Origin of the sequence: Xanthomonas sp. NCPPB 4467 (genome assembly GCF_041475665.2) — a bacterium.
Taxonomy (GTDB): domain Bacteria; phylum Pseudomonadota; class Gammaproteobacteria; order Xanthomonadales; family Xanthomonadaceae; genus Xanthomonas; species Xanthomonas dyei.
The window spans coordinates 2,981,227-3,032,641 of record NZ_CM191260.1 but is presented as its reverse complement, the minus strand read 5'-3'; the positions used below and the strand labels follow the sequence as shown (position 1 = coordinate 3,032,641).

General features: G+C 64.0%; 72 protein-coding genes, 1 tRNA gene and 1 pseudogene (2 of these 74 running past the window's edge). 47 read left to right on the top strand and 27 right to left on the bottom strand.

What is annotated here, in order from left to right; translation table 11 throughout:
* On the top strand, window positions 1–928 hold the 3' portion of the coding sequence (locus ACCQ06_RS13455) for a methyl-accepting chemotaxis protein (protein WP_228323817.1). The gene continues 731 nt to the left of window position 1, outside the view; only the last 928 of its 1,659 coding nucleotides appear in the window; the start codon falls outside the window, past its left edge; it ends in the stop codon at window positions 926–928.
* Between the two features lie 11 nt (window positions 929–939).
* The gene (locus ACCQ06_RS13450; RefSeq protein WP_104614704.1) at window positions 940–1,449 is read left to right on the top strand and encodes a chemotaxis protein CheW; all 510 of its coding nucleotides are present in this window, start codon (window positions 940–942) and stop codon (window positions 1,447–1,449) included.
* A gap of 339 nt (window positions 1,450–1,788) precedes the next feature.
* Here ACCQ06_RS13450 and ACCQ06_RS13445 read toward each other — a convergent pair whose 3' ends face one another.
* The 20 genes from ACCQ06_RS13445 to ACCQ06_RS13350 all read right to left on the bottom strand — a co-directional run bounded on the left by ACCQ06_RS13445 (window position 1,789) and on the right by ACCQ06_RS13350 (window position 13,792).
* Window positions 1,789–2,874, bottom strand: a complete 1,086-nt coding sequence (locus ACCQ06_RS13445; RefSeq protein ID WP_316686340.1) for a GGDEF domain-containing protein — start codon at window positions 2,872–2,874, stop codon at window positions 1,789–1,791.
* Between the two features lie 189 nt (window positions 2,875–3,063).
* Entirely contained in the window at window positions 3,064–3,240 is a 177-nt protein-coding gene (locus ACCQ06_RS13440) for a hypothetical protein (RefSeq protein ID WP_228323819.1), read from the bottom strand.
* A gap of 251 nt (window positions 3,241–3,491) precedes the next feature.
* Window positions 3,492–3,701, bottom strand: coding sequence for a helix-turn-helix transcriptional regulator (locus ACCQ06_RS13435; RefSeq protein ID WP_316686337.1), 210 nt, complete (start codon window positions 3,699–3,701; stop codon window positions 3,492–3,494).
* A 70-nt stretch (window positions 3,702–3,771) separates the two neighbouring features.
* Window positions 3,772–4,035 carry a hypothetical protein gene (locus ACCQ06_RS13430; RefSeq protein WP_316686335.1) on the bottom strand — a complete coding sequence of 88 codons (264 nt, stop codon included), beginning with the start codon at window positions 4,033–4,035 and terminating at the stop codon, window positions 3,772–3,774.
* The gene (locus ACCQ06_RS13425; protein ID WP_316686332.1) at window positions 4,035–4,637 is read right to left on the bottom strand and encodes a hypothetical protein; all 603 of its coding nucleotides are present in this window, start codon (window positions 4,635–4,637) and stop codon (window positions 4,035–4,037) included. The genes ACCQ06_RS13430 and ACCQ06_RS13425 overlap by 1 nt, the downstream gene beginning before the upstream one ends.
* A complete protein-coding gene (locus ACCQ06_RS13420) occupies window positions 4,634–5,368 on the bottom strand; it encodes a phiTE_072 family protein (RefSeq protein WP_316686329.1) in 735 nt (244 codons plus the stop codon). Before ACCQ06_RS13420 ends, ACCQ06_RS13425 begins: the two co-directional genes overlap by 4 nt.
* Before the next feature lie 74 nt (window positions 5,369–5,442).
* Window positions 5,443–5,580: a hypothetical protein gene (locus ACCQ06_RS13415; RefSeq protein WP_316686327.1), complete on the bottom strand. Its 138-nt coding sequence runs from the start codon at window positions 5,578–5,580 to the stop codon at window positions 5,443–5,445.
* Window positions 5,577–6,428, bottom strand: a complete 852-nt coding sequence (locus ACCQ06_RS13410; RefSeq protein WP_316686325.1) for a DNA adenine methylase — start codon at window positions 6,426–6,428, stop codon at window positions 5,577–5,579. The genes ACCQ06_RS13415 and ACCQ06_RS13410 overlap by 4 nt, the downstream gene beginning before the upstream one ends.
* Window positions 6,425–6,580 (bottom strand): hypothetical protein, encoded by a 156-nt coding sequence (locus ACCQ06_RS13405; protein WP_316686323.1) that lies wholly within the window; start codon window positions 6,578–6,580, stop codon window positions 6,425–6,427. Before ACCQ06_RS13405 ends, ACCQ06_RS13410 begins: the two co-directional genes overlap by 4 nt.
* Window positions 6,577–6,834: a hypothetical protein gene (locus ACCQ06_RS13400; RefSeq protein ID WP_316686321.1), complete on the bottom strand. Its 258-nt coding sequence runs from the start codon at window positions 6,832–6,834 to the stop codon at window positions 6,577–6,579. The genes ACCQ06_RS13405 and ACCQ06_RS13400 overlap by 4 nt, the downstream gene beginning before the upstream one ends.
* Complete coding sequence (locus ACCQ06_RS13395) at window positions 6,831–7,211, bottom strand: zinc-finger-containing protein (protein ID WP_316686319.1); 381 nt, start codon at window positions 7,209–7,211, stop codon at window positions 6,831–6,833. Before ACCQ06_RS13395 ends, ACCQ06_RS13400 begins: the two co-directional genes overlap by 4 nt.
* A gap of 223 nt (window positions 7,212–7,434) precedes the next feature.
* Window positions 7,435–8,334, bottom strand: a complete 900-nt coding sequence (locus tag ACCQ06_RS13390) for a hypothetical protein (RefSeq protein ID WP_316686317.1) — start codon at window positions 8,332–8,334, stop codon at window positions 7,435–7,437.
* 42 nt (window positions 8,335–8,376) lie between these two features.
* The gene (locus ACCQ06_RS13385) at window positions 8,377–9,219 is read right to left on the bottom strand and encodes a lambda-exonuclease family protein (RefSeq protein ID WP_316686315.1); all 843 of its coding nucleotides are present in this window, start codon (window positions 9,217–9,219) and stop codon (window positions 8,377–8,379) included.
* Between the two features lie 2 nt (window positions 9,220–9,221).
* A complete protein-coding gene (locus ACCQ06_RS13380; protein ID WP_349810187.1) occupies window positions 9,222–10,055 on the bottom strand; it encodes a hypothetical protein in 834 nt (277 codons plus the stop codon).
* A gap of 374 nt (window positions 10,056–10,429) precedes the next feature.
* Window positions 10,430–11,023 (bottom strand): hypothetical protein, encoded by a 594-nt coding sequence (locus tag ACCQ06_RS13375; RefSeq protein WP_316686311.1) that lies wholly within the window; start codon window positions 11,021–11,023, stop codon window positions 10,430–10,432.
* Between the two features lie 38 nt (window positions 11,024–11,061).
* Window positions 11,062–11,319 (bottom strand): hypothetical protein, encoded by a 258-nt coding sequence (locus ACCQ06_RS13370; protein ID WP_316686309.1) that lies wholly within the window; start codon window positions 11,317–11,319, stop codon window positions 11,062–11,064.
* Window positions 11,316–11,489 carry a hypothetical protein gene (locus ACCQ06_RS13365; RefSeq protein WP_316686307.1) on the bottom strand — a complete coding sequence of 58 codons (174 nt, stop codon included), beginning with the start codon at window positions 11,487–11,489 and terminating at the stop codon, window positions 11,316–11,318. The genes ACCQ06_RS13370 and ACCQ06_RS13365 overlap by 4 nt, the downstream gene beginning before the upstream one ends.
* On the bottom strand, window positions 11,489–11,704 hold the full coding sequence (locus ACCQ06_RS13360) for a hypothetical protein (protein WP_316686305.1): 216 nt from the start codon (window positions 11,702–11,704) through the stop codon (window positions 11,489–11,491). The genes ACCQ06_RS13365 and ACCQ06_RS13360 overlap by 1 nt, the downstream gene beginning before the upstream one ends.
* A complete protein-coding gene (locus ACCQ06_RS13355) occupies window positions 11,701–12,066 on the bottom strand; it encodes a hypothetical protein (protein ID WP_316686301.1) in 366 nt (121 codons plus the stop codon). The genes ACCQ06_RS13360 and ACCQ06_RS13355 overlap by 4 nt, the downstream gene beginning before the upstream one ends.
* 1,030 nt (window positions 12,067–13,096) lie before the next feature.
* On the bottom strand, window positions 13,097–13,792 hold the full coding sequence (locus ACCQ06_RS13350; protein ID WP_316686299.1) for a S24 family peptidase: 696 nt from the start codon (window positions 13,790–13,792) through the stop codon (window positions 13,097–13,099).
* 77 nt (window positions 13,793–13,869) lie between these two features.
* Here ACCQ06_RS13350 and ACCQ06_RS13345 point away from each other — a divergent pair, with 77 nt between their 5' ends.
* Window positions 13,870–14,097 carry a hypothetical protein gene (locus tag ACCQ06_RS13345; RefSeq protein WP_316686296.1) on the top strand — a complete coding sequence of 76 codons (228 nt, stop codon included), beginning with the start codon at window positions 13,870–13,872 and terminating at the stop codon, window positions 14,095–14,097.
* 65 nt (window positions 14,098–14,162) lie between these two features.
* On the opposite strand, the gene ACCQ06_RS13340 is transcribed toward ACCQ06_RS13345, so the two are convergent.
* Together ACCQ06_RS13340 and ACCQ06_RS13335 are read right to left on the bottom strand one after the other, a co-directional pair.
* A complete protein-coding gene (locus tag ACCQ06_RS13340; RefSeq protein ID WP_316686294.1) occupies window positions 14,163–14,402 on the bottom strand; it encodes a hypothetical protein in 240 nt (79 codons plus the stop codon).
* A gap of 70 nt (window positions 14,403–14,472) precedes the next feature.
* Window positions 14,473–14,793: a hypothetical protein gene (locus tag ACCQ06_RS13335; protein WP_316686292.1), complete on the bottom strand. Its 321-nt coding sequence runs from the start codon at window positions 14,791–14,793 to the stop codon at window positions 14,473–14,475.
* Here ACCQ06_RS13335 and ACCQ06_RS13330 point away from each other — a divergent pair.
* The 31 genes and pseudogenes from ACCQ06_RS13330 (at window position 14,792) to ACCQ06_RS13180 (ending at window position 39,252) form a co-directional block, all read left to right on the top strand.
* Window positions 14,792–15,034, top strand: a complete 243-nt coding sequence (locus ACCQ06_RS13330; protein WP_316686289.1) for a helix-turn-helix domain-containing protein — start codon at window positions 14,792–14,794, stop codon at window positions 15,032–15,034. The genes ACCQ06_RS13335 and ACCQ06_RS13330 overlap by 2 nt on opposite strands.
* Entirely contained in the window at window positions 15,031–15,525 is a 495-nt protein-coding gene (locus ACCQ06_RS13325) for an HNH endonuclease signature motif containing protein (RefSeq protein ID WP_316686287.1), read from the top strand. The genes ACCQ06_RS13330 and ACCQ06_RS13325 overlap by 4 nt, the downstream gene beginning before the upstream one ends.
* The gene (locus tag ACCQ06_RS13320) at window positions 15,522–15,713 is read left to right on the top strand and encodes a hypothetical protein (RefSeq protein ID WP_316686285.1); all 192 of its coding nucleotides are present in this window, start codon (window positions 15,522–15,524) and stop codon (window positions 15,711–15,713) included. The genes ACCQ06_RS13325 and ACCQ06_RS13320 overlap by 4 nt, the downstream gene beginning before the upstream one ends.
* The gene (locus ACCQ06_RS13315; protein WP_316686283.1) at window positions 15,710–16,471 is read left to right on the top strand and encodes a helix-turn-helix domain-containing protein; all 762 of its coding nucleotides are present in this window, start codon (window positions 15,710–15,712) and stop codon (window positions 16,469–16,471) included. Before ACCQ06_RS13320 ends, ACCQ06_RS13315 begins: the two co-directional genes overlap by 4 nt.
* Window positions 16,468–17,997, top strand: a complete 1,530-nt coding sequence (dnaB, locus tag ACCQ06_RS13310) for a replicative DNA helicase (RefSeq protein ID WP_316686279.1) — start codon at window positions 16,468–16,470, stop codon at window positions 17,995–17,997. Before ACCQ06_RS13315 ends, dnaB begins: the two co-directional genes overlap by 4 nt.
* Window positions 17,994–18,533 carry a hypothetical protein gene (locus tag ACCQ06_RS13305; protein ID WP_316686276.1) on the top strand — a complete coding sequence of 180 codons (540 nt, stop codon included), beginning with the start codon at window positions 17,994–17,996 and terminating at the stop codon, window positions 18,531–18,533. The genes dnaB and ACCQ06_RS13305 overlap by 4 nt, the downstream gene beginning before the upstream one ends.
* Window positions 18,530–19,129 carry a hypothetical protein gene (locus ACCQ06_RS13300; protein ID WP_316686273.1) on the top strand — a complete coding sequence of 200 codons (600 nt, stop codon included), beginning with the start codon at window positions 18,530–18,532 and terminating at the stop codon, window positions 19,127–19,129. Before ACCQ06_RS13305 ends, ACCQ06_RS13300 begins: the two co-directional genes overlap by 4 nt.
* On the top strand, window positions 19,126–19,521 hold the full coding sequence (locus ACCQ06_RS13295) for a hypothetical protein (RefSeq protein WP_316686271.1): 396 nt from the start codon (window positions 19,126–19,128) through the stop codon (window positions 19,519–19,521). Before ACCQ06_RS13300 ends, ACCQ06_RS13295 begins: the two co-directional genes overlap by 4 nt.
* Entirely contained in the window at window positions 19,518–20,021 is a 504-nt protein-coding gene (locus ACCQ06_RS13290; RefSeq protein WP_316686269.1) for a hypothetical protein, read from the top strand. The genes ACCQ06_RS13295 and ACCQ06_RS13290 overlap by 4 nt, the downstream gene beginning before the upstream one ends.
* Window positions 20,018–20,263, top strand: a complete 246-nt coding sequence (locus tag ACCQ06_RS13285; RefSeq protein ID WP_316686268.1) for a hypothetical protein — start codon at window positions 20,018–20,020, stop codon at window positions 20,261–20,263. Before ACCQ06_RS13290 ends, ACCQ06_RS13285 begins: the two co-directional genes overlap by 4 nt.
* Window positions 20,260–20,766 (top strand): RuvC family protein, encoded by a 507-nt coding sequence (locus ACCQ06_RS13280; protein WP_316686266.1) that lies wholly within the window; start codon window positions 20,260–20,262, stop codon window positions 20,764–20,766. Before ACCQ06_RS13285 ends, ACCQ06_RS13280 begins: the two co-directional genes overlap by 4 nt.
* 11 nt (window positions 20,767–20,777) lie before the next feature.
* Entirely contained in the window at window positions 20,778–21,203 is a 426-nt protein-coding gene (locus tag ACCQ06_RS13275; protein ID WP_316686264.1) for a hypothetical protein, read from the top strand.
* Window positions 21,204–21,582: 379 nt separating this feature from the next.
* Window positions 21,583–22,104, top strand: coding sequence for a hypothetical protein (locus ACCQ06_RS13270; protein WP_316686262.1), 522 nt, complete (start codon window positions 21,583–21,585; stop codon window positions 22,102–22,104).
* Window positions 22,097–22,531: a terminase small subunit gene (locus ACCQ06_RS13265; RefSeq protein WP_316686260.1), complete on the top strand. Its 435-nt coding sequence runs from the start codon at window positions 22,097–22,099 to the stop codon at window positions 22,529–22,531. The genes ACCQ06_RS13270 and ACCQ06_RS13265 overlap by 8 nt, the downstream gene beginning before the upstream one ends.
* Window positions 22,518–23,879, top strand: a complete 1,362-nt coding sequence (locus tag ACCQ06_RS13260) for a terminase large subunit domain-containing protein (RefSeq protein ID WP_316686258.1) — start codon at window positions 22,518–22,520, stop codon at window positions 23,877–23,879. Before ACCQ06_RS13265 ends, ACCQ06_RS13260 begins: the two co-directional genes overlap by 14 nt.
* A complete protein-coding gene (locus ACCQ06_RS13255; RefSeq protein WP_316686256.1) occupies window positions 23,876–25,930 on the top strand; it encodes a hypothetical protein in 2,055 nt (684 codons plus the stop codon). Before ACCQ06_RS13260 ends, ACCQ06_RS13255 begins: the two co-directional genes overlap by 4 nt.
* Before the next feature lie 12 nt (window positions 25,931–25,942).
* On the top strand, window positions 25,943–27,028 hold the full coding sequence (locus ACCQ06_RS13250; RefSeq protein ID WP_316686254.1) for a hypothetical protein: 1,086 nt from the start codon (window positions 25,943–25,945) through the stop codon (window positions 27,026–27,028).
* Window positions 27,029–27,175: 147 nt separating this feature from the next.
* On the top strand, window positions 27,176–27,544 hold the full coding sequence (locus ACCQ06_RS13245; RefSeq protein ID WP_316686251.1) for a Gp49 family protein: 369 nt from the start codon (window positions 27,176–27,178) through the stop codon (window positions 27,542–27,544).
* Window positions 27,545–27,773: 229 nt separating this feature from the next.
* Window positions 27,774–28,835 carry a phage major capsid protein gene (locus ACCQ06_RS13240; RefSeq protein ID WP_316686249.1) on the top strand — a complete coding sequence of 354 codons (1,062 nt, stop codon included), beginning with the start codon at window positions 27,774–27,776 and terminating at the stop codon, window positions 28,833–28,835.
* Between the two features lie 44 nt (window positions 28,836–28,879).
* Window positions 28,880–29,191: a hypothetical protein gene (locus ACCQ06_RS13235; RefSeq protein ID WP_316686248.1), complete on the top strand. Its 312-nt coding sequence runs from the start codon at window positions 28,880–28,882 to the stop codon at window positions 29,189–29,191.
* Window positions 29,191–29,667 (top strand): hypothetical protein, encoded by a 477-nt coding sequence (locus ACCQ06_RS13230; protein WP_316686247.1) that lies wholly within the window; start codon window positions 29,191–29,193, stop codon window positions 29,665–29,667. The genes ACCQ06_RS13235 and ACCQ06_RS13230 overlap by 1 nt, the downstream gene beginning before the upstream one ends.
* 75 nt (window positions 29,668–29,742) lie before the next feature.
* Window positions 29,743–30,171 carry a hypothetical protein gene (locus tag ACCQ06_RS13225; RefSeq protein ID WP_316686246.1) on the top strand — a complete coding sequence of 143 codons (429 nt, stop codon included), beginning with the start codon at window positions 29,743–29,745 and terminating at the stop codon, window positions 30,169–30,171.
* On the top strand, window positions 30,171–30,953 hold the full coding sequence (locus tag ACCQ06_RS13220; protein ID WP_316686245.1) for a phage adaptor protein: 783 nt from the start codon (window positions 30,171–30,173) through the stop codon (window positions 30,951–30,953). Before ACCQ06_RS13225 ends, ACCQ06_RS13220 begins: the two co-directional genes overlap by 1 nt.
* On the top strand, window positions 30,950–31,708 hold the full coding sequence (locus tag ACCQ06_RS13215) for a hypothetical protein (RefSeq protein ID WP_316686244.1): 759 nt from the start codon (window positions 30,950–30,952) through the stop codon (window positions 31,706–31,708). Before ACCQ06_RS13220 ends, ACCQ06_RS13215 begins: the two co-directional genes overlap by 4 nt.
* Complete coding sequence (locus ACCQ06_RS13210) at window positions 31,705–33,531, top strand: hypothetical protein (protein ID WP_316692597.1); 1,827 nt, start codon at window positions 31,705–31,707, stop codon at window positions 33,529–33,531. The genes ACCQ06_RS13215 and ACCQ06_RS13210 overlap by 4 nt, the downstream gene beginning before the upstream one ends.
* Window positions 33,532–33,568: 37 nt before the next feature.
* Window positions 33,569–34,078 carry a hypothetical protein gene (locus ACCQ06_RS13205; RefSeq protein WP_316686243.1) on the top strand — a complete coding sequence of 170 codons (510 nt, stop codon included), beginning with the start codon at window positions 33,569–33,571 and terminating at the stop codon, window positions 34,076–34,078.
* Window positions 34,075–34,686: a hypothetical protein gene (locus ACCQ06_RS13200; RefSeq protein WP_316686241.1), complete on the top strand. Its 612-nt coding sequence runs from the start codon at window positions 34,075–34,077 to the stop codon at window positions 34,684–34,686. The genes ACCQ06_RS13205 and ACCQ06_RS13200 overlap by 4 nt, the downstream gene beginning before the upstream one ends.
* Window positions 34,683–34,937, top strand: a pseudogene (locus ACCQ06_RS13195) (HNH endonuclease family protein); the annotation flags it as partial. The gene ACCQ06_RS13200 and the pseudogene ACCQ06_RS13195, both read left to right, overlap by 4 nt.
* Window positions 34,938–35,094: 157 nt before the next feature.
* The gene (locus tag ACCQ06_RS13190) at window positions 35,095–35,907 is read left to right on the top strand and encodes a hypothetical protein (protein WP_316686240.1); all 813 of its coding nucleotides are present in this window, start codon (window positions 35,095–35,097) and stop codon (window positions 35,905–35,907) included.
* Between the two features lies 1 nt (window position 35,908).
* Window positions 35,909–37,120: a hypothetical protein gene (locus tag ACCQ06_RS13185; RefSeq protein WP_316686239.1), complete on the top strand. Its 1,212-nt coding sequence runs from the start codon at window positions 35,909–35,911 to the stop codon at window positions 37,118–37,120.
* Window positions 37,120–39,252: a hypothetical protein gene (locus tag ACCQ06_RS13180; protein ID WP_316686236.1), complete on the top strand. Its 2,133-nt coding sequence runs from the start codon at window positions 37,120–37,122 to the stop codon at window positions 39,250–39,252. The genes ACCQ06_RS13185 and ACCQ06_RS13180 overlap by 1 nt, the downstream gene beginning before the upstream one ends.
* Here ACCQ06_RS13180 and ACCQ06_RS13175 read toward each other — a convergent pair.
* The gene (locus ACCQ06_RS13175) at window positions 39,214–39,429 is read right to left on the bottom strand and encodes a hypothetical protein (protein WP_316686233.1); all 216 of its coding nucleotides are present in this window, start codon (window positions 39,427–39,429) and stop codon (window positions 39,214–39,216) included. The two genes, ACCQ06_RS13180 and ACCQ06_RS13175, sit on opposite strands and share 39 nt — an antisense overlap.
* A gap of 102 nt (window positions 39,430–39,531) precedes the next feature.
* On the opposite strand from ACCQ06_RS13175, the gene ACCQ06_RS13170 reads away from it, so the two are divergent.
* Genes ACCQ06_RS13170 through ACCQ06_RS13120 form a run of 11 tightly spaced genes read left to right on the top strand, consistent with a single transcriptional unit; the run spans window position 39,532 to window position 44,997 of the window.
* Window positions 39,532–40,014, top strand: coding sequence for a glycoside hydrolase family 108 protein (locus tag ACCQ06_RS13170; RefSeq protein WP_316686231.1), 483 nt, complete (start codon window positions 39,532–39,534; stop codon window positions 40,012–40,014).
* A complete protein-coding gene (locus ACCQ06_RS13165) occupies window positions 40,014–40,322 on the top strand; it encodes a hypothetical protein (protein ID WP_316686229.1) in 309 nt (102 codons plus the stop codon). Before ACCQ06_RS13170 ends, ACCQ06_RS13165 begins: the two co-directional genes overlap by 1 nt.
* Complete coding sequence (locus tag ACCQ06_RS13160; protein ID WP_316686228.1) at window positions 40,319–40,534, top strand: hypothetical protein; 216 nt, start codon at window positions 40,319–40,321, stop codon at window positions 40,532–40,534. Before ACCQ06_RS13165 ends, ACCQ06_RS13160 begins: the two co-directional genes overlap by 4 nt.
* Before the next feature lie 34 nt (window positions 40,535–40,568).
* Entirely contained in the window at window positions 40,569–41,063 is a 495-nt protein-coding gene (locus ACCQ06_RS13155; protein ID WP_316686226.1) for a hypothetical protein, read from the top strand.
* The gene (locus ACCQ06_RS13150; RefSeq protein WP_316686225.1) at window positions 41,063–41,758 is read left to right on the top strand and encodes a hypothetical protein; all 696 of its coding nucleotides are present in this window, start codon (window positions 41,063–41,065) and stop codon (window positions 41,756–41,758) included. The genes ACCQ06_RS13155 and ACCQ06_RS13150 overlap by 1 nt, the downstream gene beginning before the upstream one ends.
* A 10-nt stretch (window positions 41,759–41,768) precedes the next feature.
* Window positions 41,769–42,281 carry a hypothetical protein gene (locus tag ACCQ06_RS13145; protein ID WP_316686222.1) on the top strand — a complete coding sequence of 171 codons (513 nt, stop codon included), beginning with the start codon at window positions 41,769–41,771 and terminating at the stop codon, window positions 42,279–42,281.
* Complete coding sequence (locus ACCQ06_RS13140; RefSeq protein ID WP_316686220.1) at window positions 42,281–42,628, top strand: hypothetical protein; 348 nt, start codon at window positions 42,281–42,283, stop codon at window positions 42,626–42,628. Before ACCQ06_RS13145 ends, ACCQ06_RS13140 begins: the two co-directional genes overlap by 1 nt.
* Window positions 42,629–42,630: 2 nt before the next feature.
* Window positions 42,631–43,254, top strand: coding sequence for a hypothetical protein (locus ACCQ06_RS13135; protein WP_316686217.1), 624 nt, complete (start codon window positions 42,631–42,633; stop codon window positions 43,252–43,254).
* Window positions 43,254–43,979 (top strand): alpha/beta hydrolase family protein, encoded by a 726-nt coding sequence (locus tag ACCQ06_RS13130; protein WP_316686215.1) that lies wholly within the window; start codon window positions 43,254–43,256, stop codon window positions 43,977–43,979. The genes ACCQ06_RS13135 and ACCQ06_RS13130 overlap by 1 nt, the downstream gene beginning before the upstream one ends.
* Entirely contained in the window at window positions 43,979–44,248 is a 270-nt protein-coding gene (locus tag ACCQ06_RS13125) for a hypothetical protein (protein WP_316686213.1), read from the top strand. The genes ACCQ06_RS13130 and ACCQ06_RS13125 overlap by 1 nt, the downstream gene beginning before the upstream one ends.
* On the top strand, window positions 44,248–44,997 hold the full coding sequence (locus ACCQ06_RS13120; RefSeq protein ID WP_316686210.1) for a hypothetical protein: 750 nt from the start codon (window positions 44,248–44,250) through the stop codon (window positions 44,995–44,997). The genes ACCQ06_RS13125 and ACCQ06_RS13120 overlap by 1 nt, the downstream gene beginning before the upstream one ends.
* Here the strand turns inward: ACCQ06_RS13120 and ACCQ06_RS13115 are convergent.
* From ACCQ06_RS13115 to rnd, 4 genes are all read right to left on the bottom strand, one after another.
* The gene (locus ACCQ06_RS13115; RefSeq protein ID WP_316686209.1) at window positions 44,994–46,208 is read right to left on the bottom strand and encodes a tyrosine-type recombinase/integrase; all 1,215 of its coding nucleotides are present in this window, start codon (window positions 46,206–46,208) and stop codon (window positions 44,994–44,996) included. The genes ACCQ06_RS13120 and ACCQ06_RS13115 overlap by 4 nt on opposite strands.
* A 157-nt stretch (window positions 46,209–46,365) precedes the next feature.
* Window positions 46,366–46,441: transfer RNA gene (locus ACCQ06_RS13110), tRNA-Ala, on the bottom strand.
* Window positions 46,442–46,526: 85 nt separating this feature from the next.
* Window positions 46,527–46,928, bottom strand: coding sequence for an H-NS histone family protein (locus ACCQ06_RS13105; RefSeq protein WP_104614702.1), 402 nt, complete (start codon window positions 46,926–46,928; stop codon window positions 46,527–46,529).
* A gap of 527 nt (window positions 46,929–47,455) precedes the next feature.
* Window positions 47,456–48,550 (bottom strand): ribonuclease D, encoded by a 1,095-nt coding sequence (gene rnd, locus ACCQ06_RS13100; protein ID WP_316686206.1) that lies wholly within the window; start codon window positions 48,548–48,550, stop codon window positions 47,456–47,458.
* A gap of 118 nt (window positions 48,551–48,668) precedes the next feature.
* On the opposite strand from rnd, the gene ACCQ06_RS13095 reads away from it, so the two are divergent.
* Window positions 48,669–50,516, top strand: a complete 1,848-nt coding sequence (locus ACCQ06_RS13095; RefSeq protein ID WP_316686204.1) for an SUMF1/EgtB/PvdO family nonheme iron enzyme — start codon at window positions 48,669–48,671, stop codon at window positions 50,514–50,516.
* 441 nt (window positions 50,517–50,957) lie between these two features.
* On the top strand, window positions 50,958–51,415 hold the 5' portion of the coding sequence (locus ACCQ06_RS13090; RefSeq protein ID WP_104614700.1) for an AcvB/VirJ family lysyl-phosphatidylglycerol hydrolase. The gene runs 790 nt beyond the window's last position; only the first 458 of its 1,248 coding nucleotides appear in the window; it begins with the start codon at window positions 50,958–50,960; its stop codon lies beyond the right edge, outside the window.

Below are 51,415 nucleotides of genomic sequence, written 5' to 3'. Positions count from 1 at the left end.
CGACGAAACCGCGCAGTTGCTCGAAGCCATGCGCACCATGGTGCAGAAGTTGTCGCAGGTGGTGGGCGAGGTGAATACCAGCGCCGAGACCCTGGCCAGCGCGTCCGAAGAAGTCAGCGCCACCGCGCAGTCGTTATCGCAGGCCGCCAGCGAACAGGCGGCCGGCGTGGAAGAGACCAGCGCTTCGCTGGAGCAGATGACCGCATCGATCAGCCAGAACACCGAAAACGCCCGCATCACCGACGGCATGGCCACCCAGGCCGCGAAGGAAACCATCGAAGGCGGCGAAGCGGTGGTGGCCACCACCCAGGCGATGAAGCAGATTGCGCAGAAGATCGGCATCATCGACGATATCGCCTATCAGACCAATCTGCTCGCGCTCAATGCCGCCATCGAAGCGGCGCGCGCCGGCGAGCATGGAAAGGGATTTGCGGTGGTGGCGGCCGAAGTGCGCAAGCTCGCCGAACGCAGCCAGGTGGCCGCGCAGGAAATCGGCGAGGTGGCCAGTTCCAGCGTGGAACTGGCCGACCGCGCCGGACGCCTGCTCGACACCATCGTGCCCAGCATCAAGCGCACCTCGGATCTGGTGCAGGAAATTTCCGCCGCGTCCGAAGAACAATCCTCGGGCGTGAGCCAGATCAACTCGGCGGTGGTGCAGTTGAGCCAGACCACCCAGCAAAACGCCAGCGCCTCCGAAGAACTGGCCGCCACCGCCGAAGAAATGAGCACGCAGGCCGAGCAACTGCAACAGAGCATGGCGTTCTTCCGGCTGGGCGGGCAGGGCGCTGCAAGCACGCCGCCCAAGCGCGGCAAGCAGGCGGCCGCGCATCCTGTACGGGCCGCAGCTGCGCGCGGTTGGCGCACCACTGTAGCGCCGGCGTACGCGCTGTCCGAGGGCCCGGACGAAGGCCAGTTCGCTCGCTTCTGAGAGATCGATCGATGACCGCACAAACTTTCGATGTCATGCCGGGCGATGCCGATGCGGCCGCCCAGTACCTCACCTTTCAACTGGACGGCGAAACCTTTGCCACCAGCATTCTTGGGATTCGCGAAATCATCCAGTACCGCACTCCGACGCCGGTGCCGTCGATGCCGGCGTGCGTGCGCGGCGTGATCAATCTGCGCGGCGCGGTGGTGCCGGTGGTGGATCTGCAGGCACGGCTCGGGCGTGCCGACAGCGCCATCAACAAGCGCAGCTGCATCGTGATTCTGTCCACCGAGCAGGCGCAGGGCACCCAGGTGATCGGCGTGCTGGTCGACGCCGTCAATGCGGTGATCGAACTGGCCGATGACGATATCGAAGCGGCGCCTGCGTTCGGTACGCATATCCGCCGCGACCTGCTGCGTGGCATGGGCAAGGTGGGCGAGCGCTTCGTGGTGCTGCTGGAGATGGAACAGGTGCTGCAGGTGGACGAGATTGCCGGCAACGCCGATGCGCTGGCTGCCTGACGGCTGCGTGGAATTCTGACGAGCCGATGCCGGTCGATTGACAGTGCAGACGACTGCAAGCGCTTAGACAGACTGCGTGTCGTGAGTCGCGGTGATTCGTAAGCGGGGCGGGTTGGTCGGGCAGCGTGCGCGGGCGGTAGGTTGTCTGCCGCTGGGTGCCCAAGGCAAATCACGTAGCGCAAAGGCGTTCGGCGTCAGAACTGCGCAGGCGCGCATCAACCAATGTTGAGCACGTGTTATGCAGCGCCGTCTACCCGCAGTCCTACTTGCATGGCAGTGCAACGACTGTCGCTCAAGGCACGAAGAAAGACAGCTCAAGCAATTCAGCTCGAGCGAATTTCAGCCTTGCAGATGCCAGCCGCTGAATCGCTGTACGCGGTTGCGTCCGTCGCAGATCGCGCCTTGCAGCGCATGCCGTGCACGTGCCAGCAAAGTATTGCTGTCGAGCGTCTCGCTGGCAGGCACATCGACCAGCCCGATGCTGACGGTCAGCGTTCCGGTGGGCCAGTGCGCGGTTTCGACCGCTTGACGGATGTCTTCGGCAGCCTGCATTGCAGCAGGCGCTACCGCAGCCGGCAGCGCCACGCACAACCGACCGCCGTCGAGCCGCGCCACAATGGTGGCGGGCGGCAACTGCGCCTCGACCAGTCTTGCCGCCTGCACCAGCGTCGCTTCCGCTGCGGCAACGCCCGATTGCAGCTTGTGCCGCTTGAAGCCATCCAGATCGATCAGCAAGAAGCTCAGCGACGCTTCCGGCGCCGCGGCACGTGTGTCTTGTAGCTGCTGCAGGCCATGTTCCAGCCCGGCACGGTTCCAGAGGCCGGTGAGCGTGTCACGTAATTCATCCAGCTCGACCAGCTCGGCCGCGCGCCGTAATTCGATGGTGTCCACGACTTGCCGCGCCAGTGCCCGCAACGCCTCGCGCTCGGCACCGGACAGCCGCCGCGGCGTACGATCCAGCACGCACAAAGTGCCCAATGCGACGCCGTCGGAGGTCAGCAACGGGGCGCCGGCGTAAAAGCGGATCTGGGGCTCGCCGGTGACCAGCGCGTTGTTGGCGAAGCGCGCATCCAGATGCGTATCGGCCACTTCCATCAGCTGATCGGGCGCAAGGATGGCGTGCGCGCAGAACGACAGCGTGCGTGGCGTCTCGCTCGGCTGCATGCCGATCTTGGACTTGAACCACTGCCGCTGCGTGTCGACCAGCGAGATCAACGCCATCGGCGTGCGGCACAGCGCGGCGGCATCTGCAGCCAGCGCGTCGTACCGCGGCTCGGGCGCCGTATCCAGAAGCTGGTAAGCGTGCAGTGTGGCCAGACGATCGTCTTCATTTGCCGGCGCGCGCGCGCCCAGCAAGGCGCCAACGTCGCCCGGCAACAAGGTCGCGTGGATCAGGTGCAACGCGGGTGCGTCTGGAAGCTGCATGCAAGGCCTTTGCAACAAGCGCCATCAAGGCGATCGAGTGTCTGCGTCAGTGGTCGCTGCCATTGCGTGCGCCACACCGTCCGATGAAACGTCGGCAGCCCCAGCGGCCGACGTTTCAGGATCTTGCCACATCGGCGGGCGGCGGTAAGCGCTGGGGATTCCACTCCGACGCGGCAGTCCTGCCAGCAGTCATTCGCCCTGGCCGGCATTGCCCTTGGGGCGGCGGCTGTGCTCGTCATGCACTTTCAGGTCTTCCTGGCCCGGACGCTGCTTGGCAGCTTCGTCCTGCTTGCGCGAGTCCTGGCTGTCGGAGACGCCGCTGGCATCGTCGCCGGCATTGTCGGGTTGGCGTTGTTGGTTGCTCATGGCGAAGGGTCCGCTGTGATGGAGAGGCGGACGTTAGCGCGCGCGATGTGATATCGGCGGCATTGCCCGCACCTCAGTGTTGCGGCGTCGCTTGCGACGGCAGCAACGAAAGAGCCCCGGACGTGAACGTCCGAGGCTCTTCGCTTGATGCGGTGGTGGAGCGGAAGGGAACCGCTGGGCGTTCCGAAACAGTTGCTGCGCATGCATTGCGCGGCGTCTTCGGGGTCACATGCCCCCAGATATGCCCCCGCCTAAGCTGCTTTGTCGCGGTCTGCGATTCGGGCGTCGATCCAGGCATCAATCTCGGACTCTACCCAGCCAACCAGCGTGCCCAGCGGCACCGGCTTCGGGAACGTGCCTTTCTTCATGCGGTCGTAGATGGTGGTCTGGGACATGCCGACGCGGTCAATGACTTGCGCGATGCGCAGCAGGCGGCGCGGCTTTTCGGTGGTATCGCTCATCGGGTGGTCTCCAGTTGGTAATTGTCCCAAGCGCGCTGCACGCGCTGGCGGATAACGTTGGTCGGGGCGCTCAGCCATTGCGCACCTCCGGCTTGGCCTGCTGGTCGATGCGCGCGGCTCTCTGCGTTGCGTCGATGCGGCCGCCTTCCCGCCAGCAGCGCTCAGACTCGCGAATTAGCTGTCGCCGTACCAACTCAGTCGCGTCACGACGCTCGACATGCTGGTGTTTCGTTTCATGCAGCCCCTGTTCTTGGCACTGCAATCCGTCAGCCATCGCACGATACTGCTGTGCACGCGCATACCACATCCCCGGAGATTTCTTTGCGCGCGGCATCACTCACCATCCTTCTTCGCCGCTGCCGGCTGGCGGTGGGTGGCATTCCCAGGCAGTGGCGTATCGAAGTGCAGCGCGTTCTTCGCTTCCTGCTTGCGGCGGATCTTCGCCATCACCTCGGGCTGCGTGATCCTTTCCAGCTCGCGTGCGCCCTCGGCATGCATGTCCAGTCCGGCCACCCAACAGTAGCCTGCCAGGGTGACCATGACGCCGCCGACTTCCTGCGCCGGCTCACCGACGGGGCGGCCGTAGACGTACTCCACCAGCGTCGCCACGCGTGACGGCTCGTAGCCATTCGACTGCAGCAGCTCCAGCACCTCTTCCAGCAGACGGTCGCCGCGTTTGGTCATGTTGCTGTAGAGCGATGGCAAGAAGCATTCCCCCATCCACTTCGATACGCCGGCCTGGAATGTGTCAGCCGGCACAGCAGCAGGCGCGGCCGACAACGCGGCGACGATAGCTTCCAGCGCGTATTCCTGCACGTCCTCTTCGTCATGCCCGAATTCGTAGTCGCCTCGCCGGTTGGGTGGCATCAGTCTACCTTTGCCCGGCTTGGGCAGCGATTCCAGAATCTCCCGCGCCTTCTTCTCGATGTCGTTCATGCCTGCTGCTCCTGTGCCGCCGCTTGGGTGTCTATCAGCGTGCGGAACTCGGTAATCACTTCTGCGGCAATACGCTGCACATATTCGCGCTCATGCTTCTTCACCTGCTCGTGCCGTCCACTGAGCATGTTTCCCGCCACGTAGTCGGCTTCGCACGAAGCAACGAACTGCATCACTGAGCAGTCGCCCATGGCGCGCCAGAACCCGCACCACGCTTGCCCGTAGCAGGTCACAACGATGCGTCCACGGCCTAGTTCGTAGTCCTGCACAAACACGTTGATCGGATCGAGGTTGTTGCGGCTGGGAATTTCGATAAAGCGAATGCCATGGGGCCCCTGCCTCAAGTCCACGGCCTGCACTGGCGTGGCATCGCTTGCGGCAAGGTGAAGCGACACCTTCTGCAGTAGCTCCAATTCCGTGCTGCTGCCGTCATCTTCATGGCCGAACGCTTGGGCGTACAGCTGACCAGCAGCATTGCCTATGGCATTTACGTAATCGATTGCGTCCTGGAATCCCCCAGGGAATCGACCATCTTCCACCCCCACCGGCTGGCGGGCGGCGACGGCGGCGCGTGCATAGTCTTGTACGCGGTCGTCAGCGCCACTGCCGAATTCGTCGAAGAAGGCAATTGGTAACGGGGGAAGCACGCCGTCCGCAGCCTGCGCACGTGCATCCCCACCGCTCTCCGCATCTGCAGGCAACTGTCCGGAATTGCCGGAATGTTCGTTCATCGTGCTTTCTCCTGTTGCGCCAGCGCGGCGCGAAGCTGCTCGGCTTGGCCCTGGCATGTGTTGACGGCTTCTGCTCAGATGGCGCGCAGAGCCTGGTTCTCGGCGGTGACCCGCTCGATGTGGTCGGCGGCCATGGCGAGCTGCTGCCGGAGCAGATCCTTCGCCGGCTGCTTCATGCGGCGCGGCTCGCGCGGGAAGAGCTGGGGCTTCATGCGACGTCTTCCAGCGGGAGAGCATGCTGGTGCCCCGTTGATGCGCATGCGGGGCTTATCCACAGGCATTCCGTCCGGAGCTTGCAGCCACGGCCTGCGCTGATGCGCGACTGTGTTTCTTCGCGGCGCCAGCCGGCGAGAGCGGAGTCGTATAGCTCAGTGCGGTAGCCCGACACTACAACCATTCCTGAGAGCCTGACGATGCACTCAAGCAGTTGCTTGTGATCTGCCTCGGCCATCTCGTGGCGGTAGTAGCCGGCTTTGCCTGCCTGCATCACGCGAGTGCTATGGACGTACGGCGGATCCACATAGTGAAGCGTTTGCGGCGTGTCGTGCTGCTTCATAACCTCGATCGCTGATCGGTTTTCGATCAGTACACCGGTGAAGCGCTCCGCCACATCGGCTAGGCCGGCGGGGAAACGAGTCCACAAATGCTGTGCAGTGCCATAAGCGCGCTGCACGTCGATCCGGAAGCCGGTTTTGCCCTTTGTAGCGCCAGCCGAACCGAAGCCCATCTGGGCGCGGATGAGTAGGCGTCTTGCCCGCTCGACCGCGTCATCCGTCGCATCCCATGCAAGGTTGAACTCAGCTCGGGCGTAAGGCGTAAGTTGGCACAGCTCGATCAGGCGATTGCGGTCACTTGGTGTCTGCAGCACACGGAAGAAGTTCACCACGTCCCCATCGAGGTCGTTGTAAACCTCCGCGTAGCTACGCGGCTTTGTCAGCAGAACGCCGGCTGCGCCGCCAAACGGTTCGACGTAGGTGCGGTGCGGTGGAAGGTGCCGCTGCACCCACGGTGACAACCTGAACTTCCCACCGTGGTAGCGAAAAGCGGGGGAAGTGATCATCCGCCGCGAGCCTCCCGCTGCGCTTCGTCGCGCAGTTCCTGCAGGGCGGGCACGTGCGTCAGCCGCACCAGCTCTTCGGTCTTGCCGGCCTCGCGTGCGAGTTTGAGCGCCCAGTCGAGCGCGGACAATCGGTCATTCGGATGCATGGTCATGCGGCAACTCCCATTGCGGCCAGGTCGATCTCGTCCACGCGGTCGCGTAACTGCCGGCGCGCGCGGCGCAGCTGCTTCGCGACATAGGCCGCGTCGTCTCTGGCGGTGAAGGTCAGCGCGTGCGTATGTAGCGCCCTGGTGTGATCGCGGCGGAACATGCGCCAGGTGATGAGGGCGCTGTCGCTGGTCGGGAAGCGGCCCCAGGAAAAGCCGCCGCTGCGCTTCGGCGCGCGGCGGGTGAGGTGGCGGGTCATGCGGTTTCTCCTTCGCATGTTTCGATCACCCTGCGCAGGTCATCGTCGGACATCCACCCGATGTGGCATTCCCGCTCATCAAGGCCCGTGCGCTCGCGCAGCCACGCATAGGCGGCTCCCCGTTTCATGCGGCCGCTCTTCCAAAGCGGGTCGAAGGAATCATGCGCACGCATCTTCAATTGGCGGGTGGCGGAGTTCGCAAGCCGGCCCACGCGACGCTCGGTACCGGGATGGCACCCGGCCCAGGCGCCACACGGCATGCAAGCCCAAATCGGCTTTGCAAACAGGTCGGGGCGGTGCGGGTACACCTGTTGCCCGGTCACGAGTTGATCTTCCTGCCCGCAGTAGGGGCAAGGGCGCGGATTCGATCGATTCAAGCTGCATTCCTCAGTAGGTGGGTGCGCTGTACCGGGCCATGCCACAGCGCAGCAGCGTTGTTGAGACGGATCTGCTCGGGATTAGGACGAACCGGTGCGAGCCGGGTTTGCGCCCGCTTGATGTCGTTCCGGCAGGGAACACATACGCTGACGACGCGGCCGCCCTGCATCGGAAACTGCGACTCGCGCAGGCGCCGCTCGCAGCTGGTGCAGGTGCGCAACATCACGCGGCCTGCTGATAGCTGTTGGTGGCCGCGCGCGCGAACACCTGTTGCATGGCGCTGAACATCGCCGGCAATTGGGCGGCGTCATAGAGCTTCGAAGCGCGCTCGATCGTCGCCGGCAGGAAACCCAGTTGCGCTAGACCGTCGGCGGTGATCGTCAGCGGCGCGATCTTGGCGTTGATGTCGCCGAGTTTGATGCGCACTGCCTGGGCAGGTGCCGGGGCGGGCAGTGACTTGGCCGCCTGCGAGAGAGCGGGGGCCACCGCCACCGGTGCCGACACGACGGCCGGGGCGGAAGCTGGTGCAGCGGCGGGCGCAGGCGCAGCGGCAGCGACACGTGCTGCATCGGCCTGGGCATCGGCGCGACGCTGCGCCTCCTCGCGCTCCTGCTGCTCACGCGTCAGCTTGTCCGCTTCCTCCTGACGGATCTTGTCGCGCTGCGCTTCCAGGCGTTGCTCATCGACGCGCTGCTGTTCTGTAATGCGCGCGGTGATCAGGTTGCGCAGATCTTCCGGCGATTTCGTGGCGCACAGCTGCACGCGGTCATGGAACAGGCCGGCGAACGCGCCCATCTCCATTTCCAGCACGCGCACGTTGGCGCGCACGCGCTCGGCCTGCTGGCTGGCGGCGACCTTCGCGTTTGCTGCAGCGGTGCCGACGGCATCCTGCATGCTGCTGATCGACTTCTTGCCCTTGATCACGGCGCCGATGTCGGCCGGCAGGCTGGCCGGTACCGTCAGCGCATGCGCATCGAGTCCCGCATTGATAGACGCATAGTGATCCCGCACAGACTGCACGCCGTTGGCGACGATCTGCGAGCGGCGGTTGTCCTTTTCGACTTTGACCAGATTGGCCAGCTCCAGGCGCACGCGGCGCGCTTCGGCGGCGACGTCATCCATGGTCCGGAACACCGCGTCTATGTCGGCGGTCTGGCCGAGGATCTACTGCTTCGTCGCCTCCAGCCGCTCCTCCACGCCCTTGCACCACTTCACCGTCTGCTCGGCATTGGCGAAGTCGTCGTCGGTCTGCAGCTCGCGATTGATGCCGCTCAGCACTGCCATTGCCGATGCCTTGAAGTCGGCAAGGTTGGACGCGGTCACCATGCCGGTCACGGCGACGTGCAGCGAAGGCAGCGTTTCGGGCGCGCGACCGCTGGCCACCTGTTCCACTTTTTCAACATGCTCGTAGGCGGCTACGTCGGCCTCGAACTGCTTCCAGCCTGCGACGATGCGCGCGCGCAGTTCCGCGTTCGGTGTGTACCAGCAGTGCCGCTCCTCGACCAGCGTCCACTCCCTGGTGTCCTCATCCATCTTCCACTTCGACGCCATGAACAGAACGCGCAGCGCGCCGGACACCATCGCCTGCTGTTCCATCTGCACCTGGTAGACCAGCGGCAGATCGGCGCCATTGCAGCCTTCGACCATCACACGGCGCAGATCGTCGTTGAGGCTCTTGTGCTCGAACGCGGTCTCTTCCAGCAGGGTGAGGCCGTCGAAGCTGGCCGAGTATTTGCCTTCGGTGCCAACGCACGGATAGAGGTCTTCGCCGATGATCTGCTCAGCAATCGGACGCGCCAGAGCCTCGTAGCGGTGGCCATCAGCGAAGCGCTGCAGGGTGGCGTCGTCGTGTTCCTCGCCGATGCCGGTGGCGACTTCGCGCAACAGCTGCGCGCGCGTCTTGTACGGGCTGCAACCGAGCATCGCCGGTGCGTCGCTGGCGTTGAGGTGGGTTGCGCGGTGGGCATGCCACTCCGGCGTGCCCTGGATCAGGTTGACGGTCTTCATGCTCAACGCTCCACTGCGGTCTGGGTGATGCCGCCGGCAGCGGCAGCGACGTCGCTCTGGGCCTCACCTTCATCGGTCGGCGGGTTGCGGATCTCTTCCAGCTGCTTTGCGGTGAAGCGCGCGCGCGTCTGCAGCATTGCGATCAGGTCGTCGGCGGTCTTCTTGCCGCTGGCGACGATGTCCCACCACTTCGGCAGGTTCGCAGCGAAGTCGGCTTCCGAGTACAGCGGCAGCTGCTTGTCGGCCTGGCCCTCGATCGTCGCGCGGCCTTGCTCCCCGGTGGCAGCACCTGCGAGCTGGATGTCCATGATCTCCTCGGCGATCGCGATGCCGCGCAACACGTCGGTGAACACGTCACGCAGGGCGAACGCACGTGCGCGCATCTGGCGCATGCGCTTCGGGTAATTCGTCCACGGGCCGGCCTTGCCGAGCAGGCCGGCAGTCTTCGCGTCGGCCATACTGAAGGTGCGCACTTCTTCCGCTTCGCCCCGGCGCTTTACGCGGCAGGTTGCGGTGTCGCCGTCATCAGTTTCGGTGACGTACTCGCATAGATGCGACGCGCGTACGATCGCAAGAACTGAGTCACCCCATAAGGCCGGACGCCCGTTGATGATGGCGATATTCTGGATCGCCTGGAGCGCCTTCAGACCCAGCTCGGCACCCCACTGCATCGCGATCAAGCAATTCGCAGGCTTGCCCTTGAAGTCCTTTGGGACGAGGTCACTATCTGCAAGGTAATCGGCGAACGTGAGCGCCTGTTCGAACGTCTGCGGGCTGAGGTCGAATTGCTGGCGCGGTTGCGCGACAAGCGCACCCTGTTGGTTCTGCGGAATCACGGCTACGTTGTTCACTGCAATCTCCTGCCGGCGGCGCCGGCGTGTTGTCGATGGGTGGAGGGGCCGGTGCTGATCTCCGGCTTTTTTCGGTGGCGGTAGCTGTGGCCGACCCCGTTGTCCTTCTTGGAACCATTGCTGGTTTGAAACCTTCGGGCGGGCGCCAGGGAGGCCTGTCCCACGGTGCGCATCAGCCTGCGCATTCCCTCCATAGCGGAGCGGCCTGGTCTTCGATACGACAGACATGGACGCTCGTTGATCGCAAGCCGCTCCGCTATGGAGCCTCGTAACGTGAGGCGGACGGCCATCGGCGGTGCTGCGTGGCGCCATCACGGCGCGTGTGGTGCTGGTCGACAGGGGGACGACCAGCTGGGGAATCAGGCGGCTTTCTTGCCGGCATCAATCAAGCGCGCTGCTTCTTCAGCGGCATCGGTGGCATCGGTGGCATCCTGCAGTTCCAGCGAATCGTTCGGCTTCTGCTGGCCCTGTTTTGTCGGCGGGCGCACCGTCAGCTGCACGTCGTTCTGGATCATCTGGCACAGCTGGCCGGCTTCTTCTGCGTCGGGATGGCAAATGGCGTTGAAGGTGACGGCGACGCTGCCGCCTTCGAGCGGTTCGAAGCGGAACTTCTTCAGCGTTACGTCCACCAGCAACAGCGGTTCGGTCAGGCCCATGCCGCCGCCCAGTTCGATCTCGTAGCCCGGGAAGTCTTCGTCCCAAGCGATGGCACCCAGGCGCGGAAACTTCACCGCCACCAGCGCGTTGCCGCCTTCGATCAGATCCTGCTGCTCGCCGGCCAGCGCCTTGCGATACAGCGCAGCGCGCAGATGCTTGTTGAAGTAATCCAGCACGCCATTGGAGACGGTGGCCACGATCTTGATGTCGCCGGCAGTTACGTTGTCCTCGCCGTGTTTCTCGGCGCGGGGGTTGAAGTTGGCGACCTTCGCGGTCGCGTCATCGAGTTGGAACATGGAAACCTCGTCGGGTTGTGCCGGCGCGCCGGCGGGGATCAACGGATGCCGCGGCGCGGCTGTTCCGGGAAACTGGTGTTGGGCCGGATGAAATCCGCCGGTGTACGCTTGTGCCGTGCGCTGCGGTAGATCGAAATGCATTTGTCGATCGCAACCCATGCGCAGATCAGTGCAGCGATCGTCGCGAGTGGCAGCAACGACCAGGCGCTGACAATCCAGCAGCGGCGCGCCACGTCAGCGAAGAACGCTGCTGCTGCGGTCCAGGTCATGAGCGAGAGCAGGGCGGCAACGTTCATGCCCAGCTCTCCGGCAATACGCAGATGCCTTCGATGCGCTCCAGATCGGACAGTTCCAGGTCTGCATTGCCCAGCAAGATCCCGGTGCAATCGATCACGTCCAGACCTGCAGGCGCGGAGAGCTGCGGCAGGCCGGCGCGCATTGCTGCGATGAAGTCGGCGTCTTCCATCACGCAGCCTCCGGGCCATCGAAGTAGGTGGTTGCCGACTCGTCCGGATCGCGCACGTGCTGCGATGCCTGGACGCGCAGAGAGCGGACGTTGTCGGGCTGGAAGGTGCGCACCAGCTGCGCCACAGTGATCGCGCCATAGCCGCGATCTAGCGCCATGTCGCGCACCAGATCGGCGCCGCGCGCAGCGGTGGGGAAGGGGATGACGGCGCTCATGCCGCCACCCGCCAGGGCTGCACGGCAACCGGCGCCGGCTTGGCCTCGTACACAGTCAGGTAGTGCTGCACCGCTTCGATGCGCGAGCAGTCCACGTCGTCCATACGGCCGTTGATCAGCTGAGACAGGTAGTCGCTGACGGCGGTGCTCAAGATTTCGATCACACCCTCAGCGTTACCATCAGCTCGGCGTGCGGCCATCAAGGCAAACTGCTCGCCGGTCATCTCGCCGATCGCATCGCTCAGGACGTTGCCATTGCTGTGCAGCGCCAGCGCCAGTTCGTCGGCGCGTTCGTCTGCCAGTTCCTGCTGACAGCAGGAGAAGCAGCCGCAAAGTGGGTGGTAGTGGTGTGCGAGAGCCATCCCCGTCCTCGTTCGATTTGGCCCGGATTGGGCCGACGAGGACAGATTACCAAACGGTAATTTCTGGTCAATACCAAAAGGTAAATTTGTTTGGTGATTTTCTGAACGTCGTTCATGAAGGACCTGCAGACGAAAAAAAACCCGCGTGAGCGGGTTTCGTGTTGTCTCCGGTAAAGCGCCTAGCTACATGCTTCAGAGATCGAGCCAATTGCTGATTCGTAGTCATCTGCGGCGTAGCGAGTGGCACGGGTCTGACGGCTGCAGTCATCTGTAAGATCGCCTTGTGATGCACACCTGGCGAGGTTATTTGCCGCATCCGCTAAATCAGATGCTTTGTCAGCCGCCTCTTGACACTCTTGCCGCGCGTATGAATTAAGTGCGTCTGCATGACTTGTGCGAAAACTAGGCGAAGGCAAAGCAGCCCATGCAATAGCCACAGCGTTTGCCCATTGATTCGGCGGTAGCGTGCTTTGGATTTCCGCTATTCGTGGTTGCAAGATGAGCAGCTTAGCCTGCCAATTCGGGTCAGTATCACGATAGTGCCTACCAAGTGCCTCTACACTTTTAAGTGCTTGGTCTACTTGGGTTGATCCCACACTTACCGCTGTGTCCGACGAAATCTGTTCTGGCGTTATCACTGCGGAATTTGCCAACCCTGCGGAGTTAGCCTTCAGCAACGCGTTTGAATATCCAGGAAGTAGCTGGTGCTGTGACGCGGTCGCCAAAGATGCTGCTGACGATGGCGGCGGAATGTAAGGATAGTAGGAAGGTGGCTTGTAGCTGGGGGCGGCCTGAGGCTGCACAGTGCCAATCCTCCCCGTGTACGGGTTGTAGTTCCCGCTGGATGAGTAGTTGTCGTATCTACTCAAATTGGGTGAGCTACGGTAGTGAGGAGCTACGTATGTCCCGTCCTTGCGTGTGTAACCCTTCACACGGACGCCGCCAGCTATCGACTCTGCCACTGCAAGAAGCAGAAGCCCAACTCCTAGAATCCCTTGAATCTTCATTCCTTTCCCCCTTTGGCTCTGGATTAATTAAGTCGATCAATTCTGTTGCGCAGATACACCTTGCCGCCGACGATCGCGCCGCGTGGCAGGGGAAAAGCGGGGTAGAGCGCTGCATTGGCGCTCACCACGTAGATTGCATCGCCCCGGTCTTGCAGGCCCTTGATCTGCTGCCCGTTGCCGGTGTTGATGAGGTAGATGCCGTCGCCATCGAACGATGTAACCCCGGTATCCACCATCAATGATTCGCCGGGTTGGATCACCGGGATCATGGAGTCGCCTCGGCCGGTGACCAGCACAAGTCTGCCTGGCTGAGGAACGAATCCCACGACCGAGCGAATGTACGCCGGCGTGAAATCCATCGACTTGATCACTTCTGGGTAGTCATCGTTGATTCGTCCTTCGCCCATGCCCGCATCTCCATCCAGCTGATTGACGCGAACATAGTCTCCGGCGGGCTTCTCAGTCGCTGCGACAGCTGAGACGGCTGTCGGATCAGCTCCTGCGGAAGACAGGTAACCAGTCGGCATACCTGCGGCTTTTTCAAGCGCTGCTGCGCGCTTCTCACCAAAAGACTTGCTCTTCAACAGTAGCGATAGCTCACCCTGGTTGATGCTGGCAGCACGCACGAAGTCGGCCTGCTTGCCGTCGTGGTGATCGTTGATCCATTGCTGGAGACGTGCGCGGCGCAGCGCTACGAGAGGGGTGTCGGCGGTTGTCATCGCCGAATCTTCCGTTACTGCCTGGTAATTTACCAAACGGTATTGACTTATATTTACCATATGGTAATTTCTATCCCATGGACACTCTTCGCAATTACCTGGCAACCCTCACGCCCAGTGACCAGGCGGACTACGCCGCCCGCGCTGGAACTTCGATCGGCTACCTGCGGAAAGCCATGAGCAAAAAGCAGCGCTTTGATGGCGCGCTTGCTCGGCGGCTGGACGAGGAAAGCAATGGCGCAGTTTCGCGCTACGACTTGCGCGAAGACGTTTTCGGCCCAGCGCCGACCGACCAGGCCGCCTGAGATGGACGACGACATGCCGAACGTCCACCTGCGCGCTGCCGCTCTGCAGTACGTCCGGCAGACGCTCAAGCGGCTGGGGGTGCCGGTATCAGGGACTCCCACGTCTCCTGCTGCTGGCGCAGGTAGTCGGCCATTGGGTTGGCGCCCTGGAACGCCTTCATCGCACCCGGCCACAGGTGGGCCATCTCCACAGCCCAAGCCGCGCGGAGGGCGTGCGGATCCGGGTGGGACGCCATGAGCGCTTGTAGAGCACACACCTGCATCAACTCGCGCACTTTGCGGTGCGCAGCTTCTGAATCTTCCATGTCCGTCTCCGGTAGTTGGGTTGGGTCGCATCTCCCAGCTTACCGGCAGGCGGGCACCTCTCCCGGCCATCTACAGGCCCTTCCGCAGCACGCGAATGACCAGCTGCGTCCCCATCCAGCGCACCGCGAACACGTTGCCGCCGACCCGCATGAGCGTCGTGACGTTCTGCGGGGTCCATCTCACTGATTCAAACATCCGGGCCTTCTCCGTGGGGTAGGCCCATTTTTTCGCTCTTTCTTTGAGGTTGACGGTAGTGAACACGAGTGGACAGCAGTTGACCGGGCTTCTGCCCATGCGGATAGAGGCGGTGCCATCGCCCCGGAACGCACCCTTCGATGTGCTGCGGCTGTGTGGCAGCGAGCGCGATGCCGTGCTGGTGTCAGTGCGCATGTCGAAACTGACCCAGCGCGAGATCGCGGCCAGGATCGGGGTGAGTAAGCAGGCGCTATCGAAGTGGCTGCGTGAGGGCGTCCCTGGTGGCCGGGTTCGTGCGTTCTGCAATGCCACGGGGACGCTTTTGCTGCAGCAGTACATCGCGATGCACCGCGCGATGCGCGAGGCATCCGGCCAACGGTGCGAGAACGACCGAATCAACGAGATCGCGGCCATCGCGCTGGGAGCTGCAGCATGAAGACCATCCCCGCCGCTCAAGGGCAACAGATCTTGGTAGACGACGAAGATTTCGAGCGCTTGTCGCAGTACAGGTGGCTCGTCTATAGCCGTCGCACCGGCTACGAATACGCCGTTACCCAGATCGATGGGATGCGGACGTATATGCACCGCATTCTCTGCGGTACTCCAGGTCGTGTGATCGACCACATCAACGGAAACACGCTGGATAACCGCCGATCTAACCTTCGTGCGGTTTCCAATCGGGAAAATATCCAGAACCAGCACTCTGCCGCCCAGTCCAACACTGGACTGAAGAACGTGCACCGCTTCCGAAAATCATTCACTGCACGCGTAAACGGCATCTATTTGGGCTCATTCCCAACTGCAGAACAAGCATCGACGGCGGTGCGTGCCTATCGCGCCTCCTCTGGCGATCTGCAGCAACTGCTGAAGGTTATCGCTGAATTGACCGCCGAGAACGCCGAACTCCGTATGAGGGCAGCAGCATGATCCTGCAACTGATCGAAGACTGGCGCCGCGAGCGCCGTATCCGCCGGCTCGCCGAGCGCTTGAGGCATGCACAGGCTGACGGCCAGAAGGCCGTTGCACGCGCCTACTGGCTGGATCTGAAGCGCGAATGCGAGAGCCGCAGCGACAGGCAGGTGAAGCGCATGGAGCGGGCAGGGCGTCTGGTATGAGCACGCTGATCATGTCCAAGTGCTGGCCGATGACCATGCCGCCGTCGCCCAAGGCGGTGCTCATCTCGCTTGCTGATAACGCGAACGACCAGGGTTACTGCTGGCCCTCGATTCCAACCATCTGCGAGCGCACATGCCTCAGCGAGCGAACGGTGCACAGCGCCATCCGCTGGTTGGAGTCAGTCGGCCTGGTCGCCGCCGACCGTTCGAATGGTCGCCATACGCGCTACGTCATCACCCCAGATGCCTACGAACCACCGCAGCAGCTGCACCACCGCAGCAGCTGCACCACCGCAAATGCCGCAGTCGAACCACCGCAAAATCTGCACAAACCACCGCAAATGCCGCAGTCACCCCCGCAGCAGCTGCGGTCTAACCGTAAAGAACCTAAGAGCAACAACAGCGAAGCATCCGCCAGTGCCTCGTCGAAGAACCGCATGCAGACCTTCGACAGCTGGAATGCGTCGCTCGGTGACGGGGATGCGATCCGTGCTGACGATCCGGTGTTCGAGTGGGCCAACAAAGCCGGCATCCCGGATGAGTTCATCGAGCTAGCCTGGCTGTCCTTCGCCGATCGCTACAGCGGGGATGGCAAGCGGTATGCCGACTGGCGCGCGGTCTTCCGCAACGCGGTGCGCGGCAACTGGCAGAAAATCTGGTTCCTGCACCCGGTAACCGGCTACACGCTGACCACGCCCGGCGAGCAGTACCGCCGTGTCCGCGACGCCGAAACGCAAGCAGGGCAGGTGGCGGCATGAGCACGATCCACGACTACGACCACCACGCCGACGAGGCGCAGTTTCTTGATCAGATGGACGCCGAACGCACCGAGAGCGCGTCTATGTGGCACGGCCGGCCATCGGATGCTCTCCGCGTGCCGCCACATAGCGTGGACGCCGAACAGGCGGTGCTCGGCGGGCTGATGCTGGTCAACCGCGCATGGGATGAGATTGCCGACCTGGTCGAGGAAGGGGATTTCTACCGCCGCGACCACATGCTGATGTTCCGCGCCATCCGCGAGATGGCCAACGCTCAGCCGCGGCGCCCCTTCGACGTAGTGACGCTGGGTGATTGGTTCGAGGCTCAGGGGCTGCTCGACCAGGTGGGCGAGGGCGCGTATCTGATCGAGCTCGCCAGCACCACGCCATCGGCGGCAAACATCCGCGCCTATGCGGAGATTGTGGCGGACAAGGCGCGGCTGCGCCGCTTGATCCAGGTCGGTACCGACATCGCCAATGACGGCTACAACCCTGACGGGCAGAGCAGCGTCGAGCTGATTGGCGCCGCGCAGTCGCGCATCGGGTCGCTGATGGACAGCCAGCCCTGCGAACTTGAATCCGTCGCGCCAGTGATGGACCGCGTGTTCGAGCGGCTGGGCGAGCGCTCCCGCGACGGCGGTGGCATCCATGGGATCACCACCAGCATCGACGACCTGGACGACCTGCTCGGCGGCCTCAAGCCGGGCGGCCTGTACGTCCTGGCGGCGCGCCCAAAGATGGGCAAAACCACCCTGGCGCAGAACATCGCCGAGCACGTCGCACTGCACCTGCGCAAAGCGGTTGCGGTCTTCAGCTTCGAGATGCAAGCCGAAGAACTGGGCGATCGCATGCTGGCATCGGTCGGCGGCATCGATGGCAACCGGATCCGCTCCGGTGAGCTGGACGACGTGGACTGGACGAACGTCACCAGCGCGATGCGCAAGCTGCGCGCGGCAGACATCTTCGTCAGCAGGCCGCGCCGCGCTCGCGTGGAGCACGTCAGCTCGCAGGCGCGCCGGCAGCACGCCCGCAAGCCGCTGGGCCTGATCGTCATCGACTACCTGCAGCTGATGGAGATCCAGGGCGACAACCGCGCAAATGGCGTGGGCGATATCAGCCGTGGCTTGAAGCTGCTGGCCGGTGAGCTTGGCGTGCCGGTGCTGCTGCTGTCGCAGCTCAATCGCAAGCTGGAAGACCGCCCGGACAAGCGCCCGCAGCCAGCGGATCTGCGCGACTCCGGATCGATCGAGCAGGACGCCGATGCGGTGATCTTCATCTACCGCGACGAGGTCTATCACAAGGACAGCCGTTGGAAGGGGACCGCCGAGCTGCTGGTGCCGCTGCAGCGCAGTGGCCCGCCGGGCGAGGTGCGCGTGCTCTACATGCCCGAGCGCTTCAAGTTCCAGAACCTGCCCGAGTACTGGCAGCCGGCGTCGATCGAAAGCGATGACGGCAAGCCGGTCCCGCGCTCACGCGGCTTCCGCAACCTCAAGCCGCGCCCGCCGCGGCAGGACGTCGACGCATGACTATGACCAAAGCCGCGAAGAAGGTGCGGGCGAAACGCGCCGCGCGCCCGATCTACCTGGTGGTGCGCAAGCTCATCGACCCCGACACCGGTGAGCTGATCGGCGCGCTTGTGCCGGCGAATCAGATCGACAGCCGCCTGTTGCGCGAGCGCCGATTCAACGTTGGCCGCGAGATCCGCGCGGAGCTGAAACAGCCGCGCAACCCGGCGTTCCATCGCATGGTGCATGCGCTCGGCCATCTGCTTGTGGACGGCATCGAGGGCTTCGAGACTCTGACTGCACACGACGCGATCAAGCGCGTGCAGACCGAGTCGGGCGTGTTCTGCGAGCCGTTCGAGATCGACCTGGGGCCGCTGGGTAAGGCGGCCGTGGCGCAGCCGCGCTCGATCGCATTCGACGAGATGGATGAGGGCGAGTTCGGCGAGTTCTTCCGGGGCATCTGCGACCACATCGACAAGCGGTACCTGCCAGGGCTGACCGACACGCTGCGTTCGGAGTACCTGCTGATGGCCGGTGAGCAAAGGAGGGCGGCATGATACCGGTCGCCATCCTGTTTGCCCGCGCCGACAGCATCTACAAGACGCTGCCGGGGTGCGATGTCTACGACATTGAGCGCGACGCGCGCACGTTCCAGGGTGGCATGCCGGTGGTGGCGCACCCGCCTTGCCGCGCATGGGGCTCATTGAAGCACTTCGCCAAGCCCGCGCCTGGCGAGAAGGAGCTGGCGATCTGGGCAGTGGACCAGGTGCGCGCGTGCGGCGGCGTGCTCGAACATCCGGCTGGCTCACAGCTGTGGCCGACGATGGCCCTCCCGTCGCCACGCGGCATGGAGCGCGACCGCTGGGGCGGCTGGACGCTGGCCATCTGGCAATCGTGGTGGGGTCACCGTGCCGACAAGGCGACCAAGCTGTACGTGGTCGGCTGCGAGCCGGCGGACATCCCGGATTTCCCGTTGCGGCTTGGCCTCTCAACGCACGTGGTATCGACATCCTCGAGCATTCGAGTCGGTCACCCGATGTACCGACCGCAGCTCCGCAAGGCTGAGCGCGAACACACGCCGCCTCCGCTGGCTGAATGGCTGGTCGAGCTTGCGCGCCGTTGCACCTCGATCCGCATGCAGGTGGCGGCATGAAGCGCGCCATCAAGCCGGCGACGCGCGCCGAGCAGGCCTACCAGGACGCCGCGCGTGCGCTCGGCTGCGTCGTCTGCCGCTGGCGCATCGCCGCCGGCCTGCAGCGGGCCATCCAGTGCGGCCACACGCAGATCCACCACCGCAACCTCGGCGACCTGCACGGCCAGAAGCAGATCGGCCAGCACGCCGTCGTCGCGCTAGGCGCTTGGCATCACGACGGCGACCAGATGCCCGGCATGACCCGCGACCGCATGCGCGAGGTCTTCGGACCAAGTTTCAAACACCACGCCCGCGAGTTCCGCGCCTGGACGTTCGACGTCCTGGGCGGCCGCGGCACTGAAGCCTGGCAGGAATACCAGGACCAACTACTCAACATCCCGAGGGCAGCATGACCATCCAGCAATCAGCAAAAACGATCCCGCTCGGCGAGCAGTCGGTAGGGAAAATGACGAAGTGCGAGCGGATCGCATCGGAGCAGATGGCCGGAATTTTAGCCAACAGCACATACGATCCGCCTCGCCGGGAAAAGTTGGATTTGATGGCGCGGGACGCGGTGGCGGCAGCGCATGCCCTCCTGGCCGCTTTGTCGCATGGGACTCAGGACCAGTACAAAGCGGCCTACGAAGAGTGGATGGACAAGACCGAATGGGTGCAGAAGTCAGCGACGTATAAAGAGCTTGGCATGCACCGCGCGGACGTCCTGCGGGTGCGGATCGAGGCCTTGCAGGGAGAGCTGCGCGCGCTCGGCGGCACCCTCACTGCATGCGAGATTTCAAGCCAGTACACGAGGGTGAAGTGGGCAGAGGATCTGATCCGCCAGTTGCCTGAAGAACACGATGGGCGGAATTCGTGGTTGCTGAATTACTCGGCCAAACTGGAGCCGCAGGCATGATCACCGGCGCCCAAGTCCTTGACCGCGTCCAGTTCTGCCTCAACCGCGCGAAGCTGCGCGGCATCGAGCCTCGGAACCTCATCATCACCGACGGCCAGGCCATTGCCATCTCTGTGATGGTCAGCCAGAGCGCGAAAAGTCGTAGGCGGATGCTTTCTCAGCTGCGCGGCAACCGCGCTGTGCTGCTTGGCATGTTCGTCAAGGTTGGCCCGGTGTTGGCCGTCGAAGGGGTGCGCCGATGAGCCTGCGCCTCACATTCGGCATTGACCCGGGTCTGTCTGGCGCGGTGGCCACGCTCATCGATGGCGAAGCCGGGCCAGTGCTGGACATGCCCACAGTGCAGGTCGGCGACTGGCGCGAGGTCGACGCCGGCGCTCTGGCCGCCTGGATGCGGCAGATCCGCAGTGAGCATTCCGGCGCCTACATCTCGGCCTGCATTGAGAAGGTCGGCGCGCGGCCGCAGGACGGCGGCACCTCTGCATTCCGTTTCGGTGAAAGCTACGGCCAGGCCCGCGCGGTGCTGCAGGTGCTGGGCATCCCGTATAGCCGTGCCATCCCTGCGGTGTGGAAGCGCCGCTTTGGCCTCATCGGCAAGGACAAGGACGCCGCCCGCCAGCTCGCGCTGGTCCGTTTCCCAAGCGCCGCATCCCTGCTGCAGCGGAAGAAGGACAACGGCCGCGCTGATGCGCTGCTGCTGGCCCTTTGGCACGACAGCACGCAGGGGCATGTGGACATCGCCGCCTGATGGAGCACGCCATGACCATTGATCCCGCGCAACAGACGATCAGCATCGAACGGCAGACAGCACCCCACCGCCAGTTCAACCGAGAGGCCGTCCCCCTGGGCACCGCCAACCCACACGAAGACATGATGCCGATCGCCACCGCCGCCGTTGCCCGTATCCGGGATATCCGGAATGCCCAGTGCAGCGGTAGCTACGTGTTCGGCGCGGACGATGGTCGGGTCTTCGTGGTCCGCCAGGGATCTGCCACCGGAGAGCGGATGGTCAAGAAGCACCCGGCCTGGCTGATGGGCGTCTATGCCGGTGACACCGCCGACGGACGCCGGGCGACGTTTCCCACGCCAAGCCAACTGTTCGGTGACCTGTTGCAGCACTTCGTCGATCTGCGGTTCGTGAGCGCCGCCGACATCTACGAGCACATCCGTGCAGGGGAGGGGTGATGCCCTCCGCACGACAGCACGACAGCGCCACCCGGGGCGCGCAGTACCGGGGCGACCAGCTGGCAGGTGTCGACAACAGCCAGCAGCCCGCACGAGGTGAGCCGCGTTGCGGCGGTCAGTCTGGTTGCCGCCAGGCGGACGACACTCACCACCTCGGGAACGGGCGCTTTATCAAGCCGCGCATACGACATCGGCATCGACCGTGGGGCGACCAATGGGAGTGCGTGACCGACTACCGCGTGGTGGTTGTTTCTACCTTGGACCTGGCATATGTGGTCGCGGCAAATATGGCCCGGTGTCAATGCGCAGCCATGCCGAAACGGGGCGGTAAATTGCAGTACACCGGGCCGCAGCAGCTGCTTACGAACGGTGGCTGGTGATGGCCGTGACTCTGAACTGCGAGTCAGCCGCGCTGGCGAAGAGGCTTTTCATCTTCGGGCTTGACCCCTGCGAAGTGGCAGAGGTTCTTGCGGTGCCTGTTGCGGCGCTGACAGATGAGTGCCACCCCACCCAAGCGGAAATCCAGGCGTATGCAGAACGTGATGCCGCGCGGCGCCAACGGATCAACGCGGCGCGGCGCAAGTACTTGGCCAGTTCGCCCTCCAACAGGATCGCCAACGCTGTCCGGGCTCGGTTGTGGGCAGCGCTCAAGGGCAGGACCGATGGAGCGTTGTTTAGCCGGCTCAGCTATTCGGCTGATGAGCTGGTGGCGCATCTTGAAAATCAATTCCTGCCAGGCATGAGCTGGGACAACTACGGCGCGTGGCACGTGGACCACATCCAGCCCTGCGCCGCATTCGACCAGCAGAACCCGCAGCAGTTCGCTTCCTGCTGGGCGCTGAGCAATCTCCGGCCGTTGTGGGCTGCGGACAACATCAAGAAGGGCGCTAGCCGTGGCTAACGTCGGTGCGGCTGCACTTACCCCGAAGCAGGAGGCGTTCTGCCAGCGCTACTTGGAGACCGGCAACGCTTCCCAGGCCTACCGGTTGTCCTACGACGCTGGCGGCATGAAGACGGAGAGCATCCACCGCAAGGCCAAGGAGTTGCTCGATAACGGCAAGATCGCGGCACGCCTCACTGAGCTTCGCGGCAAGGCTGAGCAGGCACATGCCGTGACCATGGCTAGCCTTATGGCTGAGTTGGAGGAAGCGCGGGGCGTGGCCCGCCGGAAGGAGCAAGCCACCGCCATGGTCCAGGCGACGATGGGCAAGGCAAAGCTAGCTGGCCTAGATCGAGACGCAGCCCTAGACGACACGCCGCCACCAGACTCGGTAACAGTCACCGTGGTGAGTGGCCGCAAGCAGAGCGTAGGCCGTGCCGACCCTTAACACCCCGCAGGCAGCCTTCCTGGCGTTGCCGCACAAGTTCCGTGCCTTCGTCGGTGGCTTCGGGTCAGGTAAGACGTGGGTGGGCGGCGGCTCGCTGTGCAAGCACGCCTGGGAGCATCCGCGTGTCCCCACCGGCTACTTCGCGCCGACCTATCCGCAGATCCGAGACATCTTCTACCCGACGATCGACGAGGTGGCATTCGACTGGGGGCTGCGCTCGCGGGTGGTGGAGTCGAACAAGGAAGTGCACCTGTACAGCGGCAAGGTCTACCGCAGCACGATCATCTGCAGGTCGATGGAGAAGCCGGGCAGCATCGTCGGCTTCAAGATCGGCCGCGGCCTGGTGGACGAGATCGACACCATGAACCGCCGCAAGGCGCACCAGGCGTGGCAGAAGATCATCGCCCGTCTGCGCGTCAACGCGCCTGGGCTGCAGAACGGTGTGGACGTGACCACCACCCCGGAGGGCTTCAACTTCGTCTATGAGCAGTTCCACCAGGTGCCGAGCCAGCACCCGGAGAAGGCTGGGCTGTACGGCCTGGTGCATGCCAGCACGTACGACAACGAAATCAACCTGCCTGACGACTACATCTCGTCGCTGTTCGAGACGTACCCCGAGCAGCTGGTGCTGGCCTACATCGACGGACAGTTCTGCAACCTGACCAGCGGCTCGGTCTACGCGGCCTACGATCGCCGGCTCAATGGCACTGCTGCCACGATCGATGATGACGAGCAGCTCCACGTCGGCATGGACTTCAACGTGCTGAACATGACGGCGATCGTATGCGTGATCCGCGACGACCAGCCCATGGCGCTCTCCGAGCTGACTGGCATCCGTGACACGCCGGCAATGATCGAGGCGCTGCACGAGAACTACCCGAAGCGCCGCATCACCGTTTACCCGGATGCGAGCGGCAAGAACACGCACAGCAGCAATGCCAGCCTGTCCGACCTTGGCCTGCTGCGCGCCGAGCGCAACTTCTCCATCCGCGTGCCGTCTGCCAATCCCACGATCCGCTCCCGCGTGGTCAGCGTGAACTCGATGCTGCGCAATGCGCGCGGCAAGCGCCGGCTGCTGGTCAACCCGCAGGGCTGCCCGAAGCTCGCCGAGGCGCTGGAGAAGCAGGCCTACGACGACAACGGCATGCCGGACAAGACCACCGGCTTCGACCACCAGCCCGATGCGCTGGGCTACTTCATCCACAACCGGTTTCCAGCTGCCGCCAGCGCCAGAGACCGCAACGCCAACAGCACCAGTCGGGTCGTGACGCCGTTCACTCGCCGATGGCTTGAGGGTGGGCGCGAGCTTGCCGACGACCTGAACCAACGCAAGAGGGACGCACTGTGAACCACCCATTCGATAACCAGCTGGTCGATGCGCTCGACGCCGACGCGGCTGCCGCAGCAGAGACCGAAGCTCGTGCGCAGGCACTTTTGCAGGAAGAGGCCGACGTGGGCGCTTGGCAGAAGCGTATCGACGAGGCCCGCGAATTCGACAAGGAAGCGCGCAAGGGCTACGCCATCGACCGCATGTACTGCGCCAACGACATTGACCACCAGGTCTATGACGTCTCGGTCCCGATCGCTGGCACGTACGTGAACCTGCTAACGTCGTTCCTGTTCGCGCGCGATCCGGAGCCGAGTGTCCTGCCGGCCGAGAGCGTGGGATCCAGCCGCGTGCAACAGGCCAAGCTAGCAGGCCGGACGTTGGAGATTGTCATCACCAGCCTGTGGAAGAAGGGCAGGCTCAAGGGCGCGGCAGACCAGATGGTGCGCTCCGGCCTCACCATCGGCCCGGGCTGGATCAAAGCGGCATGGCACCGCCAGACCGACCGCGACCCAATCATGTCGCAGCAGATCGACGACCTACGCACACAGATCCAGGCCGCGCAGGAGAGCGAGCGGCAGCTGATGGCCGGCGACGCGCCGAATCCCGACGAGCTGCGCGCCCAGTACGAGCGCCAGATGGCTTCGCTCGAGCAGCAGGTGGAGGTCGTGATCTACAACGGCCTGTGCATCGACTTCGTGCGCGGTGACGATATGCAGGTCGCACCTGCCGTGCCGTGCCTGAAAGACTATCTGTCCGCTCCCTGGATCGCGCATCGCTCGTTCATGACGATGGACGAGGCCAAGGCCGCCTATCCGGACGTAGTGGACGAGGACGGCACCACGGTGCTGAGCAAGGCGACGCAGTTTTTCCAAGCCAAGGCCAGTGACAACACCGCCGCGCGCACGCCGACCAGCGATAGCGTCAGCGACACCGATGCCGACTCGTTCCGCAGCGGCTCGGCGCCGGGCATCACCGAATCATCGAATGCGCACCTGTGCATCTGGGAGTTGTGGGACAAGCGCACTGGCACCGTGATCACCTTCGCTGCTGGCCTGAAGCGCTACCTACGCCCTGCGTATCAGCCGGACCAGAAGACCACACGGTTCTACGCGTTCTTTCTGTGGGCGCCGCTGTGGGTCGACGGTCGCCGGCACCCGCAGTCGCTCATCTCGCGCTCGCGCGCACTGTTGGACGAGTACAACCGGATCCGCACCAACTACCGCGAGCATCGCCGGCGCGCCATCCCGAAGCTGGGCTTTGATGCAGGCGCGGTCGAGCCGGATGAAGCGAGGAAGATGGAAGCCGGCGCCATCGGCGAGATGGTGGGGCTGAACCTCAACGGCCAGACGTCTACGCAGGTGTTGTTCCCGATCCAGTACAACCAGATCGATCCTGCGCTCTACGACACCGCGGTGATCCGGTCGGAGCTGGAGCTGATCTGGGGCATCCAAGAGGCGCTGTCCTCAAGCATCCAGACCGCCAAGACCGCCACCGAGGCGGACATCCAGCAGCAGGGCACCGAATCGCGCCTGGGCTACAGCCGCGACAGCCTGGACGAGGTGTTCGGCGAGCTGGCGCAGTACACCGCCGAGGTAGCCATGTCGCCGGCCGGGCTGACCACCGAGGAAGCGCAGCAGATCGCCGGCCCGGAGGCCTTGTGGGTGCAGATGGACGAGCCGGACATGCTCACCGCGCTGCTGTTCGTCGACATCCGCGCAGGTAGCTCTGGCCGTCCCGCGACCAACCTGCGCCGACAGCAATGGGGCGCCATCCTGCCGCAGCTGCAGCAGGCCGTCGTGCAGATCGGTCAGATGCGCGGTGCCAGCTCGCTGGATATCGCCAACAGCCTGGAACAGCTCATGGTCGAGACGATCGAGCGCACCGGCGACAGCAGTATCGATGCCTACAGCTTCATCCCGCAGGCGCCGCAGCCTGACCCGATGGCTGCGCTCGGCGCGCCTGGCATGCCGATGGATCCAGCTGCGATTCCGATGCCGCCAGAAGCTGCCAACGTGCCGGCCATGCCCATGCCTGCACCGCCCGCCGAATCACTCACCCCCGCCGCCTAAACGGAGACCCACATGACCCAGAACGACATCACCCCGCAGGAACAGATCGATACCGCATCAGCCGATGCGGCTGCGGCTGCGGCGACCGCAGAGAACCAGCAGGAGGCGGCACTGCCGAACCCGGAGGACGCGCCGGCTGCCGACAAGCTGGACGCCTTCAGCGCGGGTGTGGAAGAAGCCCGCGCGCAGGAAGCCGACGAGCCCGGTGCAGACCCCGCGCCAGCCCCTGCCGCTGATACGCCGGCAGAAGAGCCGAAGCCCCAGGATCCGCTAAGCACCGAGCCGGCCAAGGAAGCCCCGAAGCCCGAAGAACAGCCCAAGTCGGTCGATGATGAGATCAAGGATCTCGGCATCACGAACGAGCGCACGCAGAAGCGATTCCGCGAGCTGACCGAGCGCGCTGCCGAAGTCGAACCGCTGCGCACCAAGGCCGCCAAGGCCGACGAGTGGGAGCAGACGATCACCAGTACCGGCGCCACGCCGCAGCAGTTCGGCAACGCCTTGAACTACCTGGCCGCGATCAACTCCAAGGATCCGGACGCGATGGCCCAGGCCTATGACTCCATGAGCAAGGAGCTGCAGTGGCTTGGCCAGCGCATCGGTCGCGAGGCGCCGGGGTTCGATCCGATCAGCGCGCATGCCGATCTCGCCGAGAAGGTGGCCTCCGGCGACCTGACACGGGAAGTTGCCGCAGAGATGGCCCAGCACCGGCAGCGCGGCGTGCTGCAACAGGAGCAGCGTGCGAACCAGCAGCAGAGCTACCAGACGCAGCAGGCGGAGCAGACCGGCCTGGCCCAGGTGCAGGCACTGGGCAGCCAGTTGAAGGCCACCGATCCGGCATTCGCTCAGAAGCTGCCGTACCTGATGCCGACGGTCGAGATCATCCAGAGCACGCTGCCGCCGGATCAGTGGGCAGCAGCAGTGCATAACGCCTACATGCGCCTGCCGGCAGTGGCCGCGCCGGCACCGGCCGCGCCGGTGGCACGCTCGGCCAACAACCCGACGCGCGCCAACGCAGGTGTTTCGCTTGCCGCCAAGCCGACGAAGGAAAACGCCTTCGAGTTCGGCGTTGCTGAAGCTCGTTCGAGGGGAGTGTGATGAGCTAGCCGATCCCGTCGAAGCTCGCGCGCCAGATCCACGCCATCCTGATCGTGCGGTATGGGATGTGGGGCGGCCATTGACCGCGAAGGGGAGGCTGGGATTCTGGCTTCCCCTTCGTCATTCCAATCAGTGGAGCCGCCAGCCATGACCGACAACAGCATCGAACAGGAAATCCAGGCCAAGGGCCTGACCGCACCGCGAGTGACCCCGGCCGACATTGAGGCGGAGATTTCCAGCGAACACTTCTTCACAGCGGCGCAAGGCATCAATGCCGCTGAGCGAGATGGCGAACCGCAGCCGACCAACGGTCCTACGCCCTCGCTTGGGCTCCTGACCTTCGCCGTGCTGGTTCTGCGCAATGGCTTCACCGTCACCGGCGAGTCGGCCTGCGCCAGCCCGGAGAATTTCGACGCCGAGCTGGGTCGCAAGATCGCGCGCCGCAATGCCGAGGCGAAGATCTGGCCGCTGCTGGGCTTCCGCTTGCGCGACAAGTTGGCCGCCGATCAACCGTAAGGACTGGGAGCGCCCGGTCGCGATGAAGCCCCGCCCCGGCGGGGTTTCTTTTTGCCCATCCATTGACAGCCATTGCAGCGCTGTCAATTTCACCGCCATCGGCTTCGCCCGATCCCGCGTGTGACGTAAGCCGGATTCGCCACCGGTAGCGCTGAAACGAGCCTCGCGCCCTCGGAACGCGGAAAGACCAAGGCCTCACAGCCCCCTCTCTTTCCCTCCGAGGCTCACCATGCCCTTGACCACCGCACAGCTTCTGGCCGGCGCAAACCGCCAGATGATGACGTACTCCACCGACGACCCGATCGATCAGTTCTCGACCGATCGCCCGTTCGCCAGCTGGCTGATTTCCAACCGCGCCGACTCGGTGTTCGGTAACGGCATCTACAACGAAAAGGTCCGAATCTCGAACGATTCGAACTACCAGAACTACACCGGCGACGACCAGGTCACCTACAACCGCAAGGACACCGTTCGCCTGGCGCCGTTCCAGCACTACGAAGCGCACGACGGCTTCACGCTCAACGAGACCGAGCTGGCGAACAACGGCATCATCTTGACCGATGACCGCAATGCGGTGATGACCGATGCCGAGAAGATCCAGATCGTCAATCTGCTTGACGAAAACTGGTCGGCGCTGAAGGACGGGTTCCAGGAAAACTGGGACATCGAAGTGCATCTGGACGGCTCCACCAACCCGAAGGCGGTACCGGGTCTGGACGCGCTCGTCAGCACCACGCCGAACATCGGTGTGCTCGGCGGTATCGACGCGGCAACCTCGCCGTACTGGCGCAACTTCGCGGACATGGCCATCCCGACCGGCACCGCCGGCGTGCTGATCACCCGCTTGGAAACGCTGTGGCGTCAGACCGTGACCTACGGAAAAATGGGTGCGCCCAACTTCATCCCGGTGGGCGCAGCGATGTACGACGCCATCCAGGCGGATGCGCTGAAGGTGATGAGCCGTCAGATCACCATGGGTACCAACAGCACCGGCGGCATCACGCTGGATCCGTCGACCAAGGCGCTGGCGTTCAAGGGCGTGCCGGTGGTGTGGGATCCGAGCTTCGAGGCCATCGACGCACGCCTGGGTCCAATCACCTATCCGTGGACCAAGCGCGGCTACTTCCTCAACAGCAAGACCATCAAGCTGCGCCCGGTGAAGGGCCGCTGGATGGTCAAGCGCACCCCGCCGCGCGTCTACGACCGCTACACGCACTACTTCGGGCAGACCGCCGATTACGGCCTGACCACGAAGAAGCGCAACAGCAACGCGGTCTTCTCGATCGCCTGACCCATCAATGCCGGCGGGGATGACCTCGCCGGCAGGAGACCGATATGCCGAACATCAAGACGCTCCCCACGGGGGGCACCATCGTCGCGCTGGACACCACGCCGCTGCTGGGCGGGCAGGGCAGGGAAGGCATCGCCAACCTCGGCGCCAATGCATCGGTGACCACCGGTGTGCTGCTCCAGGGTCATGCCGCACCTGCAGACGGCAGCACGCCGGCGGCAGGCAGTGCCGGCTGGTTCACGCTGCTGAGCGGCGCGGCCAATCAGGCCCCGGTGATCGAGATTGCCGATCTGCCGGACTTCATCCGCACCGGTGCCGCTGCGACGGCCGCCATCATCCTGGAGGGCGTGCAGTAATGGCCAAGACCACACTGACGCAGGTCACCCTGCTCATCGACCGCGACGCCGGCACCAAAATCCCGGTGGTGGTGTTCGACTACGAACAGCCGCTGTTGGAAGAGATCTACGGCGAAGAGCTGGTCTACGAAGTCGAGGCCAAGGAAGTCGAGGTCGAGGACTTCGATGTGCAGGCCGCCTTCGATGGCTTGGTGAGCAAGTACGGCAGCAACACCGAGTCGGACCGCGCGCGGAAGCTGCTGTATCCGAAGCTGCGCGACCTGGAGAAGAAGCTGGGCGTCAGCACCAAGGCAGCCAAAACCAGCCAGGCGCAGACCAGCACGGGCGGCACCATCAAAGAGCTCATCGAGCGCATTGGTGGGATGTCGGACGAAGAGCTGGACAAGCTTGAAGCCGATGAAAAGGCGCGTGAGAAGCCGCGTGATGGCGTCTTTTCGGCTATCGATTCCGAGCGCGCAAAGCGCAAAGCGCAGTAACCCCCGCTGGCGGCGAGGGTGGCGGCCGGCCGGGGTAACTCGGTCGGCCGTCTTTTTATCAGAAGGAGGAAAGTTATGGCCGAGTGGACCAATATTTTCGATGCTGCCGACTGGGACGTATATATCGCGTTTGGTGACGATAATTACGTGCTGATGGATCAGCTAGATCCTGCGAAGGGCGTGGCCACAGTTGAGCAGGGTGTGATTATCGTCAACGACCTGCAAACCGGTTATGGGTCAAGGCCGTCGGTGCTTGTTGTCCCTAGAAATACAGTCCCTTCGGCCAACTACCGGCTAACTGTGACAACTGGCCCCGGCTTCAGATTCGGTCAGCTGGTCTTCTTCAGGGGCGGCACGTATAGCGAAGGCGATTTCGTTGAACAGAGTCCCCCTAATCAAGTGGACTATAGAACTTCTAGCGAGCTTGCCCAGCCGAGCGTATTGCCATTGCCTTCTCTGGCAAGTCCTGCGCTTGAGTTCACCAACTTTTTGAATCCCTTCTGATGCCAATCACGACCTTTACTTTTGAGGTTTTACAGTTGGGTCCAGATCCAGGCCCTATCTCCTTCAACTGCGCGTGCGACGACGACTATCCGCGCACCACGCTCGCCGAGATGCGCAAGCGTCTGCTGCGCCGGCTTGGCTTTTCCGCGCAGGCGAATAATCCGCCGCCGGGGATGGCCGATCTGCTGGACGATTTCATTCGGGATGCGCAGGAGATGCTGTTCCGCCGCTACTCGGTGTTCCAGCGTGAGCGCTTCTATACGTGGGATCTGATTGCGGGGACGCGCTTCTACGACCTAGACGCCAACGCAGACGCATGTACGAAACGGCTCGACCCGCGCATGGTGTCCTGGGCCGGCCTGTCGCAGGGAGATGGCAACTGGCGACCGTTGGCATGCGGCATCGATCCCAGCATGTACACCAGCCGAGGCCCTGGCATTCCGAGTCACTACGAAATCCGCCAGTGCATCGAACTCTGGCCGGCGCCTTCGGATTCAACATGGAAGCTGCGCATCAAGGGACAGTTCGGGCTGATGCCGCTTGAGCAGCCAACCGACACCACGACTGTGGAGCCGGAGGCGATCTTCTTGCTGGCGCTCGCCAATGCGAAGGCGCACTACGGGCAACCGGATGCGGGCAACTACGCCACGCAGCTGCAGAGCTACATCAAGGACCTGATCCGCGGCTCGCATCACACTCGGCGCTATCTACCAGGCAGCGCTGACGCGCGCAATGCGGTGCGTCCCATCCCCGTTGGCGGCTGGCCGGAGGATGTGGCATGAGGCAGCAGGCTCTATCTGCGGTCAAGGCGGGGATCACCCGCCTGCGCGACAAGGGTGGCGCATCACCTGATTCGCTCTATGACCTGCTCAACGGCTACGTCACTGCCGCGCGCACGATCCGTGCTCGTGGTGGCACGCGCATCGATCGGCAGCTGCCACCTGGAACGGTTGGATTCGTCTACTTCAAGGGCAAGTTCTGGGCCTTTGCGAATTCGCCGTTAGATGCTGGTACCGGATACGAGGTTGAGGTGCTGAAGCATCCGAGCGATAGCGCGGCGCTGCTGCTGGATATCCACTTCGCCTCCCCGTTCCTGGGCTACCTCTACGTGGTGGCCGAGTTCAACAATGGCGACGTTTTCCATTACTGGTTGGAGCAGGGCGAGGAGTGGCAGCCTGGCAAGGCCTATTTCCCCGGGGCGTTGGTCAGGCCCACCGATCCCAACGGTTTGGCCTATCGGCTGGAGAGTGACCGAGCTGGATACACGCCATGGACTGCAAACGTCGGCCGTGCCGTCGGTGATGTCGTCGTGCCGACCGTCGACAACGGATTCAAGTACACCGTGACCGAGACCAGCGGAGCGGGCGCGCGCTCGGGCACCACTGAACCCGAATGGCCGACCAACGATGGCGAGACGGTCTACGAGGACGCAAACATCCAGAATCCACTCGGGACCGGCAACACATCGTCGTCCGGCAGCAGCGTTCCGACCAGCGTGTCGGATCGATACGGCACCGGCAACCAGGGAGGCACATGATGGCAGTCCCACTTTGGCAACCCGGCACCCTGTACCAGCCGGGCGATATCGTTCAGCCCATCACCGCGCCAGCTCCGAGCGCCGCGCAGGTGGTCAACGGCGATTTCAGCGCCGGCAACGCGAATTGGGACTTTACCGGTGGCGCCGAGTTCGCCACGACGGGTGGTTATTCGGGGAATGGTCCGTGCGTCACCATGCCGGGCAGCGTGCCGAGCGGTTTGGCCCTCAACCGCACGCGCTTGATCGTGCCGTCCAGCGGCAGCACGTTCGAAGCCAGCGCGATGATCCAGCAGGGCGCATCGATCGCCGGCGCGACCCGCGGCTGGGTCGAGGTGCAGTGGTTCGATGCCGAGAACAACTTCATCACCAGCGAGCGCGGCAACGTCGTCAGCGACGGCAGCGGTGGTGCCTGGAAGAAGTCGACCGTCACCGCGACGCGGCCTGCAGCTGCGGCTTACGCGCGCGCCGGCATCGGCCTGTTCTCTGTCGCCGATCACAACCGTCCGATCTGGGGTGACAACCTCACCGTCGCAGGCACGTTTGCCGGTCTTCCGGATGGCCTGGTCTACCGCGCCGTGCAGCCCGAATCGGGCTTCTCTGGGTCTACCGAACCAGCGTGGCCGCCGATCCTCGGGCAGCAGGTCATCGACAACGAGGTGATCTGGGAGGCGGTGGCGTCTACCCGCGTCACATGGCAGGCATCGCCGCTTTACGTCAGCGGCAGCACCGAGCCTGCATGGCCGATCGGCATCGGGGACTACGTGCGCGACGGTACGATCAACTGGCGCACCGTGTCGCGTCGTGTGGAGGACGAGAACTGCCCGAACACCAAGATCGTTGCGATCGGCGCAAGCAAGGTGTTCGGCGCCGACGATGACATCGTGCGGTACTGCGCCACGGTCAACCCTCTGGACTGGACCTCTGCCAACGATGCCGGCTATCTGCCGACAGGCCTGCAGAACTATGGGGCAAACCCGGTGGCGGCACTTGGTCTGTATCGCAGCAACCTGATCGCGTTCAACGCCGAGGCGTTCCAGCTCTGGCAGATCGATGAGGATCCGGCGAGCATGGCACTGCTGGATGCGCTGCCGATGGGGAGCACGCAGCATCAGTCGCTGGCGCCCGTGTCCAATGATCTGCTTTTCCTGGCTTCGCAGGGCGTGCGCACGGTTGGCATTGCTGCCAGCAGCACCAATTTCCAGGCCGGCGACGTCGGCATGCCGATCGATCCGCTTGTGCAGGAGATCCTGGCCACCGGGCTGGTACCCATGGCGCTCTACTACCCGGCTGCTGGTCAGTACTGGCTGATCTTCCCGCGACCCAGCACCACCGAATCGGAAGTGTTCGTCTACACCATGACGCGTATCGGCCAAGTGGGTGCATGGTCGCGCTACGTGTTCCCGTTCGTGATCGACGATTGGGCAATTCGCGGCGATGACCTGTATCTGCGTTCCGGCAACTACATCCATCGTTACGACGACAATCTGGTGGGCGACGAGGTTTCGCCAGGTGTGGTGCAGAACTTCCGCGGGATGATTCAGTGGCCATGGCTCGACTTCGGGCAGCCAGGCGTGACGAAGATGCTTTACGGGTTCGATGTCGTCGGCACTGGCGATGTGAGCGTGCAGTTTGGTTACGACCAGACCAACGGCGGCGCATTCACCGATCCGTATCTTGTGCCGGCAGACACCGTGCCGGGCATGGTCATCCCGATGCCGCTGGCCGCTCCATCGCTGTCTGTGCGCCTCACCTTCGACGGCGCGACGCAATGGCAGTGGAATGCGCTTTGCCTGTACCTGCAGGACATGCGGGGCATGTCGTGACCATTGATCGCAAAGGGTGCGTGGGCAGCATCCCTGCATGACACCTGCCCATCTTCCTTCCTGCATCATCCCCTGCAAGGCGGCCCATCTGGTCTACCTCGCAGGACACATGCGTCTGACGGAACAGGAGCAATTCCTGGCCGTCACCGGCACCGGCCACTACAACCCCGAGGTCGGCGCGCACTGGCTGATCAACATAGCCGCCCGCTCTGGCGGCTTTGCCTTCACCGCGCTGCAGGACGACAACACACCAGCTGCTGCCGGTGGCTTCGAGCCTGTCTCACCAGGCGTGTGGCAGTCCTGGATGGTCGGCACGGAAGATGGCTGGGCGCAGCAGTGGCGCAGCCTCACGAAGGCGGCGCGATGGACCATGGAGCGCGTGTTCGAATCCGGCGCACACCGCGTGCAGACCACCGCGCTTGTTCGGCGACGCGAGGCGCTGGTGTGGTTCCAGCGCTCGCTCGGCATGCGGCCGGAGGGTGTATGGCGCGCTTTCGGAGCAAACGGCGAGGACTTCGCCAGCTTTTCTCGCTTGAGGGGTGAATGATGGGCAGTCCCAGCAGTGGCGCAGCCACGGAAGCAGCGCAGGCAGACGCCTGGCGCCAGAACAACATCAGCCGCGCGGTCGGGCAGATCAACTCCGCCTACGGCAGTGCCGGGCGTGAGGCCGACATCAATGATTTCCTCGGCGCCTCGCGCAGCTTCTATCGCAACGAGCTGGATCGGCAGAAGGACGTGGCAGACCGCAGCCTGAAATTCGCGATGGCGCGGAATGGGCAGACCGGTGGTTCAACAAGTGTCGATGCCAGCCGGCTGCTGGGTGAAAACTTCCAGACTGGCGTGCTCAGCGCAGACAGGCTGGCGCAGGGTGCCGCGAACAACCTACGCACCGCCGACGAGCAGGCGCGCATGTCGTTGATCAGCCAAGCGCAGAGCGGGATGGACATGACCGGCGGCGCCTCTCAGGCAGCTGCAGCGCTGCGCAACAACCTGCAGGGCGCACAGGCGGGGCTCAAGGTCGATGCACTTGGCGACGTCTTTGGCGGCATCGCCACGATTGCAAAGAACAGCCGCGACCAGGCCGCTGAGCGCCGCGGTTTCAACAACACCTGGGGCTTCTACCAGCCCGGTTTTGGGCAAGGGACGACCCGATGAGGCTTGCACATAAAGATCGGCCGGTTGTGACCGCAGCCCAGGCGCGAGAGCTTCTGTCGTATGAGCAAAGCACGGGCTTGCTTACTTGGAAGGTGGATCGGCCGGGCGGCGTCAAAGCTGATGACCAAGCCGGTGGGCTTCGAGGGACAGGCTACATCGTCGTGTCCATCCTTGATCGTCTTTACCCGGCGCACCGGGTCATCTGGCTGCTTCAGACCGGCGCATGGCCAGAGTGTGCGGTTGACCACGCAAACCGAGACCGTACAGACAATCGGTGGTGCAACTTGCGCGAATCGACAGCGAAGCAGAACTGCCACAATCGCGGTCTCAGCAGCCTTTCAACGACAGGTCGTAAAGGCGTGACTTACTTGGCTGGGCGGCGCAAATACCGGGTCATCATCACTTCGGATGGCCGCAGGCGGCATATCGGCTACTTCCGAGATATCGACCAAGCCGCTGAGGCATACGACCAAGCGGCGCTCAAATACCACGGAAATTTCAATTACAAGGGAGGCGCAATGGCTACGTCCATCGCGAAAGTTCGTGGGCTCTGAAGCTCTGTGGGTTCCGGCCGTGCTGGCGGCCGTTGGCGGCGGTGCCAGCTACGTCAGCCAGAAACAGGCAGCCGACAAGCAGGATGACATGCTCGGCGCGCAGATCAGGCAACAAAGTGCGCGACAGGACGAGGCCGACAAGTCGGTCAATCAGCTGATCGCCAACCGCACCACGTCCGACGCTGCGAACGAGCGCGGCAATGCCTCCACGCAGTATCTGCAGCAGGTACGTGCTGCCCAGGGCACCGCGTCCAACGGGCTGCGCCAGGCCGGCGCCGTCAGCGACGCATACCAGCAGCAGAGCAATGATGCTGCGCTGGGCATCGCCGACTACGGCGCGAACGTCGCCAACCTAATGGCGCGTATTGATGCACCGCAGCAGCAGCGCCAGCGCGAGGCTATCGAAGGCGCGCAGCTGGGGAGCGACCTCGGGCTGATCGGCCGGCGCGCGGCTGGCGACGATTACCTGGCGAAGATCAAGATGCAGGGCGTACGCGCAAATCCGTGGCTTGCTGCATTTGGTCAAGCCGCAAGCGGCGCCGCAATGGGCATGGCATCTGCCGGCGCGGGCTCTGCGGCAAGTGCAGGCGCGGCATCCGGCAGCGCCGCTAATTTTGGGAGCCAGGCGGGCAGCTGGTACACCAATCCCTCGCTGTGGATGGGCTGATATGGCAAGTAACGGATGGGGCGCGTTGGGTCAGGCGCTGACAGGCGGAAACAACGAGCAGGCCTACCAGCGCGGTCAACTCAACGGTGCAAAGCTCACCTCGCTGCTGGCCGACGCCAGCATCAAGCGCGACGAGGCGATGCAGCGCGAGCAGTTGGAAGCGCGGCTGGCAGCGGCAGGCAACAGCCCCGAGCAGTCCAGCCTTCTGGCGACGGCGCTGCGCGGCGGCTTCGATCCGACCAAGATCACCGGCTACACCGGCGACGTGCAGGAGCAGGGATTCCGACAGTCCGCAGTTGATCGGGCAACCGCCGGCGACTGGGGTTCGGCAAACGCCGCACTGCTGGGTGTGGCGAACGGGCCGGTCGACCTTGCCGCAGTCCAGGGCCAGAACCTGATCAACAACCGGCTGTTGCCAGGCGGTGGCGGCATCACTACGACCGAGCAGGGCCGCTCGGGCATTGCGGCTGACGCGGCACGCGCAGCAGCAAGCTACGCCGCGGCGAACAGCTCCAACGCTAGCGCGCAGTCCGCGCTCGGCCGCCTGGCGATTGCGCAAGGCCAGTACGGGCTGCAGCGCGCCGGCATGTGGGATCCGGATGGTAGGACTCCGGGCAAGGCTGCGGCTGCGGGCGGCGTTGGCAAACTCTCCGAAGGCCAATCCAAGGACGTGTTGTATTACACGCGCGGCAACGAGGCCAACAAGTTGCTCAGCGGATTCGGCAACAACCTGACTGCTACCGGCGGCCAGCAGGGAGCTGCGCGCGGAGTCGCCGACGCGCTATTGCGCAGCCTTCCAGGCGTTGGCGATTCTGGTGCGGTCAACAACCTCGTTTCAGCGCCCAGGCAGCAAGCAGAGCAGGCCGGCCAGGAGTTTCTGGCTTCCATCCTGCGAAAGGACACAGGCGCGGCGATCACGCGTGAAGAAACGGACCTCTACGGGAAAATGTACCTGCCGCAGCCTGGTGATTCCGATCAGTCGCTGCTGCAGAAGTCGCGTGCTCGTGACATCGCGCTACAGGCGATCCGCGCGAGCATGGGCAATGCGGCGGCAGCAATCCCCACGATCGCACCGCCTGCAGCTGCGCCTGCGGCAGGCTCGGTTGCGCGAGCGCTTGGCGCCGCAGTTGCTCCCGCTGGCGTCCAGCGCGCACGCAATCCGGCCACCGGGCAATCCCTGGTGCTCATCAACGGACAGTGGGTGCCTGAGTAATGGCCGATCCAATCCCCGCGCTTCCGCCTGGCTTTGTGCTGGAACCAGCTGCAGCGCCTCAAATGCCCGCCCAAGCAGCGCCGCCGCTGCCGGCGGGTTTCGTGCTTGATGGCGATATCCCGACGTTGCCAGCCGTCCAGGCGCAGCGCCCTGACTTCTCCAACGTGCAGGCGGGTGTCGATTCGACGGCACAAACGTCAGCCGGCGATGGCTGGGAGCCTGGCGTGTTGCGTGACGTTGCGCTTGGCGGACGCGCAGTGCTGCAAGGCGCTGGCAGCCTGTTCGGCGCACTTGGTGGCGACGCCATCAATACCGCCGTCATCAATCCTGTGGCACGCGCGATCGGGGCGCAGGAAGCTCAGCCGTACCGAGACGAGTTGGGCGGCTTGGCTGATCTGCTCGGCCTTCCCACGGCTCAAAGCGCAGGCGAGCGTATCAACGCCGACATCAGTGAAGCTCTCACCGGTACCGCGCTCACAATGGGCGTCGGCAGCGCGTTGAACACTGGTCGGACAGCACTGACGTCGCCATCAGTGCGCACCAAGCTGGCAGATGTGCTGACCAGCCAGCCCGTCATGCAGGCGATCAGCACGGTTACGGGCGCTGGCGCTGGCGCTACCGCGCGCGAGGCTGGCGCTGGTACCGGTGGGCAGGTCTTGGCAGCCTTGGGCGGAGCGCTCGGGCCTGTTGGTTTGATGTCGGGTGGAGCAGCAGCATTGCGCGGCGCATTCCGTGGTGGCGAGGCAGGCCGGCAGGCGCTGACTCAAGCCATCGGCGACTTTTCCGCAGTCGGTGCCACACCATCAGTGGGGCAGGGGACTGGTAGCTGGGCGCGGCAAGGTACTGAAAGCCTGCTGGCCGGCGGCCCCACCAGCGGCGGCGTGATGCGGCGATTTGCTGAGCAGCAGAACGAGCAGATCGGCGAAGGGCTCAACGACGTCAGCAACCAGCTGGCGCGCAACATCAGCGGCGAGAAGGCTGGGCGCGCGATCGAGCGCGGTGTGGACACGTTCGCCAAGAACGTCGGCGCGATGCGCAAGGCGCTTTACTGGCAGGCCGACCAACTCATTCCAGGCGACACTGCAATCCCGCTCGGCAACACCCAGCGGGCGCTGACAGAGTTGACGACACCAGTGGTGGGGGCCGAAGCCACGACGGGAGCGATGATCAGCCCGAAGATCCAGCAGCTCGCTCAGAACGTCGCTGACGACCTCGCTACAGCTCAAGCGACGGGTGCCGCTGGCATCCCTTACGAGGCAGTGAAGCAGATCCGCAGCAAGATCGGCGAAGAGCTGTCTGATTTCTCATTGTCCACTGACCGGCCAACCGCGCAGCTGAAACAGCTGTATGCATCGCTGTCCGACGACATGTTGAATGCGGCGCGTGCTGCTGGCCCGGCAGCTGAGCGCGCGGTGCAGAGAGCAAACACCTATTTCCGAGCCTCAGCGGATCGCCTGGAGAACCTGGAACGAGTGGTCGACAAGAACGGTGGGCCGGAGAAGATCTATCAGGCTGCGCTCAGTGGAACTCGCGATGGTGCAACCACGTTGCGCGCGGTGATGCGCTCTCTGCCTGAAGACGCACAGAAGGCACTGAGCGCTGCGGTCATCAAGCGTATGGGGCTTGCCAATCCGAGCGGACAGAATGCCGTCGGTGATGCAATCAGCCCGAACACGCTTCTGACCAACTGGGGGAAGCTCAGTCCAGAAGCGCGGCGCGAGCTATTCGGCAGGTTCGGGCCGACCTTCAGCAGCAACATGGACAAGATTGCCCGTGTTGCTGGGCGGATCAAGGAAGGCTCAGAGGTGTTCAAGAATCCGTCGGGCACCGCCAATCGTGCAGCGGCGCTGGCCTATCCAGCGACGATTGGCGGCTTGCTGGTTACCGGCCAAACCGGATCAGCGGCAGCAGCAGCGCTCGGCGGTGTGGGTGCCAACTCACTGGCCCGGCTGATGACCAACCCACGGTTCGTGAGCTGGCTTGCTCGGGCAACGGAAACACCGGTCGGCGCACTGCCGGCGCAGATCAACGTGCTAAAGCGGATGGCCGTAGAAAACGAGGATGATGATGTCGCGCAGGTGGCTGATGCGCTATCAGCGAGCGAAGGGCGCGCTCAACAGCCACAGCAATAGGAATGCGGCAGCACCGAGCACACCAAGGATGGTGACCCAACCCCAGACCGTGAAGAACAGCGGTTCCCACCATTTCAGCGGGGTCTTGCGCTCCAACTCGCGATCAGCGTCGGCCTGCTGAATTTTCTTCCAGGCGACGTCCGGGTGGAACTGCCCGGTGCCTTTCCACTTATCCATGACGGGTGGTCTCTGAGGAATGGCGCGATGGTAGCACCGGCCAGACCATTGATCGCCCAGGCCCGTCGCCCAGCATGCCCTGAATTGCATGCAGAGGCGCCCATGAGCCAGTTCGACTCCCTGATTGACCGCGTACTGGCCCACGAGGGCGGCTACGTCAACGACCCGCGCGACCCTGGCGGCGAAACGCAGTGGGGGATCAGCAAGCGGCAATACCCGCAACTCAACATCCGGTCGCTTACGCGCGCGCAGGCGATCGAGATCTATCGCCGCGATTACTGGCAGAGAGTGCAGGGCGACAAGTTGCCTGCGGCGGCCGCGTTCCAGGTAATGGACGCAGCGGTGAATCACGGCGTTGGCACGGCCATCCGCTGGTTACAGCGCGCTGTTGGCGTTGCTGACGATGGTGTTATCGGGCCGCGCACTCTTGCTGCTGTGGCCGTCGCGCCTGCCGCCGACTTGGTGCTGCTGTTCAACGCTGAACGCCTGGAGTTCTACGCCAAGCTGAGCACATTCGATGCGTTCGGCAAGGGCTGGACCCGCCGCGTGGCTGGCAACCTTCGCTTGGCTGCGGTGGACAACTAATGCCCAGCCGTAAGCAAGCTATCGCCGGGCTGGAAAGCGTCATCCAGATGGCAGAGACGCCCAATGCCCGCCCAACGATCAAGCTGCTGGAGTCAATCAGCGCCGGTATCCGCGAGGCGGTAGATTTGCTGCGCACCCCCGATAGCGCACGTAAGCGCCTCGACTTCATGCTGCTGGCTATCCAGCAAAGCACAGAGATCAAGGTGCACGAGCGCAATGGGGCCGTATTGCGTAGAGCCCACATCATCGACCCAGAGCTTTATCACTGGGCGATGTCGCAATTGCACGAGCTGGCGATCTCGCCATGACCACCGCGCGCCGTAGCGTTGGAGTGGCGCGCCTCGGTATCGCGTTGATCGTGCTGACGCTGTACGGGATTTCGGTTGCAGTGCTCGTGAACGCGGCAATCCCCCAGGAAAACAAAGACCCGCTGATGCTGCTTCTGGGAAACCTGGGGCCGGCAATCGGTGCGGTGATGGCGCACTACTTCAACGACAGCCGACGGCCCTCAGGTGGCTGACAAATGGGACCGTGGATTACCGGAGCGACCTGATATGCCGATCCAACTGAAACTCGCAATCGCCGCCGGCGTGCTGGCGCTCAGCTTCTGGGCTGGTTGGGAATGGCGCGACCGATCTGCAGATGTCGACACAGCTACTGCAGCTACCGATGCAGCCACGGCACTGGCGCGGGCTGTTGCTGACACTCGCAAAACTGAGCGCGCCCAGCAGACAGCCGCACAGGACGTCACAGACACCGCCGACACCCGAGAGGAACAGATCCATGATGATTTCGACGCGCGCGTTTCGGCTGCTCTTGCTGGCCGTGACTCTGAGCTTGGCCGGCTGCGCAACCAATGGGCAGCTTGCGAAACCTCCCGCCTGTCCGATCCCGCCGCCATTGCCGCAGAAGCTGCTGAACAAGACCGACTACGCCGGGCAAGTGCGGCGCGAATTGTACGAGCCTGCGAGCTCGCCCAGTCCGAGCGCGACGAAGCCGTCGACCGCTATCAGACCCTGATCCCGGCCAGCGACGGCGCGGCGCTCTGATGAAGAAGATCCAGCGCTACGACCAGCTGCCTCGGGTCACCAAGATCCCGGATGCCGGTACCGTGGGTGCCGTGGTCGGCAAGGATCTACGCTGGCCTGATGGCAAGGTTGTGCAAGAGGCGCAAATTCGTCAGCCGGCGAACACAGGCTCCACCGGGAATGCGACGCCCACGCTGTGGAAGCTGATCCGCGAGATCCCGCAGAACATCCAGAGGCTGGCCGCGCTCGCCGGCGTGGGCTTCACCACGCGCGATGCAGAGGGTAACTGGCGCCAGCGCGCAATCATGGCGGGCGAGGGCATCACCGTCGAGAACGGCGATGGCACCGATGGTGCACCGACGATCAGCATCACCCCAGCGACTCGCATTGCTGCCGCGACCGTGAGCGCGCTACGCGTGGTCTTCGAATCCAGTGCTGGAGTGGCACACCTGGATCCGACCAACGATGCGCAGGTTGCGGCGCTGATCGGCATCTCGACCACCTCAGCAGACCCCGGCGGCATGGTCGAATACCGGTTCGACGGTGACCTCGATGATGCGGGGTGGTCCTGGTCGCCGGGCTTCGTCTACGCAGGGCCGGACGGATCGCTTACGCAGACACCGCCGGCGTCTGGCTGGGAGATCGTCATCGGTTACGCGCCGCTCCCCACCCGCATCAACCTCACTTTCGACGAGCCAGTGAAACTGGCGCCATAGGACGACACTCATGCCCGACAAACTTCTCCAGCGCCAGAGCGGCGTCACCCGTCAGTACACGCCGGTGCAGGCATCTGCAGGTGCTGCTGACGCCGGCAAGGTTCCGGCACTCGGCAGTGACGGAAAGCTTGATCCATCGATGTACAACGGCGCCGATCCGTCGCAGCCGGTTGTGGCCAGCGAGGCGCTCGCCGCCGGCCGCTTCGTGAATCTGTACGCCAACGCGGGCGTGCTCAATGCGCGCTTGGCCGACAACAGCAACAACCGCCCGGCCCATGGTTTCGTTCGCAGCGCAGCTGCATCGGCGGCCACGGCCACGGTCTACCCGATGGATGGCATCAACAGCGCGCTGACCGGGCTGACGATCGGCGGCACCTACTACCTCGGCACCGCCGGCGCTGCGCTGGCAACACCCCTGGATGCAACCGACACCGCCAACAACGGCAAGATCGATCAGAAGCTGGGCGTGGCTAAGTCGGCAACTGAGCTACTGACCGATGACTACGATTACGTGGTGCTCTGATGACTGCACGCCGGCCGCTTGTCCGCGTCGGCGGGGTAAATCGGCAGCTATCTGCCGGTGATGCGCTGGATGGTGTCACCGGCTTCGTATCAAAGGCAACGACACCCACCGCCAGCGACTACGGCCGCGCGCTCATCAACGGCGACCGGTGGCGAAACATCACCAACGGCGTGCTCTACACCTACCAGGACGGTGCATGGCTCTACGACAACGCCGCATCGCTGTCGCGCTACGTGCCGGCGCGCCTGAGCAACGGCACGGCATCGCCGATCCCCCTCAACGCTGATGGAACCATCCCGGCCAAGCTCGCCGATGGCACGTCGAGCAATATCCCCACACAGGCATAAAGATGGCAGACCGTATTCCACTAGCGTTCGGGAAAAGCATGTCCGGCGCAGCGACCTCGATCGATGAGATGCAGGCCGTGGACAAGATTCCGGCCGCATATCTGACAGCGCAGCCGCCGAACTTGTATGGCACGTACGCCGCACGTCCTGCAGCTAATGCTGTCCCTGCAAACTCCCTTTACGCAGCTAGCGATACCAAGGAAATTTATCTTTCCAACGGGACGGCATGGTCGCGAGTGGGAATTAGCTCTGCGCGAATTGCCTCTGCTGAAAGAACGACACCTTACTCAACAACTAGTTCCTCTGTCGCCGCAGTTCCTGGCATGTCGCTACAAATCGTCGCAACTGAGGTTCCCGCCGGTGTGCAATTCGGCGGAACCATGAACTATGGTTCTACATCTGCTACAGGTTTAATGGGACTATTTTGCGATGGATCACAAATTGGTCAGATTCTTGTAGGCATTACGAATTACACAAGTTATTCCGCTTATGCCACCTTGCCGGCAAAAACTCCAGGTTCTCTAGTAAATCTAGAAATCCGAGCAAGTTCTTCAAATAATTCCTCAGTCTTTAATATTTTTGGCGATCCAACAGATAGGCCGTATATTCGTGTGGTTTCTAACTAATGGCAATTCTGACGCTAACGGTAGGGAAAGTAAGGGCGGGGGAAAACGACCTGCTGCTATCACAAGAGCAATTGCTTCCACTTCGCCGGGCAGTGATTTATGTGCACGGCGCGGAAGGTGCCGCTGGGGGGCTGGCGTGGACGGTTCTACCAGGGCGTTGGGCCACATTGAACGCCGTAGCTCGGCGCTCGACTATCCTCAGTTCAGACCTTGGCGGAAATTCCACTTGGGGAAACGACGTTGTGATCAACGCGATCACCGCTGCCTGGAATTACCTCAAAACGCTGCCGGGAGTTTCCGCTGACCGCGTAAGCTTCCTGTGCCAATCGATGGGGACAACTGGCACGATCGCTTGGGCCGCAGCAAATCAAACTTTGGTTGATCGCATCGCTATGATGATCCCGGTGATTAATCTGCTGGATGTGCGAAATAACAGCAGTTATCAGGCGGCTATCGACACAGCGTACGGCGGGACGTACTCTGAGGCAACGCAAGGGGCTACGCACAACCCTCTGACGATGGCTCTCGCTGGCAAACTCGTGGGCATTCCGATCCAAATGTGGTACGGGGCTACGGATACGCTGTGCAAACCTGAATTTGCACTGCAATTCGCAGCTGCTGCGGGTAACTGCCAAGTTAAAAAAATGAACGGCGGACACGCGGAAGAAACGGTTTACAACATGGACTCTGAGGCGATCGCCAGCTTTCTTTCGGGGGGTGGGTAATGGCGTTTCCATCCAGCCCCTACATCGGACAGCCCTGGACCGAGTATGGTCGCAGCTGGGTCTATGACGGCGTTGGCTGGGGCGCGGTCGTCTCGGCGCTTCCTGGTGGCTCGGTGCTGCCGGTGCGCACTGTCTCGCAGCTCACCAACGCTGCAGCCGACATCAACCGCCAGTTCCGTTGCACTGACGCTCCCGGCGGCGAGGCAATCATCTACAGCGATGGCACGACCTACCTGCGCCAGTCCGATCAAAGCCCGGTGGTGTCCTGATGCCTGACCTAACCCGCATCACCGAGCTTTATGGCATCCCGCTAACTGCGCAGAACGACGGTCAGACGGTCGTGGCAGGAGAGGGCTTCTGCTTCCTGCCGAGCGGCCGCAGGATCATGAGCGCAGGCGCAACGCAGCTGATCCCTGCGGCGCAGGCGATTGGCTGGCTGCACGCCTACGGCTACGAGGTATCGAACAACACGCTGGGCCTTGAGCTATCCGCGACGGCGCCGGACACCGTTTACCGCGGCACCGCGCGCACGAAGACTGGCGACGTCACCAGGCGCTACCTCGGATCTGGCCGCATCGAGGCGATCGGCAAGCTTCGGGGTGGCCGGCATGTGAGCGTCGGCACGCGCGGCAATTACATCCTGCTCGACTACTCGACCACCTCATTTCAGACGCCACCGATGGCGCTGAATCTGGCGATCACGCTGCTGGCCACACCTACGCAGCAGGCGATCGACCTCACTCCATTCATTCCGCCGACCGCATCGGTAGTGGAACTCAAGGTCAGCAACCTGTCCAACTTGACCACCTACATCGGCAGGCCTGCCATGGGGGCGCTATCCCGCAACAACCGTGCGATCGACGTGGCGCCGAACAACAACCTCACGTTCCGGCTGCGCCTGGACAGCGACCAGGCCATGACCATGCTGGCCTCAACGACCGGGCTGCTGGGCGGCGTCGTATCGCTGGCCGCCGGCAACGTGGTCGTTGAGGTCGTGGGCTACTTCTTCGACCGCTAGGCGATCTGCCTGATGTTGCGCCCGGTGGCGCGCTCGCGCAGTTCGTCCATGTAATCGGCCCAACGCTGCATCATCCGCACACGCTCATCCAGGTGGCTGGTGCGGTTGTAGGCCCGGCCGTTGGGATCCTTCACCGCATGCGCCAGCTGGTGCTCGATGATGTCCGGCCGGAAGCCGAGCACCTCGTCAAGGATCGTGCGCGCCGCCGCGCGGAAACCGTGCCCGGTCATCATGTCGCTTTCGTAGCCGATGCGCCGGAGCGCTGAATTGACCGTGTTCTCGGACATCGGGCGCTTGGGGCTGAGCCTGCCGGCGAACACGAATTTCCCGTCGCCAGTGAGCGGCCGCAGATCCTCAAGGATCGCCAGGGCCTGCCGGGAGAGCGGCACCATGTGCTGCTGACGCATCTTCATCTTGTCGGCCGGGATGAGCCATTGCGCGGCCTGCTGGTCGATTTCCGCCCACTCGGCTTGGCGCAGTTCCCCAGGACGGACGAACACCAGCGGCGCCAGCAGCAGTGCGCAGCGCGTGATGTGGCTGCCTGTGTAGCCGTCGATGGCCGCCAGCAGCTTACCGAGGCTGGCAGGGTCCGTCACTGCCGCGTAGTGACGCTGGGGTTTGGGCCTGAGCGCGCCGCGCAGATCGGCGACGGGGTTGCGGTCTGCGCGCCCGGTGGCGATCGCATATCGCATGACCTGGCTGCAGTTCTGGATCACCCGATGACCGGACTCGATCGCGCCGCGGTTTTCCATGCGCCGCGCCAGTGCCAGGAAGTCTGGCGCCGTCAGCGCGCCGGCCGGCTGTGACCCGATCCACGGGAAGATGTCGTTCTCGAACCACGCCTCTACCTTGACTTGGTAGCTGGCCGCCCAGATCCGTCCCTTCAGCCACTCTCGGGCGAGGGCCTCGAACGTGTTGGCGGCCAGGCCCTGCTGCGCGCTGGCGTCTGCCTTGCGCTGCTGGCTTGGATCGATGCCTTGAGCGAGCAGGCGGCGCGCGTCTTCCCGCCGCGAACGTGCCAGTGCCAGCGGCACCTCTGGGTACACGCCGAGCGCCAGGCGCTTCTCCTTGCCGCCGAACCGATACTTCAGCCGCCACCATCGGCCACCCGCCGGCGAGATCTCCAGATACAGGCCGCCTCCGTCGAACAGCTTCTGCGTCTTGGCCGCTGGTTTCGCGCGGCGGATGGCGATATCGGACAGTGGGGGCATCTGGATCGGGCTGTGGGGGCAGGTGCCCCAAAATATGCCCCCACCGTCTCACGGGCTGCAACGGAACCGCTCGGGGTTCCTCGCAAACGATAAAGGCCGCGAAACCCTTGGTGCATCAGGGCTTGCGGCCTTCATGTGTCCCGTTCGGGACGCTATCTGGTGGAGCGGAAGGGGATCGAACCCTCGACCTTCGCGATGCGAACGCGACGCTCTCCCAGCTGAGCTACCGCCCCACGTGCTTCGATTCTAACCACATGCCGCACCGTTCGCCAAGGCGACCGGTAGCGGACCACGCTAACCGGCGCAGTCCAGCAAGAATTACTCGCGCACCAGCGGGAACTTGAGGTCCGGATTCTTGGCCTTCCACTCCTTGTACGACACCGAGCCTTCCCAGGCCGCAAAGGCCTTGGGGGTCCGGCCGCGGCCGGACCAGGTATCGCCGGTGTGCGGCAGTTCGTACTTCGGCTTCACTTCGCTGCGGCCGCTCTTGGCCACTTCCTTGCGCGCAGACGTAGTGCCCAGATAGGCGGCGATATCGTTGCGCTGCTTGGTGTTGAAGTGACCGGCAAACTGCTCGAGCAGCGAGACGATGGTGGCATGCGCAGAGGATGCCTCGCTCGCGCGCTCGGCTTTCTCCTGTTCTTCCAGCTTCTGCAGCTCGTCCAGCAGCTTGGCTTTGGCTTGCGCGATGGAATCCAGTTTCGAAGAGGTATTGCTCACAGAGGTATGGCCTCGGAATAAAGAGTGGAGACGCCGCCCTAGGGGCGCGCGCCATTATGGCATGCGGCCCGGGGGAGACCGCTGCATGTGCAGGTGCTTGCACATGGCGTGAACAGCCTTTTCACAAGCGCTGCTCGGCCGCTTTCGCATTGTCGTTGCGGGCGCTGCCCAGCTTACACGCAGGCTAGCAAATCCGACCATGACGATAGCAGGAGCAGGAGCAGGAGATGCGCGATGACCAGCGCAGCACCGGCTCACGCGAGCATGCCCGCATCATTCTGCCGATGAAGACGATGCGCCGCAGTACCGGACCACGACGCTAGGAGCGAGCAACCTCGCACTGCGCGCAAGAGTGATGTCTGTGGCTGCTACCAGCGCACGGACCCGTGGGCAGGGATGGACTGTTTCCAACACACTCTGGCGCGTTGGGCAGCGCCGGATTGACCGGGCGCATCGCTTCGAGCAGACCGCATCTGGCAAAAAGAAAGCCCGCATCGCTGCGGGCTGTCGTCTGCGTAACGCCGGGTTCACTGCGCCGTATGGTCGGCCAGCAACGGCATCAGCTGCGCTTCCAGCATTTCGCGACGCCACTGCCCCAGTGCGGCAGGCCAGCCGTGCTGCTCGATCAGGGTTTCCAGATGCCGACGCGACGCGAGCAGGCCGTCCGGCAAGCCGAGCTCGCGGCTGCGCTGGGCCACCGCATCCTGCAGCCGCTTGAGCACGGCCTTGTTGCCGTCGGTGGCGGCCTGCGCCAGCGGTGCGGTGTCTTCGTCCGGCAATGGCGTGTTGAGCGCATCCCATACCGCGTTGGCGAGCTTGCGTGGGGCCTTGGGGAATTTGTCGAACTGGCGCAGCAAGGCATCCAGATCCGCGGGCGGAAAGCGCGCCAGCTGGCTGGCCAGTTCGTTATCCAGAATCCAGCTGCGCGGGCGGTCGCTCTGACGCGCCTGCAGATCGCGCCAGCGCAGCAGCCGCAGCAACCGACGTTGCGCGGCCGGCTCCAGAAACTGCGCAGTGCGCAGGCTCACATGCGGCCAGCGCTCGCCGTCATCGTGCTCGACCGTGGCAAGCAGGCGCTCGGCGTCTTCGGCCAGCCAGCTCAGGCGATCCTGTTCGGTGAGGCGACGGGTCAGCTCGTCGTGAATCGCGAACAGGTAACGCACATCGTCGGCGGCGTATTCCAGTTGCGATGCCGACAGCGGGCGACGCATCCAGTCCGAGCGCGTCTCGCCCTTGGTCAGCAAGGTGCCGGTCACTTCCTGCACCAGCTTCTGGTAACCCATGCCGCCGCCCACACCGGCCAGCGCAGCAGCGATCTGGGTGTCGAACAGCGGGCGCGGCAACACGCCGCATGCGCACTTGAAGGTGACCAGGTCTTCGCTGGCGCTATGCATCACCTTGACGATGTCGGTGGCGGTCAACCACTCCTTGAGCGCCTCGTTCATGCCCGGGATCAGCGGGTCGATCAACAGGATCTCCTCGCCGATGGCCATCTGCACCAGTGCCAGTTGCGGCCAGTAGGTGCGTTCGCGAATGAATTCGGTATCCAGGCCGATGCGCGAGGGACGCGCCGCCTGCAGGCGTTCGGTCAGCTCGGAGGGGTGGGTGATCCAATGGGGCACGTGATTTCCGTCGACAGCAAGGGTTTGCGCAGAACGCGCAGAATAGCCTAACGTCGCGATCGCCTGTCGTGCGGCAGAGCACTGGAAGGAGCAGGTGGTGGGCAAGTGCGGTAACCGGATGGCAGCGTGGGCACTGGTCGCGCTCAGCATGTGCGCCTGTTCGCGTGCCCCCGCGCCGACACCGGCGCCGGCCGCTGCGCGGCAGCCGGCAGCGTCCGCGCAGCCGAACAAACCGAATGTGTCCATCGGTGGCGAAGAATCCGCCGAGACGATCGCGCAGTGGCAACCGCCGGCGGTGGAGCTGGGCGACGAGCCCTTGGCGCAGGCACGCAAGCGCGCCGACCAAGCCTTGCAGGACGATCGCCTGTATCGCGATGCGGACGATGCGATCCCGCTGTATCTTGCGATCGAACAACGCGCCGGTGGCAAGGATGCGGCCAGCCAGCGTGGCCTGGAACAGGCACGTGCACGCTTGATCGAACGCGGGCAGGCGCTGGTTGCGCAGACCGATCGACAGGACGATGCGCTCGAACAGGCGCGCGAGCTCGCCATCGTGGCCTTGGCGCTCGCACCCAACGACCCCAAGGTACGCGCCCTGCAAAGCGATGTGGAAACCGCGCAACGCGTGCTCGGTTTCAACCGCGCCGGCGAAGAAGATCTGCGCGGTGGCCGTCTGGGTGAAGACGGCAATGGCGCGCTGGCGAACTTTCGCGATGCCGCGCAACTGGACCCCGACAACCCACGCACGCGCCAGGGCCTGGCCGCAGTGGAAAGCGGCCTGCTGGAGCGCGCCGAACACGCCGCCGACGCTGCCGATTTCATCGGCGCGCGGTACTGGTTGCAGATGGCCGGGCAGGTGCGCGAGCGCGCGCCGACCATTGCCGATGCGCGCGCGCGTATCGAGCGCACGCGACGCGGGCAGATCGCCGCCTTGCACGACGCCGGTCTGCACGATCTGACCTCGCCGCGCGGGCTCAAGGCGGCCGGCGAGAAACTGGCGGAAGTGCTGCGCATCGCCGACCCGGGCGACCCGATGGCCGGCGACCTGCGGCGTCGCCTGGAATTGGCCACCCACTACGGCAGCTTCCGCCCCGGGCAGGTGTTCACCGATGGGCTCAAGGTCGGTGGCCGTGGGCCGCAGATGATCGTGGTGCCGCATGGCGCCTTTCAGATGGGTGCAGGCGACGCCGAACCGGGGGCATCCGACAACGAGCGCCCGGCGCACTACGTGCGCTTTGCGCGCGGCTTCGCGCTGTCGATCACCGAAGTGACGGTCGCCGAGTTCCGCCAGTTCGTCGAAGCCACCGGCGCGCGTCCGCGCGCTACCCGGCGCGGACACTCGGTGGTGTACGACGAGCGCAGCGGCAACTTCATCCGCCGCAGCGGCGTGGACTGGCAATCCGACTACAACGGCGCGCAGGCCGCGCCCAACAGCCCGGTGATGCACGTCAGCGTCCGCGATGCCGAAGCGTATGCGTCGTGGCTGTCGGAACAGACCGGTCGCCATTACCACGTGCCCAGCGAGGCCGAGTTCGAGTACGCGGTGCGCGCCGGCACCACCGGGCGCTATCCCTGGGGCAATGCCGGCTCGCCACCGCCCGATGCGGGCAATGTCACCGGCGGCAACGACGTCTCGCGCAGCGGCCGGCACTGGAATAACGGCTTCGTCGGCTACGGCGACGGGTTCTGGGGGCCGGCACCGGTGGGCAGCTTCCGCGCCAATGCCTGGGGCCTGCACGACATGGGCGGCAACCTGAGCGAATGGGTCGCCGATTGCTGGCACGCCAGCTATCGGCGTGCACCGGCCGACGGCGCGGCGTGGTTCAACCCGGGCTGCCGACAGCGCATGATCCGTGGCGGCAGCTGGGCCAATTCGCCGCAGCAGACGCGTGCGGCCTGGCGGCAATCGCAGGACTCCGATACCACCAGTGCGCGCATCGGCTTCCGGCTGGCACGCGGAATTTAGGCGCGCGGTTGCGAGTAGGGGGGGGCGCCGAGCGTGAGTGCTGGTGCTCCAGTTAGGGCACGCTGCAGATTCTCGCCTCGCTCAGTGTAGGTGCCTTCGCTGCCATCCAGCGGCGCTGCAGCAGCACCTTGCCGTGTGGACGACACACTGGCCGGCCAGGCAACCCGGCCCAGAACAGACGCAGCGGCAACAGCGCACGCACGCCAGCGCGGAGGACGTCGGGATCAAGGTAGGTCAATCCGACAATACTGCCGCTCCAAGGCAACATGGCCGATAACGCCTGCGCCCTTTGCCGCTTTTCAGGGCCCGGAGCTAACCAGCCGCCATCTGCAGTGTCCCTGGGTCCCATGGCTTAACCGCAGCGAACACCCGCCCGCAGCAAGCCGGAACCGTTGGCGCAGAACGAGGTCGAAGCGCCAGCGCTTCTGAAGGACTGCTGCGATGGGCATGGGGATCAAACTGTTTCGTTGGGTCGTTGCGATCCTGCTGATCGGCGGCAGTGGCTTTGCCGTGGCGCGGCATATGCAGGACGGCAACACCGCCGGGCATTACCGCTCGGTGGAAGTGGTCCGCCCGGAAGGCACGCCCAAGGCGATGGTGGTGCTATTGCCCGATAGCGGCCATCCGCAGCAGGCGCAGCAACTGGCCGACATGCTGAGCAACGACGGCGCCCTGGTGGCGGTGATCGATACCGCCAGCTACCGCGAACGTGTGCGGTCGCATCACGCCGCGTGCAGCTCGCTGGCCGACGACGCCGAGCGGCTCGGCAAGAAATTGCTGCGCGCCGAACACGTGGACGCGTTTCTGCCGCCGGTGCTGGTGGGGCAGGGCGATGGCGCGGTGCTGGCGCGTCAGGCCTTGGCGTCTGCCGCACCCGACGTGCTCGGCGGCGCAGTGGT

Excerpts from the sequence above, each read along its gene's own strand:
- ACCQ06_RS13450 (WP_104614704.1), top strand. The coding sequence starts at position 940 with ATGACCGCACAAACTTTCGATGTCATGCCGGGCGATGCCGATGCGGCC.
- ACCQ06_RS13445 (WP_316686340.1), bottom strand. The coding sequence starts at position 2,874 with ATGCAGCTTCCAGACGCACCCGCGTTGCACCTGATCCACGCGACCTTG.
- ACCQ06_RS13440 (WP_228323819.1), bottom strand. The coding sequence starts at position 3,240 with ATGAGCAACCAACAACGCCAACCCGACAATGCCGGCGACGATGCCAGC.
- ACCQ06_RS13435 (WP_316686337.1), bottom strand. The coding sequence starts at position 3,701 with ATGAGCGATACCACCGAAAAGCCGCGCCGCCTGCTGCGCATCGCGCAA.
- ACCQ06_RS13430 (WP_316686335.1), bottom strand. The coding sequence starts at position 4,035 with ATGCCGCGCGCAAAGAAATCTCCGGGGATGTGGTATGCGCGTGCACAG.
- ACCQ06_RS13425 (WP_316686332.1), bottom strand. The coding sequence starts at position 4,637 with ATGAACGACATCGAGAAGAAGGCGCGGGAGATTCTGGAATCGCTGCCC.
- ACCQ06_RS13420 (WP_316686329.1), bottom strand. The coding sequence starts at position 5,368 with ATGAACGAACATTCCGGCAATTCCGGACAGTTGCCTGCAGATGCGGAG.
- ACCQ06_RS13415 (WP_316686327.1), bottom strand. The coding sequence starts at position 5,580 with ATGAAGCCCCAGCTCTTCCCGCGCGAGCCGCGCCGCATGAAGCAGCCG.
- ACCQ06_RS13410 (WP_316686325.1), bottom strand. The coding sequence starts at position 6,428 with ATGATCACTTCCCCCGCTTTTCGCTACCACGGTGGGAAGTTCAGGTTG.
- ACCQ06_RS13405 (WP_316686323.1), bottom strand. The coding sequence starts at position 6,580 with ATGACCATGCATCCGAATGACCGATTGTCCGCGCTCGACTGGGCGCTC.
- ACCQ06_RS13400 (WP_316686321.1), bottom strand. The coding sequence starts at position 6,834 with ATGACCCGCCACCTCACCCGCCGCGCGCCGAAGCGCAGCGGCGGCTTT.
- ACCQ06_RS13390 (WP_316686317.1), bottom strand. The coding sequence starts at position 8,334 with ATGGATGACGTCGCCGCCGAAGCGCGCCGCGTGCGCCTGGAGCTGGCC.
- ACCQ06_RS13385 (WP_316686315.1), bottom strand. The coding sequence starts at position 9,219 with ATGAAGACCGTCAACCTGATCCAGGGCACGCCGGAGTGGCATGCCCAC.
- ACCQ06_RS13375 (WP_316686311.1), bottom strand. The coding sequence starts at position 11,023 with ATGTTCCAACTCGATGACGCGACCGCGAAGGTCGCCAACTTCAACCCC.
- ACCQ06_RS13370 (WP_316686309.1), bottom strand. The coding sequence starts at position 11,319 with ATGAACGTTGCCGCCCTGCTCTCGCTCATGACCTGGACCGCAGCAGCA.
- ACCQ06_RS13365 (WP_316686307.1), bottom strand. The coding sequence starts at position 11,489 with ATGGAAGACGCCGACTTCATCGCAGCAATGCGCGCCGGCCTGCCGCAG.
- ACCQ06_RS13360 (WP_316686305.1), bottom strand. The coding sequence starts at position 11,704 with ATGAGCGCCGTCATCCCCTTCCCCACCGCTGCGCGCGGCGCCGATCTG.
- ACCQ06_RS13355 (WP_316686301.1), bottom strand. The coding sequence starts at position 12,066 with ATGGCTCTCGCACACCACTACCACCCACTTTGCGGCTGCTTCTCCTGC.
- ACCQ06_RS13350 (WP_316686299.1), bottom strand. The coding sequence starts at position 13,792 with ATGACAACCGCCGACACCCCTCTCGTAGCGCTGCGCCGCGCACGTCTC.
- ACCQ06_RS13345 (WP_316686296.1), top strand. The coding sequence starts at position 13,870 with ATGGACACTCTTCGCAATTACCTGGCAACCCTCACGCCCAGTGACCAG.
- ACCQ06_RS13340 (WP_316686294.1), bottom strand. The coding sequence starts at position 14,402 with ATGGAAGATTCAGAAGCTGCGCACCGCAAAGTGCGCGAGTTGATGCAG.
- ACCQ06_RS13330 (WP_316686289.1), top strand. The coding sequence starts at position 14,792 with ATGTCGAAACTGACCCAGCGCGAGATCGCGGCCAGGATCGGGGTGAGT.
- ACCQ06_RS13335 (WP_316686292.1), bottom strand. The coding sequence starts at position 14,793 with ATGCGCACTGACACCAGCACGGCATCGCGCTCGCTGCCACACAGCCGC.
- ACCQ06_RS13325 (WP_316686287.1), top strand. The coding sequence starts at position 15,031 with ATGAAGACCATCCCCGCCGCTCAAGGGCAACAGATCTTGGTAGACGAC.
- ACCQ06_RS13320 (WP_316686285.1), top strand. The coding sequence starts at position 15,522 with ATGATCCTGCAACTGATCGAAGACTGGCGCCGCGAGCGCCGTATCCGC.
- ACCQ06_RS13315 (WP_316686283.1), top strand. The coding sequence starts at position 15,710 with ATGAGCACGCTGATCATGTCCAAGTGCTGGCCGATGACCATGCCGCCG.
- dnaB (WP_316686279.1), top strand. The coding sequence starts at position 16,468 with ATGAGCACGATCCACGACTACGACCACCACGCCGACGAGGCGCAGTTT.
- ACCQ06_RS13305 (WP_316686276.1), top strand. The coding sequence starts at position 17,994 with ATGACTATGACCAAAGCCGCGAAGAAGGTGCGGGCGAAACGCGCCGCG.
- ACCQ06_RS13300 (WP_316686273.1), top strand. The coding sequence starts at position 18,530 with ATGATACCGGTCGCCATCCTGTTTGCCCGCGCCGACAGCATCTACAAG.
- ACCQ06_RS13295 (WP_316686271.1), top strand. The coding sequence starts at position 19,126 with ATGAAGCGCGCCATCAAGCCGGCGACGCGCGCCGAGCAGGCCTACCAG.
- ACCQ06_RS13290 (WP_316686269.1), top strand. The coding sequence starts at position 19,518 with ATGACCATCCAGCAATCAGCAAAAACGATCCCGCTCGGCGAGCAGTCG.
- ACCQ06_RS13285 (WP_316686268.1), top strand. The coding sequence starts at position 20,018 with ATGATCACCGGCGCCCAAGTCCTTGACCGCGTCCAGTTCTGCCTCAAC.
- ACCQ06_RS13280 (WP_316686266.1), top strand. The coding sequence starts at position 20,260 with ATGAGCCTGCGCCTCACATTCGGCATTGACCCGGGTCTGTCTGGCGCG.
- ACCQ06_RS13275 (WP_316686264.1), top strand. The coding sequence starts at position 20,778 with ATGACCATTGATCCCGCGCAACAGACGATCAGCATCGAACGGCAGACA.
- ACCQ06_RS13270 (WP_316686262.1), top strand. The coding sequence starts at position 21,583 with ATGGCCGTGACTCTGAACTGCGAGTCAGCCGCGCTGGCGAAGAGGCTT.
- ACCQ06_RS13250 (WP_316686254.1), top strand. The coding sequence starts at position 25,943 with ATGACCCAGAACGACATCACCCCGCAGGAACAGATCGATACCGCATCA.
- ACCQ06_RS13245 (WP_316686251.1), top strand. The coding sequence starts at position 27,176 with ATGACCGACAACAGCATCGAACAGGAAATCCAGGCCAAGGGCCTGACC.
- ACCQ06_RS13240 (WP_316686249.1), top strand. The coding sequence starts at position 27,774 with ATGCCCTTGACCACCGCACAGCTTCTGGCCGGCGCAAACCGCCAGATG.
- ACCQ06_RS13235 (WP_316686248.1), top strand. The coding sequence starts at position 28,880 with ATGCCGAACATCAAGACGCTCCCCACGGGGGGCACCATCGTCGCGCTG.
- ACCQ06_RS13230 (WP_316686247.1), top strand. The coding sequence starts at position 29,191 with ATGGCCAAGACCACACTGACGCAGGTCACCCTGCTCATCGACCGCGAC.
- ACCQ06_RS13225 (WP_316686246.1), top strand. The coding sequence starts at position 29,743 with ATGGCCGAGTGGACCAATATTTTCGATGCTGCCGACTGGGACGTATAT.
- ACCQ06_RS13220 (WP_316686245.1), top strand. The coding sequence starts at position 30,171 with ATGCCAATCACGACCTTTACTTTTGAGGTTTTACAGTTGGGTCCAGAT.
- ACCQ06_RS13215 (WP_316686244.1), top strand. The coding sequence starts at position 30,950 with ATGAGGCAGCAGGCTCTATCTGCGGTCAAGGCGGGGATCACCCGCCTG.
- ACCQ06_RS13210 (WP_316692597.1), top strand. The coding sequence starts at position 31,705 with ATGATGGCAGTCCCACTTTGGCAACCCGGCACCCTGTACCAGCCGGGC.
- ACCQ06_RS13205 (WP_316686243.1), top strand. The coding sequence starts at position 33,569 with ATGACACCTGCCCATCTTCCTTCCTGCATCATCCCCTGCAAGGCGGCC.
- ACCQ06_RS13200 (WP_316686241.1), top strand. The coding sequence starts at position 34,075 with ATGATGGGCAGTCCCAGCAGTGGCGCAGCCACGGAAGCAGCGCAGGCA.
- ACCQ06_RS13190 (WP_316686240.1), top strand. The coding sequence starts at position 35,095 with ATGGCCGCAGGCGGCATATCGGCTACTTCCGAGATATCGACCAAGCCG.
- ACCQ06_RS13185 (WP_316686239.1), top strand. The coding sequence starts at position 35,909 with ATGGCAAGTAACGGATGGGGCGCGTTGGGTCAGGCGCTGACAGGCGGA.
- ACCQ06_RS13180 (WP_316686236.1), top strand. The coding sequence starts at position 37,120 with ATGGCCGATCCAATCCCCGCGCTTCCGCCTGGCTTTGTGCTGGAACCA.
- ACCQ06_RS13175 (WP_316686233.1), bottom strand. The coding sequence starts at position 39,429 with ATGGATAAGTGGAAAGGCACCGGGCAGTTCCACCCGGACGTCGCCTGG.
- ACCQ06_RS13170 (WP_316686231.1), top strand. The coding sequence starts at position 39,532 with ATGAGCCAGTTCGACTCCCTGATTGACCGCGTACTGGCCCACGAGGGC.
- ACCQ06_RS13165 (WP_316686229.1), top strand. The coding sequence starts at position 40,014 with ATGCCCAGCCGTAAGCAAGCTATCGCCGGGCTGGAAAGCGTCATCCAG.
- ACCQ06_RS13160 (WP_316686228.1), top strand. The coding sequence starts at position 40,319 with ATGACCACCGCGCGCCGTAGCGTTGGAGTGGCGCGCCTCGGTATCGCG.
- ACCQ06_RS13155 (WP_316686226.1), top strand. The coding sequence starts at position 40,569 with ATGCCGATCCAACTGAAACTCGCAATCGCCGCCGGCGTGCTGGCGCTC.
- ACCQ06_RS13150 (WP_316686225.1), top strand. The coding sequence starts at position 41,063 with ATGAAGAAGATCCAGCGCTACGACCAGCTGCCTCGGGTCACCAAGATC.
- ACCQ06_RS13145 (WP_316686222.1), top strand. The coding sequence starts at position 41,769 with ATGCCCGACAAACTTCTCCAGCGCCAGAGCGGCGTCACCCGTCAGTAC.
- ACCQ06_RS13140 (WP_316686220.1), top strand. The coding sequence starts at position 42,281 with ATGACTGCACGCCGGCCGCTTGTCCGCGTCGGCGGGGTAAATCGGCAG.
- ACCQ06_RS13135 (WP_316686217.1), top strand. The coding sequence starts at position 42,631 with ATGGCAGACCGTATTCCACTAGCGTTCGGGAAAAGCATGTCCGGCGCA.
- ACCQ06_RS13130 (WP_316686215.1), top strand. The coding sequence starts at position 43,254 with ATGGCAATTCTGACGCTAACGGTAGGGAAAGTAAGGGCGGGGGAAAAC.
- ACCQ06_RS13125 (WP_316686213.1), top strand. The coding sequence starts at position 43,979 with ATGGCGTTTCCATCCAGCCCCTACATCGGACAGCCCTGGACCGAGTAT.
- ACCQ06_RS13120 (WP_316686210.1), top strand. The coding sequence starts at position 44,248 with ATGCCTGACCTAACCCGCATCACCGAGCTTTATGGCATCCCGCTAACT.
- ACCQ06_RS13115 (WP_316686209.1), bottom strand. The coding sequence starts at position 46,208 with ATGCCCCCACTGTCCGATATCGCCATCCGCCGCGCGAAACCAGCGGCC.
- ACCQ06_RS13095 (WP_316686204.1), top strand. The coding sequence starts at position 48,669 with ATGGCAGCGTGGGCACTGGTCGCGCTCAGCATGTGCGCCTGTTCGCGT.